This window comes from Rhizobium pisi, assembly GCF_003938655.1.
Taxonomy (GTDB): domain Bacteria; phylum Pseudomonadota; class Alphaproteobacteria; order Rhizobiales; family Rhizobiaceae; genus Rhizobium; species Rhizobium pisi.
The window spans coordinates 57,672-115,342 of the sequence record NZ_RJJT01000004.1 but is presented as its reverse complement, the minus strand read 5'-3'; the positions used below and the strand labels follow the sequence as shown (position 1 = coordinate 115,342).

The 57,671-nt window shown below is 60.4% G+C and carries 46 protein-coding genes, 1 tRNA gene and 2 pseudogenes (2 of these 49 cut by a window edge); 25 read left to right on the top strand and 24 right to left on the bottom strand.

Translation table 11 applies throughout. The features are described from left to right. From EFD55_RS06885 to EFD55_RS06875, 3 genes are all read left to right on the top strand, one after another. Nucleotides 1–171 carry the 3' end of a L,D-transpeptidase gene (locus EFD55_RS06885; protein ID WP_125843865.1) on the top strand. 579 nt of this gene lie to the left of the window's left edge, so 171 of the gene's 750 nt are visible here — the last part of the coding sequence; the start codon falls outside the window, past its left edge; the stop codon is at nucleotides 169–171. 135 nt (nucleotides 172–306) lie between these two features. Then, entirely contained in the window at nucleotides 307–999 is a 693-nt protein-coding gene (locus EFD55_RS06880) for a L,D-transpeptidase (protein ID WP_125843864.1), read from the top strand. A 120-nt stretch (nucleotides 1,000–1,119) separates the two neighbouring features. Then, entirely contained in the window at nucleotides 1,120–1,794 is a 675-nt protein-coding gene (locus tag EFD55_RS06875; protein WP_125843863.1) for an outer membrane protein, read from the top strand. 96 nt (nucleotides 1,795–1,890) lie between these two features. Here the strand turns inward: EFD55_RS06875 and EFD55_RS06870 are convergent, their stop codons facing one another. From EFD55_RS06870 to EFD55_RS06850, 4 genes are all read right to left on the bottom strand, one after another. Beyond that, on the bottom strand, nucleotides 1,891–2,331 hold the full coding sequence (locus EFD55_RS06870; RefSeq protein WP_125843862.1) for a hypothetical protein: 441 nt from the start codon (nucleotides 2,329–2,331) through the stop codon (nucleotides 1,891–1,893). Nucleotides 2,332–2,367: 36 nt separating this feature from the next. After that, complete coding sequence (glcF, locus tag EFD55_RS06865) at nucleotides 2,368–3,684, bottom strand: glycolate oxidase subunit GlcF (protein ID WP_125843861.1); 1,317 nt, start codon at nucleotides 3,682–3,684, stop codon at nucleotides 2,368–2,370. 245 nt (nucleotides 3,685–3,929) lie between these two features. Further along, nucleotides 3,930–5,129 (bottom strand): FAD-binding protein, encoded by a 1,200-nt coding sequence (locus EFD55_RS06855; protein WP_125843860.1) that lies wholly within the window; start codon nucleotides 5,127–5,129, stop codon nucleotides 3,930–3,932. Further along, nucleotides 5,126–6,565, bottom strand: a complete 1,440-nt coding sequence (locus EFD55_RS06850) for an FAD-linked oxidase C-terminal domain-containing protein (protein ID WP_125843859.1) — start codon at nucleotides 6,563–6,565, stop codon at nucleotides 5,126–5,128. Before EFD55_RS06850 ends, EFD55_RS06855 begins: the two co-directional genes overlap by 4 nt. Nucleotides 6,566–6,711: 146 nt before the next feature. Here EFD55_RS06850 and EFD55_RS06845 point away from each other — a divergent pair, with 146 nt between their 5' ends. After that, on the top strand, nucleotides 6,712–7,608 hold the full coding sequence (locus EFD55_RS06845) for a LysR family transcriptional regulator (protein WP_125843858.1): 897 nt from the start codon (nucleotides 6,712–6,714) through the stop codon (nucleotides 7,606–7,608). A gap of 40 nt (nucleotides 7,609–7,648) precedes the next feature. Here EFD55_RS06845 and EFD55_RS06840 read toward each other — a convergent pair whose 3' ends face one another. Beyond that, nucleotides 7,649–8,806 carry an adenosylhomocysteinase gene (locus EFD55_RS06840; RefSeq protein ID WP_125843857.1) on the bottom strand — a complete coding sequence of 386 codons (1,158 nt, stop codon included), beginning with the start codon at nucleotides 8,804–8,806 and terminating at the stop codon, nucleotides 7,649–7,651. 99 nt (nucleotides 8,807–8,905) lie between these two features. After that, on the bottom strand, nucleotides 8,906–9,817 hold the full coding sequence (locus EFD55_RS06835; RefSeq protein WP_125843856.1) for a LysR substrate-binding domain-containing protein: 912 nt from the start codon (nucleotides 9,815–9,817) through the stop codon (nucleotides 8,906–8,908). A gap of 233 nt (nucleotides 9,818–10,050) precedes the next feature. Between EFD55_RS06835 and EFD55_RS06830 the strand changes: the two genes are divergently transcribed. The 5 genes from EFD55_RS06830 (at nucleotide 10,051) to EFD55_RS06810 (ending at nucleotide 15,550) form a co-directional block, all read left to right on the top strand. Continuing rightward, on the top strand, nucleotides 10,051–10,566 hold the full coding sequence (locus EFD55_RS06830; protein WP_125843855.1) for an NUDIX hydrolase: 516 nt from the start codon (nucleotides 10,051–10,053) through the stop codon (nucleotides 10,564–10,566). A 78-nt stretch (nucleotides 10,567–10,644) separates the two neighbouring features. Continuing rightward, nucleotides 10,645–12,138: an inorganic phosphate transporter gene (locus tag EFD55_RS06825; protein WP_125843854.1), complete on the top strand. Its 1,494-nt coding sequence runs from the start codon at nucleotides 10,645–10,647 to the stop codon at nucleotides 12,136–12,138. Between the two features lie 143 nt (nucleotides 12,139–12,281). Beyond that, complete coding sequence (locus tag EFD55_RS06820) at nucleotides 12,282–13,019, top strand: 16S rRNA (uracil(1498)-N(3))-methyltransferase (RefSeq protein ID WP_125843853.1); 738 nt, start codon at nucleotides 12,282–12,284, stop codon at nucleotides 13,017–13,019. 146 nt (nucleotides 13,020–13,165) lie between these two features. Then, a complete protein-coding gene (locus tag EFD55_RS06815) occupies nucleotides 13,166–14,539 on the top strand; it encodes a glutamate--cysteine ligase (protein ID WP_125843852.1) in 1,374 nt (457 codons plus the stop codon). A gap of 156 nt (nucleotides 14,540–14,695) precedes the next feature. Next, on the top strand, nucleotides 14,696–15,550 hold the full coding sequence (locus EFD55_RS06810) for a DUF937 domain-containing protein (RefSeq protein WP_125843851.1): 855 nt from the start codon (nucleotides 14,696–14,698) through the stop codon (nucleotides 15,548–15,550). A 187-nt stretch (nucleotides 15,551–15,737) separates the two neighbouring features. Here the strand turns inward: EFD55_RS06810 and EFD55_RS06805 are convergent, their stop codons facing one another. Beyond that, nucleotides 15,738–16,040, bottom strand: a complete 303-nt coding sequence (locus tag EFD55_RS06805) for a YjiS-like domain-containing protein (RefSeq protein WP_125843850.1) — start codon at nucleotides 16,038–16,040, stop codon at nucleotides 15,738–15,740. Nucleotides 16,041–16,243: 203 nt separating this feature from the next. Between EFD55_RS06805 and EFD55_RS06800 the strand changes: the two genes are divergently transcribed. Further along, on the top strand, nucleotides 16,244–17,200 hold the full coding sequence (locus EFD55_RS06800) for a LysR substrate-binding domain-containing protein (RefSeq protein WP_125843849.1): 957 nt from the start codon (nucleotides 16,244–16,246) through the stop codon (nucleotides 17,198–17,200). A 6-nt stretch (nucleotides 17,201–17,206) separates the two neighbouring features. Here EFD55_RS06800 and EFD55_RS06795 read toward each other — a convergent pair whose 3' ends face one another. From EFD55_RS06795 to EFD55_RS06785, 3 genes and pseudogenes are all read right to left on the bottom strand, one after another. After that, nucleotides 17,207–17,848: a TetR family transcriptional regulator gene (locus tag EFD55_RS06795; protein WP_125843848.1), complete on the bottom strand. Its 642-nt coding sequence runs from the start codon at nucleotides 17,846–17,848 to the stop codon at nucleotides 17,207–17,209. Between the two features lie 323 nt (nucleotides 17,849–18,171). Further along, the gene (locus tag EFD55_RS06790; protein ID WP_125843847.1) at nucleotides 18,172–18,588 is read right to left on the bottom strand and encodes an MAPEG family protein; all 417 of its coding nucleotides are present in this window, start codon (nucleotides 18,586–18,588) and stop codon (nucleotides 18,172–18,174) included. Nucleotides 18,589–18,735: 147 nt separating this feature from the next. Next, nucleotides 18,736–19,490 (bottom strand): annotated as a pseudogene (locus EFD55_RS06785) (SDR family NAD(P)-dependent oxidoreductase). Between the two features lie 93 nt (nucleotides 19,491–19,583). Here EFD55_RS06785 and EFD55_RS06780 point away from each other — a divergent pair. Continuing rightward, nucleotides 19,584–20,501, top strand: a complete 918-nt coding sequence (locus EFD55_RS06780; RefSeq protein ID WP_125843846.1) for a LysR family transcriptional regulator — start codon at nucleotides 19,584–19,586, stop codon at nucleotides 20,499–20,501. Between the two features lie 7 nt (nucleotides 20,502–20,508). Here the strand turns inward: EFD55_RS06780 and EFD55_RS06775 are convergent, their stop codons facing one another. Together EFD55_RS06775 and guaB are read right to left on the bottom strand one after the other, a co-directional pair. Further along, nucleotides 20,509–21,063 (bottom strand): hypothetical protein, encoded by a 555-nt coding sequence (locus EFD55_RS06775; RefSeq protein ID WP_125843845.1) that lies wholly within the window; start codon nucleotides 21,061–21,063, stop codon nucleotides 20,509–20,511. Nucleotide 21,064: 1 nt separating this feature from the next. Further along, on the bottom strand, nucleotides 21,065–22,549 hold the full coding sequence (gene guaB, locus EFD55_RS06770) for an IMP dehydrogenase (RefSeq protein WP_125843844.1): 1,485 nt from the start codon (nucleotides 22,547–22,549) through the stop codon (nucleotides 21,065–21,067). A gap of 141 nt (nucleotides 22,550–22,690) precedes the next feature. On the opposite strand from guaB, the gene EFD55_RS33060 reads away from it, so the two are divergent. Next, nucleotides 22,691–22,846, top strand: a complete 156-nt coding sequence (locus EFD55_RS33060; protein WP_165504895.1) for a hypothetical protein — start codon at nucleotides 22,691–22,693, stop codon at nucleotides 22,844–22,846. On the opposite strand, the gene EFD55_RS06765 is transcribed toward EFD55_RS33060, so the two are convergent. Continuing rightward, nucleotides 22,831–23,823 (bottom strand): MBL fold metallo-hydrolase, encoded by a 993-nt coding sequence (locus tag EFD55_RS06765; protein WP_125843843.1) that lies wholly within the window; start codon nucleotides 23,821–23,823, stop codon nucleotides 22,831–22,833. The genes EFD55_RS33060 and EFD55_RS06765 overlap by 16 nt on opposite strands. A gap of 242 nt (nucleotides 23,824–24,065) precedes the next feature. On the opposite strand from EFD55_RS06765, the gene EFD55_RS06760 reads away from it, so the two are divergent. Next, nucleotides 24,066–25,490: a DHA2 family efflux MFS transporter permease subunit gene (locus tag EFD55_RS06760; protein WP_125843842.1), complete on the top strand. Its 1,425-nt coding sequence runs from the start codon at nucleotides 24,066–24,068 to the stop codon at nucleotides 25,488–25,490. An 8-nt stretch (nucleotides 25,491–25,498) separates the two neighbouring features. Here the strand turns inward: EFD55_RS06760 and EFD55_RS06755 are convergent, their stop codons facing one another. Genes EFD55_RS06755 through EFD55_RS06745 form a run of 3 tightly spaced genes read right to left on the bottom strand, consistent with a single transcriptional unit; the run spans nucleotide 25,499 to nucleotide 28,223 of the window. Then, nucleotides 25,499–25,882 (bottom strand): VOC family protein, encoded by a 384-nt coding sequence (locus EFD55_RS06755; protein ID WP_125843841.1) that lies wholly within the window; start codon nucleotides 25,880–25,882, stop codon nucleotides 25,499–25,501. A 55-nt stretch (nucleotides 25,883–25,937) separates the two neighbouring features. Then, on the bottom strand, nucleotides 25,938–26,657 hold the full coding sequence (locus EFD55_RS06750) for an RlmE family RNA methyltransferase (RefSeq protein WP_125843840.1): 720 nt from the start codon (nucleotides 26,655–26,657) through the stop codon (nucleotides 25,938–25,940). A gap of 9 nt (nucleotides 26,658–26,666) precedes the next feature. After that, nucleotides 26,667–28,223, bottom strand: a complete 1,557-nt coding sequence (locus EFD55_RS06745) for a Ppx/GppA phosphatase family protein (protein WP_125843839.1) — start codon at nucleotides 28,221–28,223, stop codon at nucleotides 26,667–26,669. Nucleotides 28,224–28,468: 245 nt separating this feature from the next. On the opposite strand from EFD55_RS06745, the gene EFD55_RS06740 reads away from it, so the two are divergent. Beyond that, nucleotides 28,469–28,542 (top strand) — tRNA-Gln (locus EFD55_RS06740). 157 nt (nucleotides 28,543–28,699) lie between these two features. Beyond that, a complete protein-coding gene (locus EFD55_RS06735) occupies nucleotides 28,700–30,790 on the top strand; it encodes a tyrosine-type recombinase/integrase (protein WP_125843838.1) in 2,091 nt (696 codons plus the stop codon). 21 nt (nucleotides 30,791–30,811) lie between these two features. On the opposite strand, the pseudogene EFD55_RS06730 reads toward EFD55_RS06735, so the two are convergent. From EFD55_RS06730 to EFD55_RS06710, 5 genes and pseudogenes are all read right to left on the bottom strand, one after another. Beyond that, nucleotides 30,812–33,145, bottom strand: a pseudogene (locus EFD55_RS06730) (hypothetical protein). A 215-nt stretch (nucleotides 33,146–33,360) separates the two neighbouring features. Further along, on the bottom strand, nucleotides 33,361–33,672 hold the full coding sequence (locus EFD55_RS06725) for a hypothetical protein (RefSeq protein WP_125843837.1): 312 nt from the start codon (nucleotides 33,670–33,672) through the stop codon (nucleotides 33,361–33,363). Nucleotides 33,673–34,227: 555 nt separating this feature from the next. Continuing rightward, nucleotides 34,228–35,013, bottom strand: coding sequence for a hypothetical protein (locus EFD55_RS06720; RefSeq protein ID WP_208653547.1), 786 nt, complete (start codon nucleotides 35,011–35,013; stop codon nucleotides 34,228–34,230). 26 nt (nucleotides 35,014–35,039) lie between these two features. Continuing rightward, a complete protein-coding gene (locus tag EFD55_RS06715; protein WP_245438415.1) occupies nucleotides 35,040–35,843 on the bottom strand; it encodes an ATP-dependent metallopeptidase FtsH/Yme1/Tma family protein in 804 nt (267 codons plus the stop codon). An 8-nt stretch (nucleotides 35,844–35,851) separates the two neighbouring features. Continuing rightward, the gene (locus EFD55_RS06710; protein WP_245438414.1) at nucleotides 35,852–37,258 is read right to left on the bottom strand and encodes an AAA family ATPase; all 1,407 of its coding nucleotides are present in this window, start codon (nucleotides 37,256–37,258) and stop codon (nucleotides 35,852–35,854) included. Here EFD55_RS06710 and EFD55_RS33650 point away from each other — a divergent pair. After that, on the top strand, nucleotides 37,229–37,774 hold the full coding sequence (locus tag EFD55_RS33650) for a hypothetical protein (protein ID WP_245438412.1): 546 nt from the start codon (nucleotides 37,229–37,231) through the stop codon (nucleotides 37,772–37,774). The two genes, EFD55_RS06710 and EFD55_RS33650, sit on opposite strands and share 30 nt — an antisense overlap. A gap of 428 nt (nucleotides 37,775–38,202) precedes the next feature. On the opposite strand, the gene EFD55_RS06705 is transcribed toward EFD55_RS33650, so the two are convergent. Then, nucleotides 38,203–39,330, bottom strand: a complete 1,128-nt coding sequence (locus EFD55_RS06705) for a hypothetical protein (RefSeq protein ID WP_245438411.1) — start codon at nucleotides 39,328–39,330, stop codon at nucleotides 38,203–38,205. A 309-nt stretch (nucleotides 39,331–39,639) separates the two neighbouring features. Further along, nucleotides 39,640–40,818 carry a hypothetical protein gene (locus EFD55_RS06700; protein WP_125843833.1) on the bottom strand — a complete coding sequence of 393 codons (1,179 nt, stop codon included), beginning with the start codon at nucleotides 40,816–40,818 and terminating at the stop codon, nucleotides 39,640–39,642. A 311-nt stretch (nucleotides 40,819–41,129) separates the two neighbouring features. On the opposite strand from EFD55_RS06700, the gene EFD55_RS06695 reads away from it, so the two are divergent. From EFD55_RS06695 to EFD55_RS06655, 9 genes are all read left to right on the top strand, one after another. After that, nucleotides 41,130–42,065, top strand: a complete 936-nt coding sequence (locus tag EFD55_RS06695; protein WP_125843832.1) for an HNH endonuclease — start codon at nucleotides 41,130–41,132, stop codon at nucleotides 42,063–42,065. Between the two features lie 92 nt (nucleotides 42,066–42,157). Continuing rightward, the gene (locus tag EFD55_RS06690; protein WP_245438409.1) at nucleotides 42,158–43,186 is read left to right on the top strand and encodes a restriction endonuclease; all 1,029 of its coding nucleotides are present in this window, start codon (nucleotides 42,158–42,160) and stop codon (nucleotides 43,184–43,186) included. Between the two features lie 41 nt (nucleotides 43,187–43,227). Beyond that, entirely contained in the window at nucleotides 43,228–45,906 is a 2,679-nt protein-coding gene (locus EFD55_RS06685; protein ID WP_125843831.1) for a class I SAM-dependent DNA methyltransferase, read from the top strand. Then, nucleotides 45,907–48,030 carry a DEAD/DEAH box helicase gene (locus EFD55_RS06680; protein WP_125843830.1) on the top strand — a complete coding sequence of 708 codons (2,124 nt, stop codon included), beginning with the start codon at nucleotides 45,907–45,909 and terminating at the stop codon, nucleotides 48,028–48,030. After that, nucleotides 48,030–49,232 carry a GIY-YIG nuclease family protein gene (locus tag EFD55_RS06675; protein WP_125843829.1) on the top strand — a complete coding sequence of 401 codons (1,203 nt, stop codon included), beginning with the start codon at nucleotides 48,030–48,032 and terminating at the stop codon, nucleotides 49,230–49,232. The genes EFD55_RS06680 and EFD55_RS06675 overlap by 1 nt, the downstream gene beginning before the upstream one ends. A gap of 403 nt (nucleotides 49,233–49,635) precedes the next feature. Next, nucleotides 49,636–51,795, top strand: a complete 2,160-nt coding sequence (gene zorA / locus EFD55_RS06670; RefSeq protein ID WP_125843828.1) for an anti-phage ZorAB system protein ZorA — start codon at nucleotides 49,636–49,638, stop codon at nucleotides 51,793–51,795. 70 nt (nucleotides 51,796–51,865) lie between these two features. Continuing rightward, entirely contained in the window at nucleotides 51,866–52,747 is an 882-nt protein-coding gene (locus EFD55_RS06665) for an OmpA family protein (protein ID WP_125843827.1), read from the top strand. After that, nucleotides 52,744–54,156: an EH signature domain-containing protein gene (locus EFD55_RS06660; protein ID WP_125843826.1), complete on the top strand. Its 1,413-nt coding sequence runs from the start codon at nucleotides 52,744–52,746 to the stop codon at nucleotides 54,154–54,156. The genes EFD55_RS06665 and EFD55_RS06660 overlap by 4 nt, the downstream gene beginning before the upstream one ends. A gap of 243 nt (nucleotides 54,157–54,399) precedes the next feature. Next, complete coding sequence (locus EFD55_RS06655) at nucleotides 54,400–57,132, top strand: DEAD/DEAH box helicase (protein ID WP_167493241.1); 2,733 nt, start codon at nucleotides 54,400–54,402, stop codon at nucleotides 57,130–57,132. Nucleotides 57,133–57,386: 254 nt separating this feature from the next. On the opposite strand, the gene EFD55_RS06650 is transcribed toward EFD55_RS06655, so the two are convergent. Further along, nucleotides 57,387–57,671: the end of a RecQ family ATP-dependent DNA helicase gene (locus EFD55_RS06650; protein ID WP_125843824.1), read on the bottom strand. 4,818 nt of this gene lie beyond the right edge of the window; 285 of the gene's 5,103 nt are visible here — the last part of the coding sequence; its start codon lies beyond the right edge, outside the window; its stop codon occupies nucleotides 57,387–57,389.

Genomic DNA, 57,671 nt, shown 5'->3' with positions numbered 1-57,671 from the left:
CTCGGCGCGCGCGCCATGTATCTCGGCTCGACGCTCTACCGTATTCACGGCACCAACGCGCCCTGGTCGATCGGCAGCGCAGTCTCCTCCGGCTGCATCCGCCTGCGCAACGAAGATGTCGTCGATCTCTACGACCGCGTCAGCGTCGGGACTCGCGTCATCGTCATGTAACGACGGCGCTGTATTTTGGGAGCCGCAAGAACAGGCGGCTCCTTCCCCCAAAAATGCTGTATCCGTCAGCACCGATCTTGAATCGGGCAGAAGTTCATGTAGCTTCGAGCGGATTTTGCTTGAGGGGAATCGACCATGATCAAATTGATGCCAGGTCTGGCTGCGGCCGGACTTGTCCTGTCCTTGATGTCTGCGTCCGCCTTTGCCGCACCCGCCGGCTCCACTCCTGACAACGCACAGCGCCCGGCGCAGATCGTCCGTGTGGCGCAGATGCCGAAATATGTGAAGCCGGAGTTCAAGCGCAAGAAAGTGCGCCTGGTTACGACGGAAGTGGCCGGCACCGTCATCATCGATACCAACAACAAGTATCTCTACCTCGTCGAAGGCAACAACCGCGCCACCCGCTACGGCATCGGCGTCGGCCGCGACGGCTTCGGCTGGTCGGGTGTCGTCAAGATTGGCCGCAAGGCCGAATGGCCGGACTGGACGCCGCCGTCCGAGATGCGCCGACGCGAAGCCGCCAAGGGACACATCATTCCCGCTTTCCAGGAAGGCGGCGAGGATAACCCGCTTGGCGCCCGCGCCATGTATCTCTACCAAGGCGGCCGCGACACCATCTTCCGCATCCACGGCACCAACCAACCCTGGACGATCGGCCTCAACATGTCTTCCGGCTGCATCCGCATGATGAACGCTGACGTGACGCATCTTTACGACCGCGCGCCTGTCGGCACCAAGGTGATCGTCATCGGCCCCGGCAACAAGCAGGGCAAGGTTGCCTTCGAAGACAAAGGCATCGACGTGCTGCGCACGCTCTTTGGCGGCTGAGCAACACCTGAGAAAAAAATTAAGGCGTATTTTATCGCGCCTTTTATTAGCCTTAGACATTACGGCCGAAAGCTGGCACACCTGCCTCAGAGTCGACATAATTGAAATACGGGGTATTCAATGGCCTATGCGCTTCGCTCCTCCGCTTCCCTGCTTGCGGGCATCGCGTTTTTCACGATCTGTTCGGCAGCTTCAGCATCGGCGGAAGATCTGCAGTTCTCCATTTACGGCGGTTACCAGACCGCCCCACACAGCGGCGTCGATCTCTCGGACGGCACGCATTTCACCGCCGGCTGGGAAGGCAAGTCCTTCGGCAGCCCGCCTTATTACGGCGGTCGCGTCACCTGGTGGCTCGAGAATTTCAACAAGCCGAACTGGGGTATCTCGCTCGATTACACCCATGACAAGGTCTATGCCGACGACGACACGCTCGAAAAGACCGGTTGGTCGCATTTCGAATTCACCGACGGCCTGAACCTGCTCACCGTCAACGGTCTCTATCGCTTCCAGGATCCGACCCGTCGCTGGACGCCCTATCTCGGCGCCGGTATCGGCGTGAACATTCCGCATGTCGAAGTGATTCGTCCCGAGGGCAAGACCTGGGCTTATGAATTCGGCGGCGTGACGCTGCAGGCCCAGGCCGGCGTCGATTTCAAGGTCACCGACCGCTGGTCAACCTTCGTTGAATACAAGGGCACCTATTCGCGCATCGACGTTCCGATCGACAGCGGTATGGACCTGAAGACCAACATCTTCACGAATGCCGTCAACGTCGGCGTATCGTTCCACTGGTAATAGAATAATAGAAATAGAGCGCCGCGCATCCGATGGGACGCGCGGCGCTTTGTTGTTTTCGGATTCCGATTTCGGGATTGTCCGCTTGTCGTGGCGCTATTTCGTGCCGCAGCTGACCTTGCCCTCGACGGCGTAGGGTTTGCTGCCTCCTTCGATCGTCAGGGAATAGGTGCCGCTGAAATTTGCCGCAGCCTTACCGCGCTCACCGGCAACCACCACCAGATCCAGCGTTACGCCACCGGTATCGTCACCGCCGGGATCGAAGACCTCCAGAAGCAGCTCGCCGTCGCGCGACCAGTGATTGGTCAGATGCCGCGATTCGAAAACACGTTTTCCGAAGATCGCCGATTGGCTCTCATCCTTGACGGCCAGCGCGCCGCGGAAATGGTTGAGCCGATGGCCGCCATTGCTTTCGAAACCGCTTTCGAGCGTGAACCGTGCTTCCTTGTCATCGGCGGAACAGAAATAATGGCTATCCGCATGAGCCGTGCCTGCCGCGCCGAGCAGTCCCGCAAGCACTATCATCCCACGCCACATCGCCTAAACTCCCGAGACCGGCCCGGCGGGCCTTCGCTAAGTTGAGACTAACGGCAAACCTGTTAATTTTTCCGGCACAGCGCCGCCATAGGCCCAATCGAGAAGCTCGACCGTGTGCAGGATCGGAATGCCGGCGGCGGTGGCGATCTGTGTGATGCAGCCGATATTGCCGGTGGCGATGACATCGGCCTTGGTGGCCTCGATGTTCTTGACCTTGCGCGCCTTCAGCGCCGCCGAGATCTCCGGCTGCATGATGTTGTAAGTGCCGGCGGAGCCGCAGCAGAGATGGCCTTCGGCGGGATCGCGCACCGTAAAACCCGCCGCCTTCAGCAACTGCTTCGGCGCCAGCGTGATACGCTGTCCATGCTGCATGGAACAGGCGGAATGATAGGCGACCGTGATGCCCTTCGGCATGTGCGCCGGCAAGTCGAGCGTTGCGAGATATTCGGTGACGTCCTTGGCGAGCGCCGAGACTCTCGCGGCCTTGGCGGCATAGGCGGGATCGAGGCGCAGCATATGGCCGTAATCCTTGATCGTCGTGCCGCAGCCCGAGGCAGTGATGATGATCGCGTCGAGGCCCTCTCCTTCCATCTCGCGCGTCCAGATATCGACATTGGCGCGCGCGCTGGCAAGCGCCTGCTCGGCTCGGCCCATGTGATGGACCAGCGAGCCGCAGCAGACCTCGCCTTCCGGCACAACGACCTCGACCCTGAGCCGCGTCAGCAGCCGGATCGCGGCCTCGTTGATCCCGGGATCGAGCACCGGTTGGGCGCAGCCCGTCAAGATGGCGACCCGGCCGCGCCGCTCCGCCTCAGGCGGATAGCTGCCGGGTTTTGCGAAGGCCGAAGCAGCGGGGATGCGCCGCGGCGCCAGCGCCAGCATGGCGGCGAAAGGTTTCAAAGCGGAGCCCCGTATCAGGCCTGCGACGGGCCGACCGAGACGAGCGAGATTGAGCGCCAGCCGGAAACGGCCGGGATAGGGCAGAACGGCGGCCAGAATGGCGCGCGTCAGCCGGTTCATGAAGGGCCGCTTGTAGGTCTTTTCGATATGGGCGCGGGCGTGGTCGACCAGATGCATGTAGTCGACGCCGGAGGGACAGGTGGTGACGCAGGCAAGGCAGGAGAGACAGCGGTCGATATGGGTGACGACTTCGGCATCGGCGGCACGGCCGTTTTCCAGCATGTCCTTGATGAGATAGATGCGGCCGCGCGGGCTGTCGAGCTCGTTGCCGAGCGTCACATAGGTCGGACAGGTGGCAGTGCAGAAACCGCAGTGGACGCACTTGCGCAGGATCTGCTCGGATTCGGCGACATCAGGATCGAGGAGCTGGGTCGGAGTGAAGTTGGTTTGCATCTAGCGGGATCCCCCAGGGATAGTGGAGGTGGTGCTTGGGGCACCCCCCTCTGTCCTGCCGGACATCTCCCCCACAAGGGGGGAGATTGGCAAGAGGGTGGACCATTGCTCCCTCGCTGCCGCGTCGGAGTTGCACTGTCCGAGTTGTTTGGGGAAGCCATCTCTTCCATCCGATCTCCCCCCTTGTGGGGGAGATGTCCGGCAGGACAGAGGGGGGTAATCCGCGCGCAGCTTCATCTTCTCCCTCACCCCATCTTCCCCGGATTGAATATGCCGGCCGGGTCGAATTTCTCCTTCACCCGACGCGACAGCATCGCCACCGCCTCAGGCTCCCGATGGAAGGCTGACGTGACCGCCCTCGCCTCAGCCGATGCACGGATCAGCGTCGCATGGCCGCCGCCGAGCGCCTTGATGAAGCGACGGACCAGTTCCGCTTCGGGGCCGGCCTCCATCCGCATCCAGACGAGGCCGCCCTGCCAGTCGTAGAAGGCGTCGACGCCGGCTTCGAGGCGAAGGGCCGCGACCAGCTGATGGCCGGTACCGGGAGCGACCGAGACGCGCCAGACCGGCCGCGTCGTGCCGTCGGCATAAGGCAGCACGTCGCGGATTTCCTGCCATAGCCTACGGCTTTCCGGCTGTTCCAGCCGCGTGACCTTAGCGAAGGCGGACATTGCCGCCGCAAGCTTTTCGACGCGCACGTCGACCGAGCCGACCAAGCCCTCGATGCGCAGAACCGTCGCCTCGCCCTCGGGCAATTTGCCGGCGAGGAATTTCCACGTCACCGTCAGCGGCAGATGAGCGGCACCCGAGACCTCCACCGGCAGTGCCATCGCCACCGCCATGGCGTTTGCCGCTTCAGCGTCGTTGAGGCCCGACAGAACCACGGTGCACTCCGTCTTCGGGCGCGGCGGCACGCGGAAGGTGACTTCGGTGAGGAAACCCAGTGTGCCATACGAGCCGGCGATCAGCTTGACGAGATCGAGACCTGTGACATTCTTCATCACCCGGCCACCGGCCTTGATGACTTCCCCCTTGCCGTTGATGAAGCGTACACCGAGGAGGCTGTCGCGAGCAGCGCCCGCAATGAGGCGGCGCGGGCCGGAAACATTGGCGGCGAAGACGCCGCCGATTGTCGGCTCGCCCGATCTGCCCATAACCGGGCGATGGTCCATCGGCTCGAAGGCGAGCATCTGGCCACCTTCGGACAGCGCCGCCTCGACCTCGGCAAGCGGCGTACCCGAGCGGGCTGTCATGACCATCTCGCCGGGATTGTAGGCGACAATGCCGGAAAGCCTGGTCGATCGCAGCCGGTCTTCGGCGGAAACGGCATTGCCGAAACCCGACCGCGTATCGCCGCCACAGACCGCGAGCGACCGGTTCGTCGCCGCATGTGCGAGGACGATCGCCGCTGCCTGTTCCTCGCTAGTCGGCATCAGATCGATCATACGGCGGGACGCCCTTCGAGCGGGAAGACCTTGGACGGATTGAGGATCCAGCCGGGATCGAAGGCGGCGCGCACCGCCATCTGCTGGGCAAGATCAGCCTCGGAATATTGGTGCCGCATCAGGTCGCGTTTCTCGATGCCGACGCCATGTTCGCCGGTGAGGCAGCCGCCGGCATCGACGCAGAGCTTCAGGATATCGTTGCCCGCCGCCTCGGCGCGGGCGGCATCCTCCGGATCGTTGGCGTTGAAGAGGATCAATGGGTGCATATTGCCGTCGCCGGCGTGGAAGACGTTGGCGACGCGCAGGCCGTAATGGTCGATGATCTCGGCCGTCCGCTTCAGCACATGGGAAAGCTGGCTGAGCGGCACGGTGCCGTCCATGCAGATATAATCGGCGATGCGGCCGGTGGCGCCGAAAGCGGATTTGCGGCCCTTCCAGATCAGCGCCGCCTCGGTCGCCGACTGGCATTCGCGCACGGTCTTGACGCCGTGCCGGCGGGCGATCTCGACAATGTCCTTCAGCGTGGCGTCCATTTCCGCTTCCGAACCCTCGACCTCGACGATCAGCAGCGCGCCGACATCGAGGGGATAGCCGGCATGGGCGAAGGCCTCGCAGATCTCGATCGCCGGCTTGTCCATGAATTCGATCGCAACGGGAATGATGCCGGCGGCGATGACATCGGCAACGCAGGCGCCAGCCTCCTCTGAAGCTTCGAAACCGAAGAGCACGGGGCGCGCGCCTTCCGGCTTGGCGATCAGCCGCACCGTTGCCTCGGTGACAATGCCGAGCTGGCCTTCGTGGCCACAGACTAGGCCGAGCAGGTCATAACCTGCCGCATCCAGCGCCTTGCCGCCGAGTTCAATCACCGTGCCGTCGACCAGCACCATTTTGACGCCGAGCAGGTTGTTTGTGGTGACGCCGTATTTCAGACAGTGGGCGCCGCCGGAATTCATGCCGATATTGCCGCCGATAGTGCAGGCGAGCTGAGAACTCGGATCGGGCGCATAGAAAAAGCCGTCTGCGGAAACGGACTCGGAAATGTTGAGATTGGTGACACCGGCCTGAACCACGGCGACGCGGTTCGGCAGGTCGATCTCGAGGACACTGTTCATCTTCGACAGGCCGAGCACGACGGCATCCTCCTGCGGAATGGCGCCGCCGGAGAGCGAGGTGCCGGCGCCGCGCGGCACGACGGGGATGCCGTAGCGATGGCAATAACGCATGATCGCCGAAACCTCTGCTGTCGTGCGTGGAAGAGCGACGGCAAGCGGCAGGCGACGATAGGAAACGAAGGCATCGGTCTCGAACGGCACCAATTCGCGCGCCTCATGCACCAGGCATTCCGGCGGCAGGAGGTCGGTCAGATCGGCCACGATCTGGGCTCGGCGCACCAGGACATCGGCGCGCGGGGCGAGAAACGAAATGGCGTCGGACATGGCGTTCTCCCTGGCCCTGACGACGGAAAATGACAGCGGGAACTGGCCCGCAAACCTCCCTGCCGCGGCCAACCGGCTTAGCACTTTCCCGAAAGCGGCGCAAATGCTAAGCACTTATGCCTAAAGGGGAAAAAGTCGCAAACCTCATGACCAATCTGGGTGATCTCGAAATCTTCGCCAAGGTCGTCGCAACAGGAAGCATGTCGCTGGCAGGGCGCGCGCTCGGCTTTTCCCCGGCCGTCGTTTCCAAGCGGATCAAGCGGCTGGAGGATCGGCTCGGCACCCGGCTTCTGCAGCGCACGACACGGCAGATCTCGCTGACGGAAGCCGGACAGGGTTTCTATGACCGCGTTCTCGGCATTCTTGCCGGTTTGGAGGAGGCGGAATTCTATATTTCCGGCCGCTCGGCGCAGATGCACGGCACGCTGAAGATCTCGGCGCCGACCTCCTTCGGGCGCATGCATATCGCGCCGCATCTGAAGGCGTTCATGGAGGCGCATCCGGGGCTTGCGATCAACCTGGTGCTGACGGACGAATTCTCAGACATCGTCGGAGGCGGCTTCGATCTGGCGATCCGCATCGCCGAGCTGACCGATTCGAGCCTCGTCGCCCGCCGGCTGGCGCCGGTGCGCCGGCTGCTCTGCGCCTCGCCGGATTATCTTGCCGCGCATGGCGAGCCCGGGCATATCGACGACCTGAAACACCATCGATGCCTGCCGGCGCACAATAACGACACCTGGCGGCTGAATGGACCGGATGGAATGCTCAGCCTCAGGCCGGAGGGCATGCTGATCACCAATTCCAGTGAAGTGATCCGCGAGGCTGTCATCGCCGGCCTCGGAATCGCGTTGCGCTCCACCTGGGATATCGGCGAAGAGCTCAAGGCCGGCCGGCTGGTGCAGGTGCTGCCGGCCTATGAGGGCTCGCACAATGTCGCGCTCTCGGCCGTCTATCCCAGCCGGCAGTTCCTTCCGGCCAAGGTGCGGCTGTTCATCGATTTTCTGGCAGAGCTTTACGGCCCCGTTCCCTACTGGGAGCAGTAGCGCGTCATCGCGATCGACTGATCCCAATCCGCCCGGAGAATTAACGCGCCAGATCGAGGTAGGCGTTGGCCACCATCTGATCGATATCGTGCGGTACAGGCCCGATGCAGGATTCGACGCCGGCCTCGCCTTTGGCGACACGCTCCAGGCAGCGGGCCTGAAGGGTGAAGCCGAGATCCATCGATTCGACGGTATTGCCGAGCGGCCGCGGGCCGGCGAGATTGGCCATGTGGCCGCCGCCGAGCACATGGAATGAGCGACCGTCGCTCAGATGGAAGGTCTCGATATGATCGGCCTCGTAGCGATCGATGCTGACGACATCGGGGTGGCGGCGAAAAGCCTCGACATCGATCTCGTGCGGGAAATGGCCGCCGTTCATCAGGATCGCCCCGTCCTTGACGAGCGGCAAGTCGGCGGCCGTCACGATGCCGGCAAAACCGGTAACGGTGACGAGGATATCGGCAGAGCGGATCGCCTCGTCGCGCAGCGGCGTGACGAAACCATCGAGATGGGCTTCGAGCGTCGTCACCGGATCGATATCGACGACGTTGACTGACGAAAAGGCATTGCGGAAACAGGCGGCCGTGCCCTTGCCGCAGGCGCCGTAGCCGAAGACCGTCACGCGTTTGCCGTTGGTGGAGCGATTGGTGAAACGCAGATAGCTTTCGAACAGGCTCTGGCCGACGGCATGCCTGTTTTCTGCGAATTGTTTGATCGGGCTGTCGTTGATGACGAGGATCGGCATGTTCAGCCGCTCGCGCAGCGGCAGCAGGCGCGTTCGGCCCGAGGTCGTCTCCTCGGTGCCGCCAAGGAGATTGGCATAGGGTTTATCCGCCGCGATGGCGAAGAGATCGCCGCCATTGTCGAGCAGCAGATCCGGTTTTTCTGCGATAACCGCTTCAAGGCTCTGATGATGAGCGGCGGGATCGGTCGTTTGCGTCGCAAAGACCGTGATGCCCTGCGCGCGCAGGAACTCGACCGTTGCAGGCTGGGTGCTGTTGAGGTTGCCGGTGCAGACGAGGCGCGCCCCGCCGGCGCGAAGCGTCATCAAGAGCGCCACCGTCTTCGGTTCCAGATGGATGCCGGTACCGATCGACAGGCCCTCGAAAGGGCGCGTGCCCTCGAATTCTGCCCCTATGGCCTTGAGCAGCCGGCAGCTGCGGCCGATCCAGTCGATGCGGGTTGCGGTCTGTTCCATCATCTCTTCCCCGTTGCCTACGTTTGTAAGGTTTCTAGCGGAGCGGCAGAGCTACGAATATGGAACTAATTCTGGCGAAGGAACAGAAAATCTGCCCTTTCAGACTGAAGCCCCTGAACGGAGCAGCCAGCCGGACAAGGCGGCAAAGGCGGGCCGTTTCGCATCCGGCGTGCGACAACAGAGGCTGTAACCGGACGGCCGGGAGATGAAACCGTAGGGCGCGACCAGATGCCCGCGCTCGAGATCGTCCTCGATCGAGGCACGCGGGGCAAGAGCGATGCCAAGCCCGGAGCGGGCAGCCCCCAGCGCCAGTAACAGATCCTCGAATTCCTGCCGGCGGGAAAAGGCGACCCGCGGCGTACCGCTTTCGGCGAACCATTCGTCCCAGAGCTTCGGCACGCTGCGGCTGATGAGCACCGTCAGCGCAGCCATCGCCGCCGGGTCCGGGGATAGTGCCTTGGCAAGCGCTGGTGTCGTGACCGGGCCGAACTCATCCTCCATGAACCGCAGCGCGGTAATCCCTGCGGCCGGCCGGTATTCTCCACCCATGATTACAGCGTCCAATTCCGGGTGCATCTGCAACGGTTCGACCACGGTCATCGGCACGATATCGACCGCTATGTCGCCGAGACTGGCCTGCATATTGGCGACACGCGGCATCAGCCACCAGACCGCGAAAGCGGAAGGCACGCCGAGACGGATGCGGCCCGGCGCAACACCTTCGAGCTCGGAAGCGGCACGCTGGAGGATATCGAAAGCCGCACTCGCAGCCTCGGCAAAAGCACTGGCCTGCAAGGTCGGGACGAGCCTGCGGCCGCCACGCGTGAAGAGCTTGAAGCCGAAGTGATTCTCCAGCGTGGAAATCTGCTGGCGGACGGCGCCGCGCACCACGCTCAGCTCTTCGGCGGCCTTCAGAATACTGCCGTGACGGCAGACGGCCTCGAAGGCGCGGACGGCGTTGAGCGGTGGAAGGCGCATGATGACCACATTCACAAAATCATAGTGGATCACTATGATCTTGCCATTGATCCAAAGGCAACATCACGCCATATTGTACAGCTGTGCAACGTGACGCATTCGGGACAGGGTGCGGCGATTTTATGAGCCTGCCCCAGCTCGATTTTTCCTATGAAACAGCGATCAAATCGCGTTTCGGAGTGTCTGCGGCTTTGGATTGTGTAAGCTTTCTATGATACACGTATATAAGTGATTCCTAACAACAACTGCTAAAGGTGACCCGACAATTGACTCTTCTCGCCCGACTGGCTTCCGACGTGCAACTGATGTTCCGGCGTCCGCCGCGACAGCAATATGGTGCGATCTGTTACCGGGTGAAGAAAAAGAGCGGTGACGTCGAGGTTCTCCTGCTGACGAGCCGCGACACCGGTCGATGGGTCATTCCCAAGGGCTGGCCGATGAACGGGAAGTGCGCCCACGAGGTCGCCGCGCAGGAAGCCCTTGAAGAAGCCGGCGTCCGCGGCACGGTCGAGACGGAAACGCTCGGCGCCTACACCTATCCGAAAATGCTGCGCGACGGAGTGCAGGTGATCTGCAAGGTGCAGGTCTATGCGCTCGAAGTCACCGACATGGCGAAGAACTTCAAGGAAAAGGGCGAACGTACCATCGAATGGGTCTCGTTTGACGAAGCAGCGGGCCGCGTGCACGAACCGGAACTCCGTCGCCTCCTCCTCGCCTTCAAGCAAAAGATGACCGACAGGCTTGCGGTCAAAGCGGTGAAGCAAATTCCGGCGGCAAAGTAAATTTCGGCGAAATGAATCCTGCCATCTTGCACTGCTAGAAAAGCAGCGTAGAAGCAGAACCATTCCCTGGGATAAAGAATGCCGCCACGTCCCGCAGTCCTCACGAAACGCACGCTCGACAAAGATCTCGAGAAGCTCACTCGTACCGAGGACGCTGCCAAACATGTCTTGCGACAACTGGTAGCGCCTGGTCTCGGGTTGATTTTTCTCGGTCTGGCCATGCTGTTTGCCGGCGTCTATGTGTTCGATCGGCCGGGAGCCGTGCTCGTCGTGGCGGCGGCAGCGCTTGCTGCCTACATGGCTATGAATATCGGCGCCAATGATGTGACCAACAACGTGGGCGCGGCCGTCGGCGCGCGCGCCATGACGATGGGCCAGGCACTGGTCATCGCTGCGATTTTCGAAATCCTTGGCGCCACGATCGCCGGCGGTGAGGTGGTCAAGACGATTTCCTCCGACATCGTCAATACCGTCCAGGTGCCGCAGGCCGCAGTCGGCTGGATCATGATGGCGGCGCTGACGGCGGCGGCCCTCTGGATCAACCTCGCCACCTGGATGAACGCGCCGGTTTCCACCACGCATGCGATCGTCGGCGCGGTGATCGGCGCCGGCATCGGCGCCGTTGGGCCGGAACCGGTGAACTGGCGAGTGATGCTGGAAATCACCGCGAGCTGGATCACGTCGCCGCTGATCGGCGGGCTGATCGCAGCCGTCCTGCTCTATCTCGTCAAGACCCTCATCGTCTATCGTGACGACAAGATCGCAGCGGCGCGGCACTGGGTGCCGGTGCTGGTCGCGATGATGGCCGGCGGCTTCATGGCCTATATGGTGCTGCAGTTGACGCCCCACGGCCGGTTTCCCTCTTTCACGATCATCCTCATCGGGATCGGCATCGGCCTGGTAAGCTGGCTCGCCGCCCGGCCGCTCATCCTCAGGCAGGCGCGCGATCTCGAAAACCGCAACAGCTCGCTGCGCGTACTGTTCCGGCTGCCGCTGATCGGTTCCGCGGCGCTGCTTTCCTTCGCGCATGGCGCAAACGACGTTTCCAACGCGGTCGGGCCGCTTTCGGCAATCGTGCATTCAGTCGGCATCGCCGGCGGCGCCGGGCATCCGCCGCTCTGGGTAATGCTGATCGGCGCCTTCGGCATCTCCGTCGGCCTGCTGCTCTTCGGCCCCCGCCTCATCCGCCTCGTCGGCGAGGAGATCACCAAACTCAACCCGATGCGCGCCTATTGCGTCGCGCTGTCGACCGCTTTCACCGTCATCGTCGCCTCCTGGTTCGGCCTGCCGGTCAGCACCACCCATATCGCCGTCGGCTCCGTCTTCGGCGTCGGCTTCTTCCGCGAATGGTACACCCGCCATTCGAAGCGTCGCATCGCGTATATCAGGCGCAAGGCGGAGAGCTTCGATATCGACGAGCCGGAAGATCCGAATATCCACGAGACGCGGCGGCGCTATCTCGTGCGCCGCTCGCATTTCATGACGATCGTCGCCGCCTGGATCGTCACCGTGCCGGTTTCAGGAGCGCTTGCGGCAATGATTTATTGGGTTATGTTCGCGCTCTTCGTCTAACGCGCGTCGCGATCTTTCAGATCAGCGTGCCGCGCTTTAGGTCTTTATTTTCTAGCATGTCTCGGCAAAAGCGTTTCACGCTTTGCCTGGCAAAACCGCTGCACGCTTTTGCGAGACATGCTTCAGGACTCCGAGTTTTTCGAATGCGCGCCAATTTCCGCATGCAACGGCTTTTCGTCGACGCGCCGCTTTCCAGCGGCGCCGTCATCGAGGCGAATGCCGATCAGTTCAACTATCTCGCTAATGTGCTGAGGCTGGAGGAAGGGGCAGAAATCCTGCTCTTCAACGGCCGCGACGGCGAGTGGAGGGCTGCCCTCTCCTTCCCCACGCGCAAGCGCATCCTGCTGACCGCAGCCGAAGAGACGCGGCCACAGCCCGCGCCCTGCGACCTGCACTATCTCTTTGCGCCGCTCAAGGTCGGTCGCATGGATTATCTCGTGCAGAAGTCAGTCGAGATGGGAGCCGGCCTGCTGCAGCCGGTCATGACCCAGCACGTGCAGGGCAAGATCACCAATCTCGACAAGCTGCGCGCCAATGTCGTCGAGGCGGCGGAGCAATGCGGCATTCTCGGCATTCCTGAAGTCGCCGAGCCGGTAAGGCTTCTTGATCTGCTCGACCGCTGGCCGAGCGAGCGCCGCATCATCTATTGCGACGAGGGCGATGCCGGGCAAAACCCGCTGCCGGTGCTGTCGGCGATCAGGGAAAGGCATCTGGCCCTGCTCGTCGGGCCGGAAGGCGGCTTTTCGGAGGAAGAACGCGCGCGGCTTCGAAGCCTCGATTTCGTCACCGCCATTCCGCTCGGACCGCGCATCTTGCGGGCCGATACGGCAGCCGTTGCGGCGCTGGCGGTGGTCCAGGCGGCGATCGGCGACTGGAACTAAGGTCGAAACGGGTTGACATGGAAATCGCTGCTGTTTTTTTGATGCGTCGTTGAAACAATTTCACTTGCAACATACGTGGCTTGGGTCCTAATCACCTTCCAATTGCCCGCCCCCCTGGGCGCCTTTCCGGATACAGGTACCCCCGCATGGCCCGCGACACTACCGACCAGACGCCACTTTCTTCGGTCCAGGAACTGACCGACTATCTCGCCGCGGGCAACAAGCCGCGGGAGCGCTTCCGGATCGGCACCGAACACGAGAAATTCGCCTTCTTCCGCGCCGACAACAGCCCGGTTCCCTATTTCGGCGATGCCAGCATTTCCGCCCTGCTCACCGGCTTGCAGAAGAAGTGCGGCTGGGAGCCGATCACGGACGGCGGCAACATTATCGGCCTTGCCGAGCAGAACGGCATGGGCGCGATCTCGATCGAGCCCGGCGGCCAGTTCGAATTGTCTGGCGCGCCGCTTGAGACGATCCACGAGACCTGCAGGGAATCGAACCAGCATCTGGCGACGCTGCGCGAGATCGCCGAGCCGATGGGCATCCGCTTCCTCGGCATCGGCGGCAGTCCGAAATGGACTTATGCGGAAACTCCGCAGATGCCGAAATCGCGCTACGAGATCATGACCCGCTATATGCCGAAGGTCGGCACCAAGGGTCTCGACATGATGTACCGCACCTGCACGATCCAGGTGAATCTCGACTTCTCCTCGGAAGCCGACATGCGCAAGAAAATGCGCGTCTCGATGAAATTGCAGTCGCTGGCGACCGCTCTCTTTGCATCCTCGCCCTTCACCGAAGGCAAGCCGAACGGGCTGCTCTCCTGGCGCGGCGATATCTGGCGCGATGTCGACAACCGGCGCGCCGGCCTGCTCGATTTCACCTTCCGCGACGATTTCGGCTTCCGCGACTATGCCGAATGGGCGCTCGACGTGCCGATGTATTTCATCGTCCGCGACGGCCACTATCACGACTGTACCCATGTCACTTTCCGCCAGTTCATGAACGGCGCATTGAAGGGCGAGGTCGCCGATCCGGCGCCGACGATGGGCGACTGGACGAACCACCTGTCCACGCTCTTCCCTGACGTGCGGCTGAAGCGTTTCCTCGAAATGCGCGGCGCCGACGGCGGGCCGTGGCGGCGCATCTGTGCGCTTCCGGCTTTCTGGGTCGGGCTGCTTTATGACGATGCAGCGCTTGAGGCCGCGGACGAACTGACGAAAGACTGGAGCTTTGCCGAGGTCGGCGTCCTGCGCAATGCCGTTCCCGCCGAAGGATTGAAGGCTGAGTTTCGCGGCCATCCGCTTTTCGACGTGGCGCGCGAGGTGGTCGGCATATCAAGGGCCGGCCTCAAGGCGCGGGGCAAGCTCAACCGCGAAGGCCAGGATGAGAGCATCTTCTTGGCGCCGCTCGACGAAGTGCTCGCCAAGAAGGCAACGCTCGCCGAGGATCTGCTGGCGCTCTACAATGGCCGCTGGAACCGCTCGGTCGAGCCTGTTTTCGAGGACTATCAGTACTGAGCCTGCTCCGGGTTTCTGTTGCACAATGCCAGGGGGAAAACCGCTGCGATTTTTGCTGGAATCGCTTTAAGCTCTTCTGGCAAAAAGCCGTTTGCACATTACCATTTCCGGATATAGTGACGTGACACGCGTCACGACTCGGGGAAAGGGACCTCCATGCTGCCACTCTTCGACATGATGATGCAGGCGCAGAACGGTGCGGCGATGGAAGCGGTCGCCCGGCAGTTCAACCTGGCGCAGGAACAGGCGACCAAGGCGATGGCGGCGCTGATGCCGGCTTTTTCCGCCGGCCTGAAACGCAGCACCAGCAACCCTTACGATTTCGTCGGGCTGATGCAGGCCGTCGCCTCCGGCAACTACGCACGATATTTCGAGGATATGAGCCGGGCCTTCACGCCGGAAGGCATCTCCGACGGCAACAACATCCTTGCCCAGCTTTTCGGCTCGAAGGAGGTTTCGCGCGCGGTGGCCGCACAGGCCGCGCAGATGACCGGGATCGGCCAGGAGATTTACAAGCAGATGCTGCCGGTACTGGCCGACACGCTAATGGGTGGCCTCTTCAAGCAGACGACCGGGCAGATGGCTTCGCCGGTCAATCCCTTCGTCAACACGGCGATGGGCGAGACGATTCAGAAATGGCTTGAGAGTACCGGCTTCGCTCCAAAGAAGGCAGCACCGGAACCCAGCATCTTCGACAATCCCTTCACGCAGGCGATGCAGGGGATGTTTTCGACGCCGAAGCCGCAACCGGCGGCTCAGCCGAACCCCTTCCTCGACAATCCCTTCGCCAAAGCCTTCCAGGAGATGATGGCCGGGCTTGGCCAGCAGCAACAGCAACCGGCTGCCAAGGCGGCGGAAGCGCCGAAGGAAGAGGCGAAAGTCAATGCCGACAGCTATGCCGATGTGCTGAACGCCATGTTCGACAGCGGGCTCGAAGTGCAGAAGAGCTACCAGAAGAACCTGGAAGCGATCTTCGAAACCTATCGGCCCAAGCCCTCCTCCGAGACCTAACGCAGCGCGTCTTTTCAGACGCGCATCAAGGACGTTCTAAATCGTGGCGCGGCCTTTCCGTTTTGCCAGCCGCGCGTTAGCTCTTGGTTTTAGCCATAAAAAAACCCGGAGATGGCTTGGGAAAAGCCGATCACCGGGTTAAGCGGCAGGGCTATTGGCTATCACCCTGCGGGGAAACTCGACGTTCCTACTCGTCGTAGGAACGCAGGAGCGACGGCAGGCGCCAGCGATTGCGCGCCGAGCGCGTCAGGTGTTCCGACGGGTCCTCGAAGAAGGTCGACGCCAGGAACGCAGAGGTTACGTCGGCCCGGGTGAGGCCGATATCCCTCAGCTGAGTGTCGCTCAGATCATGCAGCCTGTTGATCTCCATGCGATTGCGGAACACGCGAAAGAGGGAGGCCAGTGGAGCGAGGCCTGCCACCAGACGCTGGGAAAACGTCGGGGTAAGCTTGCTGCAGTCGAGTTCTAGTGTTCGGTCTGTCATGCGCATCGAACTCTCCTTTCTTTCGGGCGCGCAACAACCTGCCCCTCCCGCGAGGTCGTACGGGAAGGAGCAAGGTTGAATCGGCTCGGACAGGCAGGGCGTCTGTCCTTCACTTTGCTTGATTTGCATCCCGAAGATGCCAAAGACCTATTGATCAGTCCAACGAATGTTTCTAATGATTATCATCAGCTATCTTTATGGGTGAAATCATGGCCGCGCCTCTTGATCTCGACCAGTTGCAGACTTTCATCGCCATCGTTGACTCCGGCAGCTTCACCAAGGCGGCCGACAAGGTCTACAAGACCCAATCGGCCGTCTCCATGCAGATGCGCCGCCTCGAGGAGCGTATCGGCAAGCAGCTGTTCATCAAGGATGGACGCGGCAACCGGCTGACGGTCGAGGGTGAAAAGTTGCTAAACTACGCCCGGCGTATCATCCGCCTGAACAACGAGGCGATCGCCGCCTTCGACGATAACAGGCTGGAGGGGACGCTGCGGATCGGCACGCCGGACGACTATGCGGACCGCTACATGCCCGAAATCATCGGCCGCTTCGCCAAGACCCATCCGAACGTCGAGCTCTACATCGTCTGCGAGCCTTCGGTGGATCTTGCCGAGCGCATGCACAAGGGAGAGCTCGATATCGCGCTCGTCACCCACAATCCGCGCGAGCGCATGTCCGATGTGGTGAGAACCGAGCCGCTCTGCTGGGTGGGCTCAGCCAACCACCCGATCCGCGACGACGCGCCGGTGCCGCTTGCCGTCGGCCGGCGCGATTGCCAGTGGCGCCAGCTTGCCTGCTCGGCGCTCGATGCTGTGGGCCGCGAACATCAGATCCTGTTCACCAGCTGGTCCTGCACCGTCGTTGCCGCTGCCGTGCTCGCCGGCATGGCGGTTTCGGTGATGCCGGAATCGGCACTGCGAACCGGCATGAAGGTGCTGAGCCAGGCAGACGGCTTTCCGGCGCTGCCGCCGGTGCAGATCGGCATCATGAAGCGGCCGGGCGTTTCGCTCTCGCTGATGAACGCCATCACGGCACATATTACGGCCTGCCTCGATAACATCACCCCTGCCGTCGTCGACGACAACCTCGAGGCCGATGTCAAATCCGCCCAGACCCGGCTTTACCCGCGGCTGAAAGCCGCCAACATGGTGCCGAGCTGGTAGAAGCGCTCAGGCGGCGTTCTGTGCGGTCGCTGCGAAAAGGGAGGCGCGGATGACGCGCTTCCACTCATCGAGCATACGCCGCGCCAAGGCCTCTTCGCTCACGGCGGCAAGGCGAATGACGGCGCCGATCAGATGGCTGAAGAGGTAAGTGCGCGCGTACATCTCTTCGTCGCAAAGGTCGGGGGCCAGGCCGCGGACGGCGTCATGGAAAATGCCGGCAACGCGGCCGCTATGCTCGATGTTCAGCTGCAGCAGATCCTGATCCATCTCGGTGCCCATCCAGACGCCGAGATAGACGGGATCGTTGCGATAGGATTCGTAATACCAGTCGATCACGGTGCAGACGCGGTCGAGCGCCTGATCGAGCGACCGCACATCGACGAACATTGCCGCCATCTTTGCCTGGATCGCCGAGGCGTGCTGGTCGAACAGGGCTTTGACGATCGCAGCCTTCTCCGGGAAATATTGATAGACCGAACCGATCGGCACCTTGGCCGCGACGGCAAGTTCCGTCATCCGCATGGCGCTGACGCCCTTCTTTGCAATAATCCTGGCGGCGGCGGCGAGAATGAGATCCAGCCTCTGGATGCTGCGCTCCTGCTTCGGCTTTCTGCGCAGTCCTATGCGATCCATGCTTTCGGCGCCCATATCGTTCCCATTTTTATCGTTTTTTTCGCGACGGAAGCGATCTGCCAAACCGGCGCATCGGTCGGATATGACATGCAAGCCTTCAACGGCGGTAAACGGAAACGCTCGCATTTTAACGATTGGCAAAAGCGCAGATCAAAGCATATCGTGCTAATTGATCCAGTATCCGGCAGACCTGAAATAGTTGTAATATTCCTTGAGAAAGAAGAGACCGTAGACGTCATCGCCCCTGATGAGCGACGGCAAAACGCCAGGTCACGTGCGTTCCGGTAACGTCTTGGATTTGTCCGCAGCTACGGGACGATGCGGTTTCTGCGGCAGCGTCAACTCGCTACCATCCAGACGGCAAGCCACACCCACATGGCAGCGAGCACGATGTAGCCGGCGGCGAAGATCGGGCTGCGATAGCGCAGGTCGTTGCTGGTAACGTGGACGGCTGCATGGGCATAACGCAAAGCGACGAAGGCCCAAGCCAGGCCGCCGGCAACGACATTATCCGCCTCGGTGATATAGAGAAGAACGCAGCAGGCATAGAAGAGCACCGGCAGCTCGAACTGGTTGGCGAGGCAGTTCTTGACGACCAGGCTTTCAGCGGGCTCGCCGCGATTTTCGCAATAATCCGATTTCGCGATCTTGCCGGCACGGATTATTTTTGCGCGCCGCATGCCGAGAAGAGCATAAAGACCATAGACCAGGGCCACATGGGCAAGGAGTGGCCAGAAGATTTGATAGCCGGTCATATGGTCGTGTGCCTTTCCGCTTTTGCCGTCGTCGCGAGCAGTAGCCGAAACGGAAACCGGATACCAGCGCGGCCTAAGATCGCAGAGACGGGCGGGATTCCAGTGTCGGCGGCCCGCCGTCAAACATTGGCGGGCCGCCGGATTTCATCACACCTGCGCGGCGCCGCCGTCGGCGAAAAGTTCGATACCGGTGACGAAGCTCGAATCGTCGGAAGCAAGAAAGAGTGCGGCGGCGGCGATCTCTTCGGCGCGGCCGACGCGCCCCATTGGCACCTGCGTTGCGAGATAATCGAGCAAGCCCTGCTGCTGCACCGGATCCTTGCCGGCGAGTTCGACGAGACCGGTTGTCTTTGTAGAACCGGGGCTCAGCGTATTGATACGAATGCCGCGATCCTTGAGATCAAGGATCCAGTTGCGAGCGAAGCTTCGTAACGCGGCCTTCGAGGCGGCGTAGACGCTGAAGGCCGGAGTACCGGTCGAGCCCGCCGTCGATCCCGTCAGGATAACCGATGAGCCCGGACCGAGCAGCGGCAGCGCCTTCTGCACGGTGAAAAGAACGCCTTTCACATTTCTGTCGAACGTGTCGTCATACTGCTCTTCGGTAATTTCGCCAAGCGGCAGCATCGAACCCCCGCCGGCATTGACGAACAGCACATCTATCCGGCCGGCTTCGGCTTTCACGCGTTCATAGAGCCGGTCTAGGTCGGCAAGCTCTGCCGAGTCCGCCTGGATGCCAACAACGTTACCCCCTATTTCCGCTACGGCCGCGTCGAGCACGTCCTTGCGCCGGCCGGTCACGAAAAGCTGGGCGCCTTCGGCGGCGAACGCTTGGCAGTGGCAAGGCCGATGCCCGATGATGCGCCGGTAATCACTGCGATCTTTCGACTCAATCTCTGTGTCATTAGTCGTCTCCTGTTGTTCGACCAAGGCTGAGATATGGACGCAGGGAACGTTTCGAAATAGAAAGAAATGAAAGCTATCATTACAGGAATGAAATGACGAAATTTCCGGATTTCGAAGGCCTCGCAATGTTCGCCAAGGTGGCCGAAGAGCGTTCTTTCGCTCGCGCCGCCAGGACGCTCGGTGTATCGGTGCCTACCGTTTCGCGGGCTGTCAGCAGGCTGGAGGAGAGACTTGGCGCACGGCTCTTCAACCGCACCTCCCGGCAACTGGCGCTGACGGATTTCGGCTTGCGATTGGTCGACAGTGCCTCGCGGCTCTATGCGGAGGCAGAGGCTGCGGAAAATGCAGCGCGCGAGCTGTCCAGCCGACCGCGGGGGCTTATCCGGCTTGCCGTGCCGATGGCTTTCGGCACACGCTGGCTGGCGCCGATCCTGCCCGATTTTTTCGACCTCTATCCCGATATTTCTATCGACCTGCATATGAGCGACGCCGTCGTCGACCTGGTGGGAGACGGTTTCGATGCTGCCCTGAGAATTGCCGTTCTGCCGGATTCCTCATTGGTCGCCCGGAGGCTGGCAGCGGTCGCTCCTTTCATTCTCGCTGCACCTGCGTACCTCGATAGATACGGCACGCCGCGACATCCGCGCGAGCTTAAGGCCGACCACTGCCTGGGGTACGCCTATCGGCCGCGCCAGGACGTCTGGCGCTTTCGCAATAAGGCAGGCGAAGAGGAAGTTGTCGTGCCGGCCGGTCCGTTGCGCTCCACCAATTCGCAAGCCTTGATTCCGATGGCGCTGCACGGCCTTGGGATTGTGGAACTACCGGAATTCATGGCGCACGAATATCTCGCCGATGGCAGGTTGAAAGCGATCCTCACCGACTGGACGCTGCCGAGCGGAGCACTCTATTTCGTCACACCCTCTGCCCGGGCTCGGCCTGCGAAGGTGGAGGTGCTCTCGGATTTCATGGTGGCGCGACTTTCAAATCCGCCGTGGCGGTGGAGAGGCTGATAGCACCTTAGTCTTCGCGCGGAGAGAGCCAGCGGGCGATGGCGAGCCGGGCAATGACAATGAAGCAGATGGCGAGGCTTGCGAATTTCAGCCGTGTCATCCACGGCAGCAGCTGCGTTGCAAACGTTGACGGCCCACCGCTGCCGAAGGCGATGAGGCTCGAGATGTTCTCGCCGTAATCGGCGATGCCGTAGATGAACGGCAGCAGATAGATCGCCTTGCCGACGAGCGGATGCACCGATCGACCGAACCACGAGCTGACAGGTCCAAGCTTGAGGAAGGCGAGGAACAGCAGCGCCGTCAGCAATGCCGGAAAGACCAGCTCCGGCCCGAAATACATGGCGCGCAGCAGCCTGGTCGCCGTTTCGTTCTCATCGAGCAGCTTCTGCATGTGGAAGACGGCCGATTTGTCGTAGCCGGCAAAATAGGTATCGAGCACCGCTTGTCCGGTCTCGTGCTTGAACGGAACGACGAAGCCGAAGGTCGTCCAGGCAAGGACGGCCAGGCAAAGAGCTGCGAGCAGCGCGACGACCCAGAGGGGAATCCCGCTGCCCGCTTTCATGTCAGAGGCCGGCGCCCGGATAATTCGGGCTCTCGCGGGTGATCGTCACGTCATGGGCATGGCTTTCGCGAAGCCCCGCGCCGGAGATGCGCACGAAGGTCGCCCGCTCCTGGAAATCCTTAATGTCCTTGCCGCCGACATAGCCCATGGCCGCCTTCAGGCCGCCAGCGAGCTGGTGGACGACGGCCGAGACCGGTCCCTTGTACGGCACCTGGCCTTCGATTCCCTCCGGAACGAGCTTCAGCGTGTCGCGCACCTCCGCCTGGAAATAACGATCGGCCGAGCCGCGGGCCATGGCGCCGACGGAGCCCATGCCGCGATAGGCCTTGAAGGAACGTCCCTGGTAGAGATAGACCTCGCCCGGGCTTTCATCGGTGCCCGCCAGCAGTGAGCCGATCATGACGGCGGAAGCGCCGGCGGCGATCGCCTTGGCGAGATCGCCCGAGAATTTGATGCCGCCATCGGCAATGACGGGCACGTCCTGATCCTGTGCAGCCTGGACCGCCGACATGATGGCGGCGAGCTGGGGAACGCCAACGCCGGCGACGATGCGCGTCGTGCAGATCGAACCCGGCCCGATGCCGACCTTGACGGCGTCAGCACCCGCATCGATCAGCGCTCTCGTGCCGTCATAGGTAGCGACGTTGCCAGCCATGATGCGCACCGAGTTGGAAAGCTTCTTGACGCGAGTGACGGCATCAAGGACGCGCTGCGAATGGCCGTGGGCAGTATCGACGACCAGAAGGTCGACACCGGCCTCGATCAGGCGTTCGGCACGCTCGAAGCCGTCATCGCCGACGCTGATGGCGGCAGCGGCGCGAAGCCTGCCCTGCGCATCCTTGGAAGCATTCGGGTTCAGCTGCGACTTCTCAATGTCCTTGACGGTGATGAGGCCGACGCAGCGGCCTTCAGTATCGACCACCAGGAGCTTCTCGATGCGATGCGAATGCAGCAGGCGCTTTGCTTCCTGCTGATCGACGTTCTCCTTGACGGTGACCAGGTTGTCCTTGGTCATCAGCTCGTGGATCTTCTGCTCCGGATCGGAGGCGAAGCGGACGTCGCGGTTGGTCAGGATCCCGACCAGGCGACCAGACTTCTCGACGACGGGAATGCCCGAGATGCCATGCGATTTCATCAGGCCCAGCGCTTCGGCGAGCTTCGCATCCGGACCGATGGTGACCGGATTGACGACCATGCCGCTTTCGAACTTCTTCACCTGGCGGACCTCTTCGGCCTGCTCGATCGGCGTCAGGTTGCGGTGGATGACGCCGAGGCCACCGGCCTGCGCCATCGCGATCGCCAGACGGCTTTCGGTGACGGTATCCATGGCCGAAGAGAGGATCGGGATGTTGAGATCGAAATCCCGGGCGATGCGGGTGGAGATGTTCGTCTGGCCGGGCATGACCTCGGAGTGACCCGGCTGCAGCAGCACGTCGTCGAAGGTAAGCGCGTCCGCGCCGGTTGCCGTTTCAATGATGCGTGCCATTTGCCAAATTCCTTCGTTTAAGAAAAATGCGACCCGGTCCGGAAACGAATCGTCCGCTCCGCGGTCAGCATTGAGTTGCTTGGAAGTTGGCGAGGGCTGGTAACACGTCTATGACAGGAAGGAAATAGGAAAAAGCCCGGCATGTCCGCCAGGCTCGTCATGGGTGCCATGCGTCTAAAGCGCATCGCGATCTTTCAGATTCGCTCCTCGCGCTTCAGATCTTTATTTTTTCGCATTCCGGACGCAAAACCGCTGCGCACTTTTGCTGGAATTGCTCCAGATCAGATGTCGAACTGATAGGTCTTCGGCACGAAGCGGTAACCGCCATCCTGCCTCTCGACGAAGCCGACCGCAGGGAACGGCATGTGGTAACCCAGGAAGGCGATTTTGTCGGTCGCTATCATGTCGAAAACCTTGCGGCGGGTGGCGGCCGCCTGCGACTTGTCCATGTCGAAGCGCACCTCCCAATCCGGGCGCAGCAGCGACAGGATATAGTGGTTAGCCGTATCGCCGGTCAGCACCAGGCGTTTGCCCTCGGATTCGACGTGGAACACCATATGCCCGGGCGAGTGGCCGGCCGCCAGCATCGCCGTCATGCCGGGCGCGACGCTGTCACCGTCCTTGATGAAGACGGCTTTTTCGATAAGCGGCGTCACACTGGCGAGCACGCCTTTGTGACCGCCTTCGGCCGGCGTGCCTTCCCGCGCCTTGTCCGACCAGAAATCATATTCGGCCTGGCCGATGACATACCGGGCATTCCTGAAGGCAGCCGCGCCGTTTTCCATCAGCCCGCCGATATGATCGCCGTGCAGATGGGTCAGCGCGACGACAGTGACGTCGTCGGCCGAATATCCCGCGGCCTTCAAGCCTTCGGCAAGCTGGCCGGCGCCACGCGCACGACCAGCAGCGCCGAAGCCGGTATCAACGAGAATGACATCCGCACCGGTATCGATGAGGGCCGGCGAATAGCCGTTGAGGAACTTGTCGGCCGGCAGGAAATTCGCGCTCAGCAAGGCCTTGACGGTTTCGGGGTCTTGATTGGTGCCGAAGGTCTCATAGGGCTTTTCGGAGATGTTGATGCCGTCGCGGACGACGGTGAATTTGTAGGAACCAAGCTTGAATTGATTGATCTCAGGCAAAGGCGTTACATTCATATTTCTGCTTTCTCCAGTCGCGGCCGCTTCGGCCTTGTCTCTTAGAATTGCCGGCGCCGCCAGCAGCCCGAGGCCTGCCGCAAAAAGCGTGCGCCGCTTCACTTCGATTGAAATAGCCATGCATCCCTCCCCCGTGACATCAGGCGCGTTACCGCGACCCAATGATCCCGGCCGGATTTCTTGCTCCGGCGCAGCAGATATATGCCAATCTTGACAGGGGAGGTTGTCGGACAAGCCATCTCACGCAGACGTGAACCAAATGTCTCATCCACGCGGATTGAGGGATTGGCATGACCGGCAGGCGGGACTAAACAGCACGGGCCTTTCCAGCGCCAATCCATAGCCCATCGAGGCTCCCGCCTATGAATCGCATCGTCCCGCTGATCCTCGCCGTTGCTCTCTTCATGGAACAGATGGATTCTACCGTGATCTCGACGGCGCTGCCGGCGATCGCCACGGATCTGCATGTCGGGCCAATCACGCTGAAACTGGCGCTGACGTCCTACATGGTGGCGCTTGCGGTGTTCATCCCGGTCAGCGGCTGGATGGCAGACAGGTTCGGCGCCAAGAAGATCTTCCGCCTTGCCATTTCGGTCTTCGTCATCGGCTCGATCTTCTGCGCCATCTCGTCCAGCCTCGTCGAATTCGTCTTCGCCCGCTTCCTGCAGGGCATGGGTGGGGCGATGATGACGCCGGTCGGCCGCCTCGTCCTGGTGCGCACGACGCAGCGCAGCGATCTCGTCTCGGCTATGGCGCTGCTCACTATTCCCGCACTTGTCGGCCCGCTCACAGGTCCACCGCTCGGCGGCTTCATCACCACCTATTTCAGCTGGCACTGGATCTTCCTGATCAATGTGCCGGTCGGCATCATCGGTATCTGGCTTGCGACGATTTTCCTGCCGGAAGTGGAGGCGACAGCGCCTCCGAAGCTCGATTTCACCGGCTTCGCGCTCACCTCATTTTCCGCCGCGGGCGTGGTCTTCGGCCTGTCGGTGGTCAGCCTGCCGGCCCTGCCCCCGATCATCGGCGTCACCGCCACCGTAATCGGCCTCGTCTGCGGCTTGCTCTATGTGCGCCATGCCAGGCGTCACCCGGCGCCGATCCTCAACCTCAACCTGTTCAGGAACCCTACATTCCGAGCCTCCACCGTCGGCGGAACGCTCTTTCGCATCTGCGTCGGCGCCATGCCGTTCCTGACGCCGCTGATGCTGCAGCTCGGCTTCGGACTGACGCCGTTCCAATCCGGCCTCATCACCTTTGCCGGCGCGATCGGGGCGATCACCACGAAGTTCATGGCAAAGCGCGTCTTCGCAGCTGCCGGCTTCCGCACGACGCTTCTCGGCGCCGCCATGGTGACGACCCTCGTGACCGTGATTACCGGCCTGTTCACGCCGTCGACCCCGCATCTCGTCATCATCGGCGTGCTGCTTCTCGGCGGTTTCTCCCGCTCCTTCATGTTTACCGGTGTCAATGCGCTTGCCTTTGCCGATATCGATGATGCCGAAGCGAGCCAGGCGACATCGATGAGCTCGGTGATGCAGCAGATCAGCCTGGCGCTTGGCGTCGCTGTCGCCGCCGCGATCCTGGAAACCTCGATCTATTTCCGCGGCGAGGCGCTTGATGTTACCGATTTCCACCTCGCCTTCTATATTATCGCCGGGCTGACGGTGATCGCGACCATTCCCTTCGTGAGGATGGACCGCAATGCCGGCGCGCTCGTTTCCGGCCATCGTTCAAGGCGCGTGGCGACATCCACGATCGAGGCTCAGCAGCCGGCCGTGAAATAGGCCTCAAATTATTCGGGGTTTTCGCAGACCGCACTGAGCTTGTTGCCGTCTTGATCGCGCACATAGGCAGCATAGAAATGGGCATGGTAGGGGCGCAGGCCCGGCCCGCCTTCGTCCACGCCACCTGCCGCCATTGCCGCCGCATGGAAGGCATCGACAGCCGCCCGCGTTTCGGCGGCAAACGCGACCATTGCGCCATTGCCTGCAGTCGCCCGGCGGCGATTGAAAGGGGTCACCACCCAGAAGCGGCAGCGTGTATCGCCATCGGCGGAATAGCCGATCTCCTCCTCCGAATAGTGCTGGCGGCGATAACCGAGCGCAGCTAACACGGCATCGTAAAAATGCCCTGCGCGATAAAGGTCGTTGGTTCCGAGCGTGACGTAAAGAAGCATTGGATCAGCTATTCAGTTCCTGGGTCGCCATCATCGGACAGGACCGACCCGAAGATCAAGCCTCCTCTGCTTGCTCCTCGGCCCTGCGCCCCTTGAAGCCCTTCGCCAGCAGGAACATCTCGACCGACTCGGCGCGTGAGGAGTTCGGCTTGACATGGACGACCTGGCGGAAGTTCTGCTTCAGCATGGCGAGCAGATCGCGCTCGGTACCGCCCTGGAAGGTCTTGGTGAGGAAATGCCCCCCCTCTCCTAGCACCTCGATGGCGAAATGGGCCGCCACCTCGCAGAGATGCATGGTGCGCAGATGGTCGGTGCGGTGGTGGCCGGTGGTCGGCGCGGCCATGTCCGATATGACGAGATCGGGCGTGCCGCCGACCGCCTCCATCAACCTGTCAGGCGCCGTCGGATCCAGGAAATCGAGCTGCAGGATCCTGACGCCGGGAAGCTGGGCCATTTCGAGGAAATCGATCGCGGCGACACGGATATCGTCATCCGTCGAGCCGGTGACCTTGGCAGCGATCTGCGACCAACTGCCAGGCGCGGCACCGAGATCGATGATACGCCTGGCGCCGCGAAGGATATGATATTTCTCGTCGATCTCCAGCAGCTTGAAAGCGGCGCGGGCCCGATAGCCTTCGAGCTGCGCACGCTGCACGTAGGGATCGTTGATATGGCGTTGCAGCCACTGGCGGGAGGACGCCTTCATCTTCTTGTTCTTCACGCGCTGGCCGAGCTTGCGGCCGGTGCGATTTCCCGCGATCGGTGCCTTGGTCATGCCTTCCCCTTATCTCGCGCGCTGGCCGCGGCGGTTGCGGTTCCGCCGCCACACGCCGTCATCGGCCATCATGTCTGTGAGCAGGCCTTCCCTCAAGCCGCGGTCGGCAACGCGCATGCGCGGGCTCGGCCAGCGGCGGCGGATCGCTTCGAGGATGGCACAGCCGGCAAGGACCAGATCGGCGCGATCAGGCCCAATGCAGGGGTTGGCAGCTCGGCTTGCAAAATCCCAGGAAAGCAGTTTCGCCTGCATGGCGGAGACCTCGCCATCGGACAGCCAGATGCCATCGACCTTGCGCCGGTCATAACGCGGCAGGTCGAGATGAACGCCGGCTAGCGTCGTCACCGTGCCCGACGTGCCGATCAGATGAAAATCGCTCGTCTGGGCAACCTCTATCTCAGGGCAATCGAAACACCCGAGCATGCCTTCGACCTCGCGCACCATGCCCTCGAAGATCTCCGGCGTGACGTCGCGTCCGCCATGGCGCTCCGACAGCGTCACGACGCCAACCGGCAGCGAGGTCCAGTGGGTGATGTGATTGGCCAGCCGGCTGAAGCGGTTGTCGCCGATGCGGATAACGGCGATCTCCGACGAACCGCCGCCGATATCGAAGAGCACGACGGAGCGCGTCTCACGCCCGACCAGCGAGGAGCAGCCGGAGACGGCAAGCCGCGCTTCCGTTTCCCGGTCGATGATCTCGAGCGCAAGGCCGGTTTCCGCAACGACCCGGCTGAGGAATTCCTCGCCATTGACCGCCTGGCGGCAAGCCTCGGTGGCGATCAGCCGCATGCGGCGGATCTCCCGGCTCCTCAGCTTGGAGGCGCAGATCCGCAGCGCCTCGACTGCTCTCTCCATCGCCTCGTCGGACAGACGGCCGCTTGCCGCAAGCCCTTCGCCGAGGCGCACGATGCGAGAGAAGGCGTCGACGACGCGGAATTGTCCCGGACGGGTCGGCTGTGCGATCAGCAGACGGCAATTGTTGGTGCCGAGATCGAGAGCGGCATAGAGCTCGTCCGGCCACGCGTGCTCGCGATCTCCCTCGCGACCGGGACGCGCATCGTTATCCTGGCGACCCTTGCGGCTGGCGGTTGCGCCATTCTGCGCTTCGCGCGGATCGGCACTGCGCGCCGTCTCTTCCGTACGGTTTCCCTGCTGCGTTGCGCCGGAGGGCTTCGCCGGTATCAGCGGTCGGCCCTGCAGACCGCGCTTGCCGCGATGTTTCCGACGATTGCGCCGGCTCGGCGCCGAATCGCTGTCGGGCCGGGCTGCGTGGCCTGCCACTCCCGGCTGTTCCATGGCAGGAGATTGAAGTGAACCGTCCTGCACAGCACCTTGGCCGCCACGACGGCGACGCTTTCGCTTGCGGGCCGGATTCCCGGCTGCATCCTCTAGCGGGCGTGCAGGCTGTCCGGCATCGCCGGAAAGCTCATGCGAAGCGGGATAAGCCGCGTTGCGGGATTGCCCGCCACGCTTGCCCTTGCGGCGCCTGGACTTTTTGCCGTCCTTGCGCCCTACCGCCGACGCCCCGTCAAATTGCGGCTTTGCGCCGCCTTCGGGGTCTTCCACGTTCGTTTTCCATCGCGCCGCGCAAGTCCGGAGGTATGCAGCAGGCGCTCATTCGATTTTTGCGTTGCCGCAAGAATATCAGCGCCCGCCGAAATCGCCAAATTCTTTTTTGGACAGGGGATTTGAGGACGAGTTGCGCCGCCCTCCCGCATGACGGATTTTTTTCAAAACAGGTATTTGCAATCCCCCGGCTTTTGTTTATAAGCGCCGCACACCAGCCGAACCGCCCGCCGGTTCGCTTTTGCTGGGGAATAGTTCAATGGTAGAACAGCGGACTCTGACTCCGTCGATCTTGGTTCGAATCCAGGTTCCCCAGCCAATTCTCTCTAAATCCCCTTAATTCCTTGATTTTCCAGTCGTGCCGGATATCGTTTTGGCATCATTGGCGACCTGATGCCCAGAACTGTAGCCCACAGGTGATGCCCACGCGGAAAACACGTGGCGGCGTCGCCGGTGGCAGGCAAGGGCAAATACCCATGGCGGTCCGCCACGACGTCGAGAACCTTATTCGCCGCGGCAACATCTTTTACTGGCGCGCACGTGTTCCCACTTCTTTCGCCCGGTGCGGTCCGGGCAGCCGGCTTTCACTGAGCCTTCATTGTTCCGATCATAAAAAGGCTGAAGTCATCGGCAGAAAGCTCAACACGCTGATGGCCGAGCTGAAGATGAAATCGAAGGAACCGATGTCGAAGGCCCAGCTTCAGAAACTTTGCGAACACGAACGCGACGTGATGCTCTTGCATCTCGAAGACGTCTCGATCGTCGCGAGGCGCTATGGCCGTCCGGCTGACATCGAGGAACTGGAACTCGATCTGGAGAATGGCTGGGCATACAAGCTGCTCGCCATGTTTGGCATCCGCCAGAAACTGACGCTAGAGGAAGGCTGCAGCGGATCCAAGTACCTGCTCGAAAACGGGGTCCCTGCCTCACATATCTCTGCGATCAGATCGAACTATCTCGAACTGCTTCATGAGGCGAACACCCGTGGCTTCCAGGATGGAATTCGGATGCTGATGCATCAGTTCGATATCAGCCAAAATCCCCTCAACCACGAAAAGGCGATGAAGGCCTATTTTAGTGGCCGGGCGGAAGCGCTGTTCGACGTCGCAGAAAGGCATTCACTCGCAGACCGAAATCTCAGTGAACTCACTGGTGGGTCAAGGCCAGATCCGCAGCCTGTTGCCAACGAACAGGCAACGGAGGTCGTCATGCCACCGGCGCCTCTGATCGCGATTCCGGTCGATGTTGCTCCGACACCAAAGCCTCCCGAGCCCTTCCCGATCGCCGTGCTCGATCTTTCTCCATCACCGCGACACGCTGCTATCGAAAGGGACGATGGTCTGAAGACGCAGCCCGTTATTCAGGTCGCGGATTTCGAGGCCGAGTGCGAACAGCTCGTCAAGAACATGAAGGACGCTTGGGACGACAGTACGGCACGTGATGCCCGCGCTTTGGTTCGCATGTTCAAGAGCGTGCTTGAAGAATACGGCATCGAGCACACCGGTCAGATCAGCCAATACCACATCGGCAAGCTGCGCCAGCACTTCAATAACATTCCGATACGTTGGGGGCAGAGCGCCAAAATGAGGGCGATGTCGGCACCCGAGCTACGGGCCGAAGGTCAGAGGCTGCGCGAGCAGGCCGAGACGGAGGGCAAGGAGGCGGCCGTCGGCCTGAGCGCCGCGACCATCCGCAAGCACTTCGGAAATCTTAACCACTTCCTCAAGCATGTGCGCGGGCATGGCTTTGAACTCGACGATTGGAGCTTCGAGGGACTGAGACCGAAAAAGCCCAAGGCCGGTTCTGTTCGCAAGCAGCAACACAAACCGACGCCGGACGAAATCAAACCGATTTTCTCATGCCCCGTCTACACCGGGTCGTTGGACCACGATCGTGGCCGCAAAAAGCCGGGTCCACACGTCTTCCATGACGCGGCCTACTTCCTGCCTCTCATGTACACCTATCTTGGCGGCCGCAGGAAGGAGTTCGCTGGTCTTTCCTTAAACGATATCGAGGAAGATGACGACGGCCTGGTGCTTGTCCTTCGGACGAACGAGTTTCGGCGCCTCAAGACCGAGCAGTCGGAGCGGGTGCTGCCTCTTCCAGATGAGTTGATCCGTTTGGGCTTCATGGACTACTGCGTTGCTCTAGAGGCGCTGGGATACAAAGCCGTGTTCCCGGACCTTATTTCCCACAAGACAAGGAATGATCCGGGCGACCGTTTCTACGACGTTTTCAACCCGATCATGCAGGAGGCTTTAGGAAGTAAAATGTGGAAGCGCGCTTTCCACGCGCTCCGTCATGGTATGGCGGACACGTTGAAACAAGCTGGCGTTTCTACGGAGGTCATCGACGATATTTCCGGGCGTCTTTCTGATGGAAGCGAAACCAACAGTCGTTATACGAACCCCGCCGGTCTCCCATTGATGCGCGACGCCCTCGGCAAGTATCCGATCATCACGTCGGAGATCGAGGCGAAGCCGATCAAGCTGCTGCCGTGGATCGAACAACGGGTGCCGCCGCCCTGGGCGCGCGAGGCCAAAACCGAGGCGAGACGCCGGAAATAATTTCCGACGTCTCGTTGAAAGTTATGCGGCCTCCCAGACCTGATTGAGAATACGAGCGGCAAGCGCTGCCTTATCCTGGGGAAGGAAACGCCCATAGTGTTTGGCGACCATATCGGCAGTGTCCTAAATCGCGTAACTCGCCTGCTCGTAGGAGCCGGTCTGCTTCAGGATGTGGGTCGCAAGCACATCGCGCACATTGTGAGGACCGTGCGGCAACAGCCCCTTAATTGCGCCTCGCCCGGTGTAAGGGTTGTAGATCCCGTAACGCTGGATAGTCAGACGCCAGGCCTCGTAGAAGGTCGTAACGTCGTAAGCGGCATCCGTGCTGGTCGTCTTGACGGTCTTGACTAAGAACGTACCAGGATCGGCGGCGGAGCGTAGCAGCACCGACCGATGTCGTTCGACGTAGGCGTCTATATATTTGTAGAGATCCAGGAGATCAGGCAGCACGAGACGAAACGGCTTGTCGCCAAAGAAAGACGAGTGCGCGTTTTTGAACGCGACCGCCGGGATGAATACCTCCCAACCGCCTTCTCTGTCACTCCAGCGAATCTCGCCCCGCTTCATCTTTTCCAGAACACGCTCAGAGCGCGGCATATGGCCTTTAGGGCAAAGCATGAGCTGACGCAGATTTTTCTGCCGCAGTCCGAGATGCAAACCCAACCTCAACATCAAAAATGCGCGAACGGCTTCGGCAGCCGGCCGAGGATAACGATGTTCATCCGGCATCAGGCGGATGATCTCCTCGGTGATCTTGCGGTACTCGCCGACAGGGCTGGCTACCTCAAGGACCGGCATGATCGGCTCGAACGGATCGCGGTGGACACGGGCGATCCGCTGGATTTCCTTCACACGATGAGCCGCGTGCTTGTGGAAGTCGTCGCAGGCGCCATGCCAATCCGCATGGGCATAGTCGATTTCATTCTGCGAAACGAGACCGGCGATCGGCTGGACTCGCGATAGAAGTTCAGGATGCTGTCGAAGCCATCCGGTGCCCTCCTTCGTGATCGCCAAGGCGATCCGTAGCATGTCGACTTCCCAGGCGGTGAAGAAGCCGCGCCGGGTTTCCCGCCATTGCAGGTACCAGTCCCAGACGCCGGGAAAGAGCAACAGGCCGAAGGTCAGTTGACGCAGAGGCACGCCATAGCCCCTGACCTCCCCATCCTTAGCTGCGGCGAGAGCGCCAAACATCAGCCCCAGATGCTCGATCTTCTGAGAGGCCGTCTCCTCGCCCCAGACACCGTTTCGCTGGAAACCGACCGACGTGAGAGCCGAAGTCTTGAAGCGCACCAGGTCGGCCATTTCCATGGCCAGCGCCGGCGGCGCCTCGATGACACCAGACAGCAGGTCGGGATCTTCTATCCACGTTTCCTCATAGTTGGCGGGAGCGAGGATCTTCCCGTCCCTCGGCGCCCGACCGCCATAGGACACGCCTGGAAAGCGGATCGCATATCGCTGCTTGGCGGCCGCCGCCTGAAACTTTCTGTAGTCGGTCGATCCGCTGATGATAACGCGCCGAACCCAGTCGACGATCTCTTCGCGCTTCTGAAACGGCAGCGCATTGAAGTCCTCCGGCAGATGCCACGCGAGCCGGCGCCGCTCCGCCGGTTCGATCCCGGAAAGGTTAAAACCCGAGGCGGATCGTGACGGGTGCGGAAGCTTTGCCTTGAAATAGCCCTCCGGAAGCCGATAGCGCTGCTCGATGCGGGATAGCACGTGGAAACTCTCGGTGCTGCGCGGCACACGGCGGCCTTCGATCCAGCTCAACAGCGTATTCTTATCCGTCAGATCGTCAGGGCCGATGATGCCGCGATAAAGCGTCCAATAGGTTTCTCCGTGGCGCCGAAGATGCAATTGCAGTGCCTCCGCGAAGTCCGTCGGATCCGCCCAGACTTTGAACAGGGCTTCGGGAAACTCGACGTTGACGCGGGCCGACGTCACGCCGGCAGGCTTCGGCTTTGATGGGGGCTCCGGCACTTGCGGCGCCACTCGACTAACCGCTGGCGCCGCCGCCCTCGCCCTCGACGTCTTCGCTGGTTTACGCGCTTCAGGTTTCTCGGCACCAGGTGCGAGGCGAGTATCTCGGATCCACCGAGCGATCGCATCGAGGGCAGGATCGATCTGACGCGCATTCGCAGCGAGTTGCTTGGCATCGATGCCGGACGCCGCTGCAACGACGGCCCAGTCGGTCTTCCCGTTAATTCGAGGTGCTGACCGCCTCGCCTTAATGAGAAAGTACAGGTAATCCCTCAGTCGATGTAGCTCATCGACTTTCAGGACCGGCGAGAGGCGGAGTTGGCAGAAGGCATCGATCTTGCGTTGAAAAGTCTTCGCAGAAAATTCGTTCATTTCCATTCACATAGCTGTTGTTACGTTTCCCGCGGATGCGGGGCACGCGGGCTATGTGATGGCGATTAAACTCCGGTAACTGTCCGGGCATTAAAGCAGCGGATTCTGAAAAAATCGATTCCTCTGCAAACGGCGTTTCAAGAAGTAACGGGGGGGACGAAGTTCCCTCATGAGAACACCGTTTGCAAAGCCGGTCATCAGATTAAGAGGCCGAGAGATCGTCAGGCTCGGAGGTGAACCTTGCGGCGGAAGGGCTGGTCATCGCGGGCATAACGATCGACAATGCCGTCGAAGACGTCGTAGGACGCCCGCTTGTCGAAACCCTGGTCGCTCAGCACGGCAACAGCCGCGTCGGAAAGCTGGTCAATCCGGTCGGGCCGCCCTTCCTTGAGATAGCTTGTGATCGCCCAGAACAGCAAGGCCCGAGCGACGTCGTCGCGATCCGGGCGCCGCTCATCTCTATGCCGGTCCCGAAGCCGCTGCTGCCGCTCCCTCTGCCTGGCGTTCCGCTCGTCCGGGGTCTGTGGTGCCATGATGTCCTCCCTTTTTGTTATGGATGGGACTTCCATGGTCAAAGGACCGGCGGACCGGCGCAACCCATTTGTCGCGGCAACGGAATCATTGTGCTCTGAATCGGAATTCCGGGACCTTGAATCGAATGAGCGCAATTTGACTCGCGTTGAGCGCACGTCGAAACAAATTACCGGCAAACCGTGGGACCGAGGCTCAGTGAGCAGGCGGCAGGTGGAGACGTCCGCAGCCTCCCTCGAAAATCCGTGAATCGGAATATTGTGGATAGGAATCGTCGGGCGGGACTATCGAAACGTCAGTCCATGACTTGGAATCGTTCGCCCATCAGTCTGAATCGAATGAGCGCAATTTGTTTCAGGTTGCCGGCAATTGATATCACGTCGTTTCAGTTTACGCGTGCCCGATCCGCTGACCTCATGACCGCTGGCCGAGTATCCAACCTTCCCAGGTCGCGACGTCATCGTCCTCTGGCACTCCTTCAGTGCGGCGCCGCTCGGCGACGTCGATCATTCCGAACAGACCAACGACGGCATCGAACCGATCCTCACCGGTCTTGTCTATGCCAAACCCATCAGTGATCGCCGCCTCCAGCGCCGCGCCGCCGATGTGGGGGCGGTCGGCCAACCATCGGAGGAGATGGCCTCCAGCAGTACGGCGGCCAGCCTGCTGTCGCTTGCTCCACACGGGGCGCCGCGGAATGCCAAGTTGACTGTAGACATCTCCTGGATACGTTTCAGAACAACAGTTGCTCCGGGCTTTGTGAGATCAGCAAGGCTTCCGTCGAAAGGCCATAGAACTAGCTCCGAAACGTTCGGGATAATGATCTCTCGCCAGCCGCTTATGGCGGCTTTACCTACCTGATTGCCACCCAGCGTCCAAAACAGCATGCAGGCATCGCCACGGTCCGCCGTTGCGCGCTCGCAACGGCGCAGAAGCTCACGGCCGCTCCCGACTCCCAAGGCATCAAACAGGTGTCGACGCTGTGTCCCGCCGGGCCGCATGGGATAGAAGGGACGATCGATGGCGATGTCGTTGCGATGTTCCGCGACGTCGAACCACCGCGCAAATCGCTCGCCGCCAAAAGCTCGCAAGGCAGAGCGGAAGTTGGCGAGACCCAAGGCTTTGCCATAAGCGGCCGGCAGGCCGATCGGGAAATCAAACCCCATCAGCAGCGCGGCGTCTGTTTCGGCGCAGCTTCGCAGCCTAGGGATGAGGTCATTCGTTTCGCCGACAGGCTCTGGCGCCGACAAGATCCATTTCGTCGCCTGTCGGACGGCGACGCACATCCACCGCTTTTTGCGGTCGATACTCCAGTCGCAGTGAGCAATGACCGCCACAGACATCCTGACCTCCCATGTCCCCACAAGGTCTAGGAGGTGGAGGCTAGGATGTCCATCACAGCATCGCCATCAAGGGCCTGGGCGTCGAACAGCGCCCGGACCAGCCGGTCGAATGCCGCTCGGTGTTCGAAAATCACCTCGGTGGCCCTCGCCTGCGCAAACTCCAGACGCTCATGCACCCGCTTTGCCAGATCTGCGTCTCGACTGAGGATGGCGGTCGGATCCTTGTGTTCGAGATAAAGCAGCGGATAGCGACCACCGAAGCCAAGCACTTGTTCCATATCGAGGGCGATCCGCGTGGCGCGGGCGAGATCGCTCTGCTCCGCGCCGCCGGAGCCCGCGGATACAGCCTTCAGCACGATAAGTTCCGCTGCTCGTCCGGCTAACAGCATGGCAAGCAGCCGCCCGTACCATTCCACGGTATCGGGTGCGCCAGTCGCGAACGTCACTGCATTGTGGCCGCCGTCTTTGGCGTCGATTGTCAGACTCTTGATGGAACCAAGACGCAAAGCATGATGGACGACGGCATGACCCGCCTCGTGAATCGCAAGCCTCCAGCGGACGTCATAGGGAACCGGCGGTCGGTGACCACGGATGCCGGCTTCGATATCGCCATAGGTCAGGCGCCGCTTTTCGCGCCGCGCTTTCAACCGTGCCTCACGCACGACGCGTTCGATGTCGGCGCCGGTGAGGCCTATCGCCCGCGTCGCCAAACGCAACAGCGCCTGTGCTACCGATTCGTCATCGCAATACGGGCGGGGATCACGGACACCTTGGTTCGTGTTTGTGCTACCGGCCCCATCCGGCTCACCTGCCGCGTGGATGGTTTCCACCGCCCTGCTCATGGCCTTGCTCCTTTCTGAGCTTCCGCTTCTACGATGACGTTGAGGTCGGCGCTCAAGTGATGAGCGAGGATGCCGGCAAGCGCGGGGATATCGGGTCGTGGGATCTCGATATGCGTCTCCAACCTTCCGGACCGGCGGATCGCCTCGTCGATCTCGTTCGGTCGGTTGGTGGCGCCGACGACGATGACGCCCTCGCTTTTGACCGCGCCGTCGAGCAGCTCCAGGAGCTTGTTGACGCATGCATTCCAGTAGTCTGCATATTCCCGCGATGCCGAGACCCGCTGACCGATACCGTCGATTTCGTCGACGAAGAGAATGCATGGCGCCCGCGCTCGTGCCTCGGCGAAGGTGTTTGCCATCCGATCAAGCACGGCGCTCAGGTATTCGCCCTGCAGCCATGTCGAGACGGAGGTCACGACCAGCGGGATCCGCAGGCTGTTGCACATCGCGCGCGCAAACGTCGTCTTGCCCGTTCCCGGCGGCCCGGAGAGAAGCAGCTTGGTGCTCATGTGGGACCAGGCCAGATCGCCGTTGAGGTAATCCACCAGATCCGACTTCAAACCAAGCGCCCACTCCTTCGCTCCGCCGTAGCCGGTCAAGGTCTCCACCAGTAGCGGCGGGCTGCCCTCTCCTGGCGTTCCAGCATCTGCAGGCACAGGCTGGATCACTTCCGCGCCGGTTGGCTGGGCCTTCGATCTGCGTTTGCCCGACGACGATGAGGTCTCGCCCCCGGCGTCGCGATCTTGCGACGAGGACGCTGACCGCCCGCTGGGGTGCTCGGTAATCAGCCGCCGCGAGGACGCCGCGTTGTCTTTGTCTTTTTCGCTGTGCCGCTCTTCGCGGTTATGGACCGCAAGTCCCGCCAGTGCTTCGATACTGGACAAGATCGGTCGACCAGGCCGGATGGCAATGGCGAGATCGTCGAGCGTCAGGGCGCCCGCATCGATCACCGCGATGAGGCGATCATGGCGCGACACTGAATCGCTGCCATAGACTGCTTCCAGCAGGTTGGCGAGGAGTGTGACACTGATCCCTCCGCCGGTCAGCCGCACATCGCTCGTCAAATCGACTTGATCCGGAACGCCTTGGTGGGTTTCAGCCACGGCGAGAACCGGCGAGCCTTGCGCCAAGGCCCAGAGCAACTGAGCGCGCATGGACGAACGGCTCGGGCGATAAGTCTGAGCGACCGGAATTTGCAGGAAGACACGTTTGGCTTGGCCTTCCACATACCTCCAGAGCTCGTCCATGAAGCTAAAATCAGCGGCCATGCCGACATAAGGACCGAACGGTACAAAGGCCGTTTCTTCGACAAGGTGCGGCAACGCCCGCTCGAAACCTTCGACCGACACCTGCACGGAAAAGACCCCAGCAGGTTGACGAAGGAACGAGACCAGATCGCGCAACTCGACGCCGGATTCCTCAATGGCCGCTGCGAGCAACAGGACGGTCGCCATCGTTTTGATGCCAAGCACCTCACCTGCCTCAGCGACAACCCTGACCGCATAGGCGAGTGCACCATCGTCAGCGCCGTTCCCGGTCGGCAAGCGCCGCCTGAGCTGCGCCGGCCACACAGGCGCGGCCGACAGCAGGTCGGCTCGCCCACTCGTGTCCTGCGGAAGGTCGATAAAGAAGGCAGCGAGACGATCGCGGATCCACTGTCGGTCTTGGTCCACCTCGCCCGCCAGATGGGAGGGATCGAAGGCCGGAACGTAGCGGCCGACGACAAGGCCGTCGATGATGGCGGTTGTCATCATCAGCAGACCGTTGCGGACAGCCAGCCGCCGGATCTCGCGGCGCTGAACATGGCGCAGACGCCGAAGCAGGAAAGAAGAAAGACGATCCATCAGCTTTCCTCCATGGTGCTTGCCGAAGAAGAGGAAACAACTTCCACAGGACCGGCGCGCTGGGCAGTGGCATGACGGTCGCTAGAGACAGCCCGATCGTGCCGCGTGTTTGCTTTCTCAGTGAGCCAGTCGAGGACCAGGCGGCAAGCTGGATCGCCAGAACATGAGTGGCGGCGCAGCCGATCAAGGAGCATGGGCGGAACGGCTGCGGCGTCGCCATGTCCTTGCCGGGTGAAGGCGAGTGCGAGGCCGACGACCAGCGCCGGGTCATCTTGGCAAACGCGATGACGCCTGCCGGACAACGCAGCGCCAGTTCTGCCAGGACCGCGTAATTTGGGCGGCGATGATGAGGTGGGCAAGATTTCTGCGGACACGCAAGATCTCCTCGCCGGTCCAACTTTGGTCACCGGCATATTCAGAGCATGAAGGGAACAGGGAAAGGCTGGCCGCGGGCATCAGCGCCGCGCAGCCATCACCTCAGCCAGTGCGAACGGCGGACGCGTTCAGGCGTCGAGCAAACGCCTCGCAAAGCCGACGCGGATGTGCTGGGGAGGCCACGAGGATGCAGCATCATCTTTCGCTTCCGGGTCATCCCGCCCGTCGTCGAAAGGATCGTCGTCGCCACAGCAGCATCCGGATCTATGCTCATCGCAGCACGCCGGATCATCACAGATCATGATGCGACGGGTGGCGCGGAGGATTCCGAGACGCCGGGAAGGTGTGGGGCTTGCGGACCCCGATGTCAGCACCGGCGTTGCGGCATCCGGAATTCCGAGCGCACGTCGCGCCTCCGCCTCCAGAAGTTGCTGCACGCGACGCCCGAAACGCAGGCGCAGTTCCGCCATGCAAGCCGCCGCGCCATCGATCTCCAACAAGTCGTCGATCTCAGACAGGGCCCAGACGCCTGCCGCATGATCGCTCGGGCGGCTCGCCCCATCGATGATGGCAACACCGACCGTCTCGACCATCAGCCGCTTCTGGGTCTTGTAGAGCCAGTCGGGCAGGATCATCGCCGACGCTAACATCCTGAGCTTCAGCTCTTCCAGCCGGCTGGTGTCGCCATAGGAGGCAAGCGACCGCTTGAGATCAAGCACGAAGGCGGCGCGCTTTGCGCGGTTCACAAGGATCAGGTCCGGCGTGTAGCTGCCCTTGGCGGGCGCGTCGCAATCGAGCCGCACGTCCTCGAGCTGGCGCCAATCATTGCCGGCGACTGCCTCAATGGCCGCCTTCACAAGCGGCAACTTGATCGATTGCAGGAGGACGACGAGGTTGGGATTTGCCTTGGCCAGCCGTTCCACCGCCTGTTCCAGGAGCTTGCCCTCGCGGAACGACACGGCGCGCACCAAGGACGCGACGTTGACGTAGTGGCCGAGGATCTCGTCCTCGGTCGGCTCGCCTTCGGCAATCACCGCGATGGCCTTGTCGATCAAGACGTCGAAGTCCGCTTCAATGTCAGGGTAACGCACCAGGTGCGGATGACGGCGCAGCACCGGCGGCTCGGCGTGAACAGCTTGGCGCTCGGCAAAGTGCCGGCGCAAGGACGATGCCGTCGAGTGGTTGACGGTGGAAGAAACCGCAGACGGGGCGCGCAGAACTTCCCCCGCAGGGGACGAAGAGTGTAGGTTGGTCAAAGCCCGATTCCTTCTAACGTAAGGCTTGAGGGTCAGGCCCTTGTCGGTGGTGCAAACACCGGCTTGGGCCGCTTACTCCGATCACCTCGGAGCCGCACATACCTGACAGGACCGGAACCAGATCTCAAGGACCCCTCAGGCAAAAAGAGAACGGATCCCGAACGCGGTTAACAAGGGACCTACGCGGGAAGTCCGCCGGCTGCATGGTGGTCAACACCCCCCGCAAACGCCATGCGATCTTCCGGGCGAACCGGACGCCGACCACGACGCTGGAATCAAGAAAGGGGCTCGAAAGCCCCTTTCTTATGTTCAGTCCGCCGAGATCTCAGCGGGTTTTGGCTTCAGCCAAGCCGGCTTCCTCAGCCCCGACCGGTTTTCAGTCGAAAGCATCGAGATGACGTTGGAGGGCTCAGCGTCAGCGTTCCCTGTCGAAACCGGACGCGCCAGGAACGCCGGCGGCTGGAAGTCCCGGACGGCAGCGCCATTGTCATCAGCCGGATCAAGGCTTGGCGACTCAACCCTTACCACGCCGCCAAGCGCCTCAAGGCCACTTCGCATGACTGCGTCTGCGGACTTCGGAGCGCCTGGGGCTTCAAGCGGCCATTCGGGTTTCTTCGTTCGCGACGTTGCCCAGTCGAGCAGCAGCAGGACGTCTTGGCGCAACCAAGTTTCAAGCCCTTTGGCTTCGGGCCACGACTCCCTGTTGCCGAGATGGTCCAACGTCTGGAAGACCTTGTACCAATGGCTCGCAGCAGAAAGCTCGCTTTCCGAGAGCTTGCGGACGTCGACGTCACCCGGCGCATCGAGAAGCAAAACATTGCCCAGGCTGCGCTTCGCCACTCGAGCCAAAGGCTCAAGCACCGGGACGAGTGTCGTTTTCTGCAGACGCTTGCCCTTGCTCTCAAGAGCACTGACAACTGCTGCGGCAAGCGCTGCGGCACTTTCGACGAAAGCGGCTAGGCCACTCTTCGTCTTGAGGTCGATCAGCGCCCGCAGACCGGCGAGACCGCCGATGTCGGCAAGTTCGGCGCCGGCTTCATCGTCAGAAGCCGTCTCCGAGCCGTCCGCAAGCAAAGTCTTCACCTCGCTGACGCGGATGCCGTCATGCTCCTCGGCAAAAGCCAACGCAGCCTCAACCTTCTCCTCCGGCGCGGACGCGAGATGGAAAAGGACTGTCGGGCTGATCGCAAGCTCGACTGCTCGCCCCCGATAAGTCTCGAGGTTTCGAGCAACAGCCCGGTAGTTCCGGGCTGTTTTCGAAGAGATGTCGCATCGCTGCGATACCCATTTTTCGAAAGTGCCCGGTTCTACGTGCTCGGAAGCCCGCTCCAGCAGGACGCCTAGTTCGAAGGCCTGGTCCGTGGAGCGGCGCCCCAGGGCCTGAATGCCGGCGGCTGCGGCTTCCAATGCCTTCTTGCTCTGCACGCCGATGTTGAGCGCGTCGTAGTCAAAGCGGGCTGGCGCCCGTTTTGTTGTCTTGTTCGTCATGTCAAAGATCCTTGCGGGTTGCAAAAGTACCAACCGCATTTGCGCAATTGATATAAGTATTATCGCACAGCGCGCAATAACAGACAATGTTTACCGCAAGTTGCTTCGAGATTTTGTTTTATGAAAATCAATTAATTTCTTCATGATATACTTTATATCACTTCTATAGCCTTGCTGAAAATTCTTTTTTACATGAAAATACTTAAGTAACGCACCCGCACCCTTCGGTTGCATCCCCTACGGTAAATGAGCCCGTTTTCGAGAGCCCGTCAACCTGGTACCAGATACGCAGTTTCATACAGAGTGACACTATGTCGAAGGCAGTGCTGACAACGAAACTCGTTCCGACCTACGACGATCTTCCGGAGCAACGGTATCATTTTCCGCGGGCCTATCTGCGTCAGGTCGAGGCCGCGAGGGGAGATTGGATCGTCTACTACGAGCCGCGGCGGCCAAGCGGCGACCTCATGAAGACGGGCGGCAGGCAGGCCTATTTCGCGACGGCCAGGATCGTTGACATCATCGAGGACCCGTCAAAGCCCGACCACTTCTATGCGCTGATCGACGACTTCCTGCCCTTCGATCACGCCGTCCCCTTCCAGGAGGCGGACCACTATTATGAGAGCGGGCTGCGAAAAGACGACGGCTCGACAAACAAGGGAGCGTTCGGTCGCGCTGTCCGAAACATTTCCGACGCCGAGTATGACCTGATCCTCGGCGCTGGCTTCGCGCATGTCCTCGGAAAGCGGGACCGCGAACGGCCGGCGCCGGATCCCGTCGAGGAGGCGCGCATTGGATTTGGAGACAATCCGCAGATGCCCTTCGAGATCGACAGCGTCGACCGACGGATCGTATCCCAGGTCGTGCAGCGCCCCTTCCGGGACCGAGCCTTCTCGGCGGCCATCAAGTCGGCCTATCACGACACCTGCGCCGTAACCGGGCTCAAGCTGATCAATGGTGGCGGGCGCTCGGAGGTCCAGGCAGCACACATCCGTCCGGTGGCAGATGGCGGGCCAGATAGTGTTCGGAATGGTATGGCCTTGTCCGGAACCGTGCACTGGATGTTCGACCGCGGCCTGATTTCGGTCGATAACGACTACAGCCTGCTGATCGCCGATAGCGGTGTGCCCGACACCATCACAAGGCTCATCAATCCAGAGAGGCGCCTGTTTGTCCCAGCACGCGCGGACGAGCGGCCGCATTCACAGTTTCTGCAATATCACCGCGAGAGGGTGTTCAAGGCATAAGGAAGCGGAATTAATTTCCGGGTTCGCATTCGGATTGTTGCATCCGGAGTGTAGCACCGTGATCAACCTTGCAATTTTGCGACGAGTGATGAATGTATCTCGTCCACAAGGGGATGTGGATGACCAAATCATGGATGGTGCGCGCTGAGCGAAACGGCCGTTTGTTCGACGCGTTTAAAGAGAAAGCTGTCGTCGCCATCGGTTGGCCTGCACTCGGTGATCTTTCACAGGCGAAGAGCCGCAAGGCCATAAGCGACGCGCTGGGGAAGGTCTATGCTGGAGCCAAACCACAGAGTCAGGCCATGGCCGCCGGCCAGCTCCATCGGTTTGTCAACGAGATGGCGCCCGGCGACATGGTGGTTACTTATGACCCATCGCGCCGGGTCTATCTTGTCGGCGAAATTTCCAGTGCCTACCGCCATGACACGTCTATAGACCCGGAAGATACCCAGGTCCGATCCGCGAGATGGCATGGCGAAGTCAGTCGGGATCTTCTGTCAGTCGAAAGCAGAAATAGCCTCGGGTCAATATCGACCCTCTTTCGGCTATCGAACGAAGTTGCAGCGGAGCTCAAGAAAGCTCTGTCTGGCAACATATCGCCGCCAACCGACATCACGGCGCCCATAGGCGAGGCTGCTGAAGACGATGTGTTCGAAAACATGGCGAGCCGCGCGCATGAGTTTATCAAAGACAAAGTCAACGCTCTATCATGGGAAGAGATGCAGGAACTCGTTGCTGGCCTTCTCCGCTCTCTCGGATACAAGACGCGAGTTTCAGAGGTTGGTCCCGATCGCGGCAAAGACATCGTCGCCTCGCCGGATGGTTTTGGGTTCGAGGCACCGCGCATTGTGGTCGAGGTAAAACATCGCAAGGGTGCCATGGGTGCGCCGGAAGTTCGCAGCTTCCTCGGTGGACGTCATCCTCAGGATAAAGGCCTCTATGTCAGCACCGGTGGGTTTACGCGCGAAGCTCGCTATGAGGCGGAACGGGCCAATATTCCCACCGCGCTGATGGATCTCGATGATCTGGTGAAAAGCCTTCTCGAGCAGTACGATAAGCTCGATCTTGAGACCCAGCAGCTTATTCCCCTGAAACGTATTTTCATTCCGGCATGGTCCTGACGGACTTCAGCCCTCAACGACAATAAGAAGCCTGATCCTTCATGATGAACCCCACGGAAATTGCCGACGCCCTTGATACCGTAGCCAAAGCCAAGTTCGATCCAGTCGAGTTCGGCTATTCCTTTGCCCAGGCAACGGACAATGCCCAGGCGACGGTCGCCAAGCTGAAGGCGGGCACGACCAATAAATCAGATATTCCGGGCGGCGTTCTGTTAAACGCCAAATTTCACTACGCCCCTGCACTTCCGGGCGCGGCGGCAGGCATGCTGGAGGCACTGCGTGCATCCAGGCGCTCGGCAAAAGCCAAGCCCGCGATCCTGATTGCCACCGATGGCGAGATGATCGCCGCCGAGCATCCGAAATCCGGTGAGACTCTGCATTGCGCCTTCGCCGAACTTGGCACACACTTTTCCTTCTTCCTGCCCGCTGCAGGCAAGGAGCGCTATCGGGCGGCCGAAGAAAACCCGGTCGATATCAAGGCCACCGGCAAGCTGGCGAAGCTCTACGATGCTCTCTTGAAGGCGAACCCGGACTGGGCGACGCCGGAGCGACGCCATGCCATGAACCTGTTCATGACACGGCTAATCTTCTGCCTGTTTTCCGAGGATGTCGGCGTCTTCAAGGAAGATCAGTTCTCGTTTGCCGTCTTCTCCTATGGCGGCAACAAGGGGGAGCATGCCCACGATGCGCTGGTGCAGGCATTTTCCGCCATGAACCTGCCGAAGGGCCAGCGGGAGGGATTGCCTGCCTGGACGGAGAAGTTTGAATACGTCAATGGCGGGCTATTTGCCGATGCCATCGAGGCGCCAGCATTCGATCCCATCTCTTTCCGCTATCTGCGCGACGCCGCAGAGCTGGACTGGAAGCTGATCAATCCGGATATTTTCGGCTCGATGATCCAGTCGATTGCGGATTCCAAGGCCCGCGCCGAACTCGGCATGCACTACACCTCGGTGCCGAACATCATGAAGGTGTTGGGGCCGCTGTTTCTGGATGATCTGGATGAGGCGCTGGACAAGGCCTGGGAGAAGCCCGCGGCGCTAAAAGTCCAGCTCCATCGCCTGTCAAGAATCCGGGTCTTCGATCCCGCCTGCGGATCCGGCAATTTTCTGGTCGTCGCCTACCGTCAGATGCGCGAGCGCGAAATCCGCATCCTGACGCGGCTCGGCGAGCTGGAGGACAATCCGCAAAATGTGATGTTCTCCTCGGTGAGCCTCAACCAATTTTACGGCATCGAACTGACGGACTTTGCAGCGGAAACGGCGAAGCTGGCATTGTTCATCGCCGAGTATCAGGCCAATGCGCGTTTTGCAGATGTGTTTGGGCGGATGCCAGCCCTGCTGCCATTGCGGGATGGCGGTCAGATCAAATGTGGCAACGCCCTTCGACTTAATTGGGCGGAGGTTTGTCCAGCTCCGGTAGGCGATGATGAGGTTTACATCGCTGGCAATCCCCCATTCCTCGGCGATAACTCAAGGACGGATGAGCAGAATGACGATATGGACTTCGTTCTATCTGAACATCTGGAAGCACATCGGCGGCTCGACTTTGTTGCATGCTGGGTATTCAAAGCCGCCAACTACATTCGAGGACGAGCAGCAAAATCAGCTCTGGTTTCGACTAATTCGATTTGCCAAGGGCAATCTGTCGGCGCTTTGTGGCCTCATTTGCTGACCGGGGGTGTCGAGATCGGATTCGCCCACACGTCCTTTAAATGGCGCAACAACGCTTCTGCAAATGCCGCCGTAATCTGCGTCATTGTCGGCCTTCGTAACACCAGCAAAGATAAGAAGCGGCTCTTTCAGGGAGAAATGGAAGCTGGCGTCGCCAACATCAACGCCTACCTATTGGATGCCCCAATCATCTATGTCCACGCAGAGAGCAGATCACTTTTTGAGTTGCCGTATATGGAATATGGCAACAAGCCGACTGACGGCGGGCACCTCATATTGAGCGGTGAAGAGCGGCATGCGCTACTCAGCGATTACCCAGAGGCGGGACAGTTCATCAAGAAGTTTATGGGATCTGATGAGGTCTGTAACGGCAGGTTACGATATTGCCTTTGGGTTCCTGATAGCTTGGCAGAAGACGCTGCCCGGTTCCCACCAATTCGAACGCGCTTCGAGCAAGTGGCAGCCTTCCGTTCTGCCAGCAAAGCTGCACAAACGAGGCCTGCTGCGGCCTACCCCCACAGGTTTCGCCAAGCGCAAAATTGGGCGAAGGAGCATGCGATTTTAATTCCCCGTGTAACTTCTGAACGCCGGCCATATTTGCCAGTGGATTTTGTGGGGGCAGACGTGATTTCGTCAGATCTGAACAACGTACTTTATGATGCCCCGGATTGGTGCATCGCTCTGATCGCTTCCCGTCTGCACCTTGTTTGGATTGCGACCGTTTGCGGCAAGCTAAAGTCGGACTTCCGCTATTCCAACACCCTAGGCTGGAACACCTTTCCAGTCCCAAAATTTACCGCCGACCAACTTGAACAGCTTTCTGCCTCCGCACGCCGCATCTTGAAGACGCGCTATCAGCATTATCCCGAAACCATTGCTGAACTTTACGATCCAGACGATATGCCGGACGACCTGCGCGCGGTTCACCGAGAGAATGATGAATTGCTGGAGTGTATGTATGTTGGCCGCCCCTTCCGTAACGACACCGAGCGGCTGGAAAAGCTGTTCAAGCTGTATGCGGCGCGGGTGAAGCAGGGGACGAAGTAAATGGTGGAGATGGTCAATGTACGATATGCCGGCACAGGGCAATCCAAGGCCACCAACGCGCTGGGCCAGCGGCCCATGCAGGCGCGCGCCTATGCCGCCCGTAGCGCACAGTTTCTGCTGCTGAAGGCGCCGCCTGCCGCTGGCAAGAGCCGTGCGCTGATGTATGTTGCGCTGGACAAGCTGAACCAGCAAGGTCTCGCCAAGACCATTGTCTGCGTGCCGGAAACCTCGATTGGCGCTTCGTTTCGTTCCACGGATCTGAAAAGCTATGGTTTCGATGTCAACTGGGAGGTGGAAGAACGCTGGAACCTCTGCCTGTCCGGCACCGAAGAGGGCTCGACGCCGCAGAAGGTGAAGGCCTTTTCGGACTTCATACAGTCAGACGACCGCGTGCTGGTTTGTACCCACGCCACGTTCCGTTTCGGCTTTGAGGCTGTGGAGGCAGCACACGGCATTCAGGCCTTCGACAACGTTTTCATCGCCATTGACGAGTTCCACCATGTTTCAGCAGCCGACAACAACCGGCTAGGCGAAATCCTGCGGCGGATTGTGACGCGCGGCCAGAGCCATGTGATGGCTATGACCGGCTCCTATTTCCGTGGCGACGCCGTGCCCGTGCTACGCCCGGAAGACGAGGCGCGTTTCACCACCATCACCTACTCCTATTACGAGCAGCTTGAGGGCTATGAGTATCTCAAGGCACTCGGCGTCAATTATAGCTTCTATCGCGGCCGATATCTCAACGGAATTCCCGATGTGCTCGACACGACGCTGAAGACCATCATCCACATTCCCCATCGCGGTTCGGCAGAAGCCTACGGTGATAAGTTCGGGGAGGTCGGAGACATCCAGTCCATTATCGGCAAACACATAGGCGTGGAAGACGGGACGGGCTTTGACCTCATTCAGACATCTGACGGTCGAATCCTGAAAATCGCCGATCTGGTAAATGATGGCCCGGAACGCGAAGGCGTGAAGGCTGCGCTTTCGCGGGAGATGAGAGGCCCGGATGGCAGGCGTGACGATGCAGCCGACCGCGCCAAGGTGGACATCATCATCGCCCTGGGCATGGCGAAGGAAGGCTTCGACTGGGTTTGGTGTGAGCACGCGCTGACCATCGGCTATCGGGCGTCGCTCACGGAAATCGTTCAGATCATCGGCCGGGCCACGCGCGATGCGCCCGGCAAGCCGAAAGCCATCTTCACCAATCTGGTGGCTGAACCAGGCGTGGAAACGGCTGCGGTCAAGGATGCCGTCAATGACATGCTGAAGGCCATTTCCGGCTCGCTGCTGATGGAGCAGGTGCTGGCCCCAAACTTCAAATTCTACCGCCGGGAAGATGGCGATATACGGGAGCCGATCACCGATGACGGTCAGGGCAATATCACCATTGGCATCAAAGGTCTGATGGAGCCCCCGACGAACCGGGCACGCGAGATCTGCGAAAATGACATGGCCGATCTGATGGCAACGGCTTGCCAGGCGGTCGATGCACGGATCGTCTCTCCGGACACGGCCCCGGAAGTGGCAACCCAGATGTTGCTGACGGACATTATTGAACACCGCTACGAAAATTTGAGCGGCGACGAGACCGAGGCAATCCGCCAGAACCTTGCCGCCCGTATGAACCTGCTGACACTGGCACGCCAGGAAGCCGAGCGCGGTTTTCAGGATGCCGGCACGCCGTTCATCGGCGCCGATCACGCTGACGGCGTACAGGGAACCGGCGTCGGGGCCAGCCAGCCAGATGCAGAGGGTGCAGATGACGACATGAGAGCGGCACCAAACACGCTGCTCGCCATGGTCCGCCGTTTCATTAATGTTCGCGAACTCGACATCGACCTCATCGACAGTGTCAACGCTTTCCAGGAGTGTTTCGAAGTGGCATCACGCAGCTTCGACGCCCCGCTCCTGTCTCAGGTTCAATCTGCCATGGTCGCCATGCGCATTCAGATGACCGAAGAAGAGGCCCGAACCCTCTGGCCACGGATCAAGCGGTTCCGGGCGCAGGAAGGGCGTGAGCCGAATGTGCATGCGTCCGATCCGCTGGAGAAACGGATGGCCGAAGCCTTAGCCTGGTTGAAGAACCGCAAAGCCCAGGTGATGCGCGAGGCAACGCCCTGATGCCAAGACCGACACTGGACGAGATCTTCTCCGAGCCGGATGAATTCGGCCTACTCACAGTGAAGCTTAAGCCAAGGGCTGCGTCGCCGAACAGCGGTGGCGTTTCAATCCTAACCGATGTGACGCGCTTTTACGAACAACATGGGCGTCTGCCAGATCCGAGTGCCCACAGTCACGAAGAAATGCGGCTCGGCACGATTTGGGAAAGCCTCGTCAAATCGCCAAGCGATGAGCTACGTCAAGCCGACAGACTTGGGCTCCTGAAGATCGAAGAGCAAAAAGTTGCGCTCTCATGGCGGGACGAGGTGAACGATGATGATATCCCGGACTCGCTCGATGACATCTTCTCAGACGACGGCCTCGATGTGCAGCCGGAGCTTGTTCAACTCAAGCATGTGACGCCAGCGGCGGAAAGACAGGTGCCGGATCACCGGGCTGATTTCGTTCCCTGCAAGGATTTCGATCAGTTCGCCAGCCTGTTCGAGACCATGCAGCAGGCCCTGGACGGCGGCGCACGAGAAGCAACCCTGATCGAGAAATGGGCGGTTATCGAACCGTTGGAAGGGGATTTTTTCATTCGCAGCGGCCTTTTGGCCTATATTGCGGAAAAAAGCGAAAGCACCCAGCGCGGCGGCGCCCGCGATCATCGCCTCCGCGTGATCTTCTCCAACGGCACCGAGAGCGACCCCCTGATGTCGTCGTTCCGTAAGTCGTTGAACGATGACAAGACGGCGCGCGTGATCCAGCGCCTGGGTCTTGGTCCTCTTGATCCGGATTGGGAAACTGACAAGGTGTCGCTGTCCGGAACCATCTACGTGGCACGCAGCCTCTCGGAAGACCCAGCCATCAAACCGCAGCGTGAAATTCTCTACAAGATCGGCGTGACATCACAGGATGTCCGGCGTCGCGTGGCCGATGCTCGGAACGATCCCACCTTCCTTCTCGCGCCTGTGGAAATCGTGGCGACCTACGAACTGCAGAATCTGTCACGCTCGAAGGTCGAAAACTTGCTCCACCGCTTCTTCGATGTCGCGCGACCGGGCGAGCTATTTATCATTGATCGCTTCTCCAAGAGAATCCGACCGCGCGAGTGGTTCTATGTGCTGCCGGAGCACGTTGGCCAGGCAGCACAACTTATCAGAGTCGGGCAGCTACACCTCTATCGATATGACCGCGACACGCAGAAGATAGTGAGAAGATAGGACTGGGAGCGGAAATAATTTCCTATGATGGGATGTTCGACGCCAGTGTAGCTAGTACAAGCGGACGACATTCATCAGCTTGAAAAGATGCTCAGCTTAGGCTGCCCGGCGGGGACCGAGCCGCTATCCGGCTGCGCAGCCAGAAGTAAAAAGGTCCAGGCCCGCGTCGAGCTTCGCGGCGTGGACGACTTGCTTCGTCTCATTCTCCGGATGGCAGCTTTGGAGGTAACATTAGCCGCTGCGTTATCCATTTCAACAAAGTAATCCGATTGTTATCTGGACAATCCCCGCATTTAGCGGGAAATAAAAACAACCGGTGCGATTGCATCGCACAGTATTTCAGGCACATCGGGCCGCTGGTGCAAATCGCCGACCAAGCTCTGGTGAAATTGTGGGTAGGGGCATGGGGAATCTCGGTAGTTTGTGCTGGAACTGGCTAGTGAGGCTGGTGGCATTTTGGGTGTTGGCGATCGGGGTTGTCTTCGCGCTAAGCTTTGTATTGCCGCCGCTCGATGTCGGTTTGATCATCGAACGCGTTGGTAACGGTTTGGCGTTGCTGAGTGGTCAGGTTGGTGCGCAGGAAGCAAAAGCTGCGCTGGACGCATTGAGCCGGACGGATTTCATCTTCAGTCTTGCGTCCCTTATTTTCGCGGTGGCCGTTTCCTTGATGGTGACTTTCGGCCTACTCCATGTCGCCGCGATCATCGGGGCGCTCTACAATCTTCGCCGCGTTGTCTCGCGGCAGAAAACACGGGCTGATTTTGCCAACGAATACGATCAGTCGATCTATCATCACTTGGAAGGCAGTAAGCTGCTAGGTCATGCCTGGCGTGAATTCGATGAAACCCTGATAAAGCCGTCAGTCGGTGAGCCACCGCTCATCAAGAACACTGTGCGCCCTCAGAGCTTCATCCATTTCGGCGCCATTCGGGACCGTTTTTTTGGCCTGAAGATGATGGCGAGCATTCCCGGCTATTTTGTTGCCGTGGGCTTGCTGCTGACATTCGCGGGGATCGTCTTGGCACTCTACAAAGCGGGAAGCGCTTCCAGTGCAGGCAATGTGGACGAGATGCAGGTGGCCATGACCGAGCTACTGCAGATCGCATCCTTCAAGTTCACCACTTCCATAGCCGGGCTTGGCTGCTCGCTTCTTTTATCCATCGTCTTCAGGGTCTACACGATCTGGCTTGAGGCCAGCGTGCACAAATTTTGTGAGGCGGCGGAGACCCGGCTCAAATATGTCCCACCGCAATCGGTTGCCATCGAGATCGCCGAAGCGGCCAAGGAACAGCGGGATCAACTGAAGGAAATCAACAGCGACAAGTTCTTTGCGCAGATGGGCCGTCAACTTGAGCCGCAGATCCAGTCGGCCTTTGCGTCCGCAATGGCGCCGATCAATGACAGTATCACCGGTGTCCTCGGCAAGATTACAGAGAACAGCCAGAGCGGCATCAACAACATGCTCGAGCAGTTCTCGTCAAGCGTCCAAGGCAGCGCCGGCACGGAATTGCGTCAGCTTGCCGAAACGCTGGGCGCCATGCAGGCGACACTTGCCGATATGCAAACCGGCGTGCGGGGCTCTGGGGAGGATTTTGCGCGCCGTATGAGCGATGCGGCGGAAAACCTCAACCGCCTGGTCAGCGACGCCGCCCGCTCGATGGACGACGGCGCCAACCGCAACCGCGATGGGCTTGCGGAGATACTCGCTGCCATGAAGGCCACATTCGACAAGGCGAGCGAGCAGGTCGACACGGAGCTTGGGCGCGCCGCGGGCGGCGCTTCGGAGCGGATCGAGGCTGCCATGGGCCGGGTGATGGAGAAGCTGGAGAGCCAGGTCACTACGCTGACCGGCAGTATGCTATCCCTCGACGGCGATCTGCGGGATGGCGTGACGAAGACGCAGGAGCAAATCAGGACTGCCCAGGAAAGTGCCGTCACTATCGTCAGCGCAGTTGCAGCGGGGGCCGCCGAGGCTATCAAGACAGGCCTTGCCGAGGCAATTGCCACTATCCGTCAGGAAATAGACCGCTTCGAAAGTGCATTGCGCGGATCCAATTCAGCACTTTCTTCACAGGCTAGTGCCCTTGGCGAAGCGACGTCACAAACGCGCATTGTCTCCGATGCGTTTTCAAAGACTGCAACCGATATTCGCTCCGCATCTGCACCGTTGCTGCAGTCTGGCGAGACGATCGCTTCGGCAACGTCGAGCTTCGAAAATTCGCTTCGCTTGGCAGTCGAGGCACTCGCTGCAAGCCAGGCAGCGTCACAGCAACTGAACGGATCCCTGCGTGAGCAATCGGAGAGCATGGCCGCGATCTGGAGCAATTATGAAGCACGGTTCGCCCGAATCGACGAAGCGCTGGCGAAATCGGTCAGCGACCTCGCAACCGCAACGGAGCAGCAGGGCGACACGTTGAGCCGCTATGCGACCGACATCGATCGCGGGCTCGCTAATGCGGTCAATACGCTGTCCTCGTCAGTCAAGGAAATGAGCGATTCCTTCGACGAATTCTCCGGCTCGATCTCAGACCTGCGATCGGCTGTCCGGCCTGCGGCGGAGTAGGTGAGCCATGCTAGCATTTGACGATGCCGCCGGTAGACCGGCGGTCGAAGAGGAAGAGGAAAACTACTTCGTGTCGATGACCGACATGATGGTCGGCATCCTTTTCATCTTCATCATCATGTTGATGGTTTTCGCGCTGCAGTTTCAGAAGCAGACCGACGAATCCGAACAGCAAGCCGATAAATCGAAGGTCCAGATCGAAGAAGTCCTCGAGAAGGTCAGGCAGGTAAGCGAGCAGCTCCATAGCTTGCGATCCGAGATCAACGAAGAACTCGAGGATCTGAGCCAGTCGCAGCGAGAGCGGACTGCCTTGCTGAACGATCTTGAGCGAGAGCTGAAAGCTACGGGCCTCGACGTTCAGATCGATCGCGAAAACGGCGTTCTGCGCCTGACGGAAAACGCAATTCGCTTTGCCACCGACAAGTCAAACTTGAGTGCCCAGGCTGCCGACAATGTTCGAAAGCTCGCCGCTGTGCTGGCGCGGGTGTTGCCGCGATACACAAGTTGCGTCGTTTCAAGCAGTGCCACGGATTGCAAACAGCTTGCGCCTGGCGCCGCTATCGACACCGTTTTCATTGAGGGGCACACAGACAGACAGGGATCGGAGACCGCGGCCGGCGATAGCCGGAATTGGCAGCTATCGACCGAACGGGCTGTCGAGACCTACCGAACGCTGACTGCCTTCGAGCCATCGCTGAGAGCACTTCGAAACCCGGAGAAGAAAGAAATTCTCTCCGTTTCAGGCTATTCTTCGACGCGCCCTATACCGGGAACGGAAATGCCCGCGCAAGCCGCCGAAAATGCCCAGCAGGCCTGGGAAAAGAACCGGCGTATCGACATGCGCTTCGTGATGCAGGTTGATCCTTCCGATCGACTAAAAGATGTACTGCGGCTCACTGACGACATGGAAGGACAGATTGAGAAACTGCAGGAAGCGGCGACACTCAGATGATTGGGCTCTTCCGCGAAGCTTGCACAGGCATGTCAGCCCGCGCGTCCGGGCTGACCGGTCATGATGTGATACCCAAATACACTTACGTGCATGAAGCAGCGCGATCAATTGGCGCAACTGGCGCTGTTGATGGCGCAAGACATGACGTGGCTTCGATCAACGAAATCGCCGCGCGACTGCTGCCGATGTTGCTGGCGGACGATGCTTTGTCGACAAAGGAATACCGGGACGCCATCTGGTGTCTCTGGGAGGCCAAGACGCCACTAGCCGACCACCCGGCGGTCCTGAGGCGAATTGTCGAGGAGGTGGATCGCAGCGACAAGCGCAAGCTGTTTCGGACACTCGCGGCTGTATATTTGATACAGTTTCGCTCAGACAGGCCAGGACTTGAGCTCGCTAGCTCCATCTTACAACGAGGCAGTCTCCGTTGGGGCGAGCCGTTCGCGTCATATCAAAACGACTATGCACTTTACGATCCGGTCCTTGGCCCCAAGAATATCGCAGCCTTGGCGTTGCGGCAGGCTATGTCGCCCTCCGACGCGATGCGATCTCTCGGGTTCGGTGCGCTCGACGCGCAGTCCGGCTTCACGGAGGCGATCACCCGAAACCTTTTGGTGCAACTCGGCGACGGGGCTGAGCCCGACCATATGAGGCGCCTGGATATGGTCAGATCATACGCGCTCGACAGCCGGAACGAGCTTGTCTTCAAGGGACTTGATCTGGAGATAGCCGAAGCGTTGATCAAACCGTTTCTCGGCAAGTCGCCCGAGAAGGCGATAAAAGATATCTTCCTGAATTTCATTGTCTCGATTTTCAAAGATCCGCGAACCTATCCCGGCCGCTGGGAACGCTTCCCGCAAATCAAGGCATTGATCGTCTCGTGGCTCACGGAGCAATCGCTTCGGCAGTTTCTTGATATTGTGGGGCTCACCGTAAAGGATCCGAACGACGCTCAGATGTGGCGATATCGACGTGCGTTCTGGGAAGCCGCGCACCGGAAAGGTATCATTAGGGGCGCGTGGGTGGTCTTCGCGGAGGATGGCGCTCGATTGGCGCGTAGTCGTTTTGGCAAGAATGTGGACTTTGCCACATTTGTCAGTGCTGGCTCCAAACAAATCCAGCGCACACACGCAGTGCTTCTCCTTGAGGTTGGTCAAGGAATTGTCGCCGACTGGAGCCATAATGGCAAGGTGAACATCTGGTCCGATGCGTCCGAGCGAGGCGCACCAAAGCTCTATCAGAGAAGCTATAGTTCGGACGATGTGACAATTTCAAAAGACGATATCGAAACCTCGCGCTATCTTGTTAAAACGCATAGCTCACCCAAAACCTACAGCTGGCAGCGTGTCGTCGCCGAACGAATTTACCGGATGACGAATACGAGGTTGCAGCCCAGTGACTACCAATAGGGATCGATCATGAGCTTCAGGTGCATCCCGCAGCATAACGGCGCTCTCATCGAGTTCGAGCAGCGAGGCCTGCTCGGCAAGAAAGCAATTCCCTATCAGCAGTGGGGCGACAAGGCTGCCGCTGCAGATCACGGCTTCCGCTTTCTATCGCATGCCGTCGCAGCCGGTGACCTCGTTCCTTCAGGTGATAGTGTCTTCGCAAAGCCGGAATTCATCTTGTCTTTGTCGGCAACGCAGGCCGATATGCTGCGCGTGCCCAAACTGGTCGGTCTTTCGGTCAGCCTTTCCATGCGCGGTCGGATCGACAACTCCGATAGCACCCTCCTTCTGAACTGGCAGGACCGGAACTCGCGGGCCATCACCCCGGACTTTCACGGCCCCTTCCTCCGCGTGGGTGGCGACTGGGCACGATTGTCTCGCCCGCTCTACGACATCCACATCGCTGCCCGCGACTACAACAATTCCGCCGGCCAACCCTTCGCCGAGCGCCTTCCTTTCTGGCAGCAGGTTCAGGATAAGTTGAAGGCTCATCTTGGCAGCGACGTGCAGGCCGACAAGTTTGTGGGTTCTCTGACGATTTATCAGGCCGGCGCATTCGGCCTTGAGGTCCGCGAAACCGCTCAGGGAACCGATTTCCTGCCGGTGCTGATGTCGCGCACGATCGAGCCTGAGCTTGGCGAGGTCGACGATGGCAATGATGCGCCGGAAACCGATGGCGACGATGCCTTGGCTTGGGCTTCGGACACCGAAAAGCGCAGCAACGATGCCGATGCGCTACTGCCGCCAATCCTCCAAGACACATTTTACGAACAGGCGCTCTCCCGGCCCGGCAAGACCGAAGCGGCTTATGTGGTTGCCCGCAATACCTACCTTCTGCTGGAGCCAACGCTGCGCACCGCCCTTGACGTGGTCAAGAAGATGCGTGGAGCATCGCCCGAGGCCCGCAGAGAATTCCTGAAGAACCCGCGCACCCGTATCGCAGCGGCGCTGGGCGACGACGGCGACGTGCTCGCCTCCAGCCTGTTCGTCGAGACGGCGCAATATTCCGATCGGATCGAAGGCCTGGGCCTGTGGCAAAAACCAAGCCTGCCCTGGATCAAGAAAAAGTCCAACCAGTGGCTGCCGGAAAACTTCGTCGTTCGGATTGGCAGCAAGACGCTCAATGCCACTCCGGACAAGATCGAGGAGCTGCAAGTTCTCTGTGACCAGGCGGAGCAGGACCGCTCCGAGGAGATCAATTTCGAGCAGGAGCTTTATCCAACCACAGATGTTCGAACGATGCTCACGAGGCTCGATGAAGACGGCGTGTCCTATTCCGGCGAGCCGCAGGGTGACAGGGCGCCTCGCGAGGATTCGGACAATGACGTCCTGATCATCAGGCAAAACCTGGAGGAGCTCGTCTTCCAGTCCAGACTGACGAAACGAAGCAGGCTCATCCCCGGCGGCTTTCCAACGCAGAGCATAAACGGCACACAGCCTAAGCAGCATCAGCTCCAGGGTTTCGACTGGCTTTGCAATTGCTGGACGCAAGGTTGGCCCGGTGCGCTGCTCGCCGACGACATGGGGCTTGGCAAAACATTTCAGGCGCTCGCGTTTCTTGCTTGGATCAGGGACAACATGGCGGCGAGGCGCGGCGCCTATCGGGCGCTGCAGGGCCCCATCCTGATCGTTGCTCCGACGTCCCTTCTCGACAACTGGAAAAAAGAGGCGGGCATCCATCTCAAGCCGGGCAGGCTTGGTTCCTGTGCGGAGGCATTCGGCTCTGGTCTGAAGGCACTTAAGACTCGCAAAAGCGCCGGATGGACCGAGGAGGACGCGCTGGATGTCGATTATATGCGACAGGCCGACTGGATCCTCACGACTTATGAGACACTTGCCCTTTATCACCGCAGCTTTGCGCGAATCGCCTATTCGATCGCAATCTTAGACGAGATGCAGAAAGTGAAGTCGCCGGATTCGATCAACAGCCACACCGCCAAGACGATGAACATCGATTTCGTTCTGGGCATGACTGGAACGCCGATCGAAAACCGGCTGGAGGATCTATGGTGCATCATGGATCGGATCGCGCCCGGCTATCTGGGTGACCTTAAGACCTTTTCCAGCACGTATGGCGATGAAGATCCGCAGGCCCTTGCCGAGCTAAAGGCAAAGATGGATCGGCCTCAGGGCAATGCGCCCGCCATCATGTTGCGGCGTATGAAGGATGACGTCGCAAAGGATCTGCCAGCCAAGCATATCATGCCATACTCGGTCGCGATGCCGGCGAGCCAGGCAAAGGCATATGATGAAGCCGTCGCAGCGGCACGGGCGGGATCGAAAAGCCGCAAGAGCATGCTGGAAACCCTCCATCTGCTCCGCGGAATATCGTTGCATCCTGATCGCGTAGGCGAGGCCAATGCTTATGATGCAGCTTGGCGCATGTCATGGATCAACGGTTCTGCTCGGGTGCAGAAGGCCATCACTCTTCTTGAGGACATCCGCGGCCGGTCGGAGAAGGCGCTTGTGTTTCTTGAGGACCGAGCCATGCAGCAGACGTTTGCAGCAGCGATCGCGGAGCATCTGAATCTGTCGGCACGACCACCCATCATCAATGGGACGATGGTCGGCCGACAGCGCCAGGAGATCGTCGATGCCTTCCAAAAGGCCCCGACAGGTTTCGATCTCCTCATCCTCTCGCCGAAAGCCGCGGGGATCGGCCTCACGATCACGGCGGCCAATCATGTGATCCACCTCAGCCGATGGTGGAATCCGGCGGTCGAGGATCAATGCAACGACCGCGCCTTTCGCATCGGTCAAACCAAAGATGTTACCATTCATCTGCCCATGGCGATCCACCCCACCCATGGAGCGGGATCGTTCGACCAGAAACTGCACGATTTACTAGAGCGCAAGCGATCATTGTCGCGAGACATGCTGGCACCGCCGACTTCGGAACGAGATGTCGATGGCCTGTTTGCGGAGGTGGTTGGGTGAGAATGGAGATACCTGTTCCATCCGTGAAAGACTTCGCGTGGCCATTGGGCGCAAGCTTGCCGGGAGGCCAATGGACAGCCTAGCGGCTTGTGACCGCCTCGCGAATTCGCCAGTAAAACGGAGATTATTGCCGCTCCCCGTGCCGCTAAATGGTGCTCAAAGCCCTCGCGACGGTGCGATGATGCCACAACGCACAATTTCAAAATACTGAGCGAAGCTATCGGATCGGTCTGACGTTCGCGACGAGCAAACGATCAACCGAACACAAGCTCCGGCACAACCGCTTCCCAAACATCTCGGTGAAGGTGCACCCGGAACTCTTCCTGATTGTCTGACTTGCGCCAGCGCACGATGGCGCCGACTTCGCCGCGGAGGAAACGCAGTCCTTCGGGAGGCGACCAGCTTTTGGCCATGCGTCCGAGATCTTGTCCCTGAGCATTCTGCATCTTCCAGGTGCGTCCATCGCGCACGATATGAATTGCGTCTCCGGCCTTCGCCGCCGAGATAGCGACAAGCGAGGGATGACCCTGCCTGAGACG

Excerpts from the sequence above, each read along its gene's own strand:
- EFD55_RS06880 (WP_125843864.1), top strand. The coding sequence starts at position 307 with ATGATCAAATTGATGCCAGGTCTGGCTGCGGCCGGACTTGTCCTGTCC.
- EFD55_RS06875 (WP_125843863.1), top strand. The coding sequence starts at position 1,120 with ATGGCCTATGCGCTTCGCTCCTCCGCTTCCCTGCTTGCGGGCATCGCG.
- EFD55_RS06870 (WP_125843862.1), bottom strand. The coding sequence starts at position 2,331 with ATGTGGCGTGGGATGATAGTGCTTGCGGGACTGCTCGGCGCGGCAGGC.
- glcF (WP_125843861.1), bottom strand. The coding sequence starts at position 3,684 with ATGCAAACCAACTTCACTCCGACCCAGCTCCTCGATCCTGATGTCGCC.
- EFD55_RS06855 (WP_125843860.1), bottom strand. The coding sequence starts at position 5,129 with ATGATCGATCTGATGCCGACTAGCGAGGAACAGGCAGCGGCGATCGTC.
- EFD55_RS06850 (WP_125843859.1), bottom strand. The coding sequence starts at position 6,565 with ATGTCCGACGCCATTTCGTTTCTCGCCCCGCGCGCCGATGTCCTGGTG.
- EFD55_RS06845 (WP_125843858.1), top strand. The coding sequence starts at position 6,712 with ATGACCAATCTGGGTGATCTCGAAATCTTCGCCAAGGTCGTCGCAACA.
- EFD55_RS06840 (WP_125843857.1), bottom strand. The coding sequence starts at position 8,806 with ATGGAACAGACCGCAACCCGCATCGACTGGATCGGCCGCAGCTGCCGG.
- EFD55_RS06825 (WP_125843854.1), top strand. The coding sequence starts at position 10,645 with ATGCCGCCACGTCCCGCAGTCCTCACGAAACGCACGCTCGACAAAGAT.
- EFD55_RS06820 (WP_125843853.1), top strand. The coding sequence starts at position 12,282 with ATGCGCGCCAATTTCCGCATGCAACGGCTTTTCGTCGACGCGCCGCTT.
- EFD55_RS06815 (WP_125843852.1), top strand. The coding sequence starts at position 13,166 with ATGGCCCGCGACACTACCGACCAGACGCCACTTTCTTCGGTCCAGGAA.
- EFD55_RS06810 (WP_125843851.1), top strand. The coding sequence starts at position 14,696 with ATGCTGCCACTCTTCGACATGATGATGCAGGCGCAGAACGGTGCGGCG.
- EFD55_RS06805 (WP_125843850.1), bottom strand. The coding sequence starts at position 16,040 with ATGCGCATGACAGACCGAACACTAGAACTCGACTGCAGCAAGCTTACC.
- EFD55_RS06800 (WP_125843849.1), top strand. The coding sequence starts at position 16,244 with ATGGCCGCGCCTCTTGATCTCGACCAGTTGCAGACTTTCATCGCCATC.
- EFD55_RS06795 (WP_125843848.1), bottom strand. The coding sequence starts at position 17,848 with ATGGGCGCCGAAAGCATGGATCGCATAGGACTGCGCAGAAAGCCGAAG.
- EFD55_RS06790 (WP_125843847.1), bottom strand. The coding sequence starts at position 18,588 with ATGACCGGCTATCAAATCTTCTGGCCACTCCTTGCCCATGTGGCCCTG.
- EFD55_RS06780 (WP_125843846.1), top strand. The coding sequence starts at position 19,584 with ATGACGAAATTTCCGGATTTCGAAGGCCTCGCAATGTTCGCCAAGGTG.
- EFD55_RS06775 (WP_125843845.1), bottom strand. The coding sequence starts at position 21,063 with ATGAAAGCGGGCAGCGGGATTCCCCTCTGGGTCGTCGCGCTGCTCGCA.
- guaB (WP_125843844.1), bottom strand. The coding sequence starts at position 22,549 with ATGGCACGCATCATTGAAACGGCAACCGGCGCGGACGCGCTTACCTTC.
- EFD55_RS33060 (WP_165504895.1), top strand. The coding sequence starts at position 22,691 with ATGTCCGCCAGGCTCGTCATGGGTGCCATGCGTCTAAAGCGCATCGCG.
- EFD55_RS06765 (WP_125843843.1), bottom strand. The coding sequence starts at position 23,823 with ATGGCTATTTCAATCGAAGTGAAGCGGCGCACGCTTTTTGCGGCAGGC.
- EFD55_RS06760 (WP_125843842.1), top strand. The coding sequence starts at position 24,066 with ATGAATCGCATCGTCCCGCTGATCCTCGCCGTTGCTCTCTTCATGGAA.
- EFD55_RS06755 (WP_125843841.1), bottom strand. The coding sequence starts at position 25,882 with ATGCTTCTTTACGTCACGCTCGGAACCAACGACCTTTATCGCGCAGGG.
- EFD55_RS06750 (WP_125843840.1), bottom strand. The coding sequence starts at position 26,657 with ATGACCAAGGCACCGATCGCGGGAAATCGCACCGGCCGCAAGCTCGGC.
- EFD55_RS06735 (WP_125843838.1), top strand. The coding sequence starts at position 28,700 with ATGGCGGTCCGCCACGACGTCGAGAACCTTATTCGCCGCGGCAACATC.
- EFD55_RS06725 (WP_125843837.1), bottom strand. The coding sequence starts at position 33,672 with ATGGCACCACAGACCCCGGACGAGCGGAACGCCAGGCAGAGGGAGCGG.
- EFD55_RS06720 (WP_208653547.1), bottom strand. The coding sequence starts at position 35,013 with ATGTCTGTGGCGGTCATTGCTCACTGCGACTGGAGTATCGACCGCAAA.
- EFD55_RS06700 (WP_125843833.1), bottom strand. The coding sequence starts at position 40,818 with ATGACGAACAAGACAACAAAACGGGCGCCAGCCCGCTTTGACTACGAC.
- EFD55_RS06695 (WP_125843832.1), top strand. The coding sequence starts at position 41,130 with ATGTCGAAGGCAGTGCTGACAACGAAACTCGTTCCGACCTACGACGAT.
- EFD55_RS06690 (WP_245438409.1), top strand. The coding sequence starts at position 42,158 with ATGTATCTCGTCCACAAGGGGATGTGGATGACCAAATCATGGATGGTG.
- EFD55_RS06685 (WP_125843831.1), top strand. The coding sequence starts at position 43,228 with ATGATGAACCCCACGGAAATTGCCGACGCCCTTGATACCGTAGCCAAA.
- EFD55_RS06680 (WP_125843830.1), top strand. The coding sequence starts at position 45,907 with ATGGTGGAGATGGTCAATGTACGATATGCCGGCACAGGGCAATCCAAG.
- EFD55_RS06675 (WP_125843829.1), top strand. The coding sequence starts at position 48,030 with ATGCCAAGACCGACACTGGACGAGATCTTCTCCGAGCCGGATGAATTC.
- zorA (WP_125843828.1), top strand. The coding sequence starts at position 49,636 with ATGGGGAATCTCGGTAGTTTGTGCTGGAACTGGCTAGTGAGGCTGGTG.
- EFD55_RS06660 (WP_125843826.1), top strand. The coding sequence starts at position 52,744 with ATGATTGGGCTCTTCCGCGAAGCTTGCACAGGCATGTCAGCCCGCGCG.
- EFD55_RS06655 (WP_167493241.1), top strand. The coding sequence starts at position 54,400 with ATGCTGCGCGTGCCCAAACTGGTCGGTCTTTCGGTCAGCCTTTCCATG.